Below are 57,671 nucleotides of genomic sequence, written 5' to 3'. Positions count from 1 at the left end.
CGCCGAAAGAAGCTAAATAGAAATTACCGTCCGTTTTGTTGTAGCGGATGTGTAGGTGTGGTGAATTGGCCCATTCTGAGGCGATCTTGAAAATATTGGAATCTTCGCGTTCGTCATCATTTCCAGAAACGATGGTATCTTCTGTTTTAATCAGGAACTCGATTTTTTTGCCCGAAAACTGCTTGTCGGGTATGATGGCTTCCAGCCGGCCGAGAACGGCCTGGTCCTTGGACGGGGTCGTATTGCCATCAACATATTCCAATTGAGCATCGTATGGGATTTCCATATAGCCTTCGCTGTAGTAAGTGAAGCCCTTTAAAATATCGTTGTTGATATCGAATGTCTGCGCAATACCGGTTTGTCGGGGAATGAAGGTTACCCGTAGATTTTCCGATTTCTGATTGTTGTCTGGAAGCAGTTTTCCGATAAAGCCCTTATCGCCCCTTGCGTAATCCGGATGTGATACCAACCGGAATACCCATTTTGAGCCGGATGGCTCTACATTTTTGCCGGCTTGCCTGTGTTCTCTTAAAATCGCATAGAATTTTTTGACTGTTTCCTGTACGATTAAGCCCAAAATCCCCTGCTTATTATCAATAAATTCACGGTAATCTTCAGCGTTGAAGGTGATAATGAATTCATGATAAAAAACAATGCGATCGGCAAAAGATAATTCCCTGATGGACTCCTTAAATTTATCGACGATAAAGCTATAGATGGTTTCCGGAGTGAGTTGCGGTGCTTTTTGGTCACTGCTTTTGTTTTCATCGGTTAGAAACCAATCCTGAATACCGATACGCTGCCAGAAATTTGATTTTGTTTCCATAAATTAGGGTGCCTATGCGGCGGTTAAGGGCAATTGTTTTTTAAAAATTAAAACTGTACAGGGCTAACTGAAGTATCAGGGTTAAGGTCTTCTGTACTATCGGCAGCTTTATCTCTGGCTTTTTTGATCTCCGCGTTGATTGCACTATCCACCATCCGCTTTGCTGCTGCTGCTTCAGCCAGCTTGCGCCGGTTCGCGATTCTCCGTCTTTCCTGTGCTGTGGTATCAACTGCTGGTGGGATCGAATCTATGGGTTGGACAGCTTGCTGTGCCTGTGGCTCGCTGCGAAATTGGGAATAGCCCAAGTAAGCAATCAATCCAATAATTGAGATGATCATAAACGCAAATGCAAAATGAGGCAACAGTATACCTTTTCTTTCAGGGGCCTGCGCTGTACTTTCCAACGCCAATACCTGTTTGCGGAGCGTTTCGTTCTCCGTTTTGAGCAGATCCATAGCTTCATGGTCTATAGGTAAGGCATTGCCTGATAAGCTTCCACTAAGCACCGCTTCATGCAGAGCGATTCCATCGCTGTATCTGAGTATAGGATCTTTTTGCAGGCATTTCTCGATCAGTTTCAGGAGCCAATCCGGAACCTGCATTTCACGGGTTTTCTGTTCCTCGGTCCAGTTTGTGGGTAAGTTTGTCTTGCGCAGGTTAATCACGTCAGGCACTTCACTTTCCATATGACCGATCATTACCGAATTACGTCCTGTATCGCTATTTCCAGGCAAAGGAAAAGGAACCTGGCCTCCGAGTAATTCATATAAAATGATGCCATAACTGTAAACATCGGTTTGCGGCAGCATTTTGCCTTCGTTTTGTTCGGGCGCCATAAACTCCACCGCACCTGCATGCCTGATGCTACTTCTACGCTGCTCCTCACTCATAATGGCGAGCCCGAAATCCAGTAACACATAGTTGGCTGTGTGCAAATTGTATTTAACGTTATTGCTCTTCACGTCGCCGTGTTTTACTCCTAGTTTATGGCAGTGCTCGAGAGCGGCAGCCAGGTGTTGCGCAACTTTTATGACTTCGCTTATTGTAAATATCTTTTGATGAGGGGGTTGAAGCAACTCACAAAGGTCGGGTCCTTCAATGTATTCCATTTCTATAAATGGGAAGGATCCGCTCTCGGTTATGCCGAAACTGAGCATTTTTACAACATTCGGACTGGGATTTTCATTTACCTTTAGCAACTTTGCAACCTCGTTTTCAAAATTGCGGTAATTTTTATCATCCCGGTTCTCGGTGTATATTGGAGTAGGAATTAATTTCACCGCAGAGTAGATTGCACCGATGCGTTTCCCTTTATATACCGATCCCTGTCCGCCCGTTCGCAGCGCTCCTAAATTCTCCAGCCCTTCTGTAATTGTAAATACTTTACTCATATTTCTCCTAATAACAATTATAAGGATTTTTTGTTGCCTATTAATAATATAAATATGATCGGGGCTTACACAAAGTGCTGCATGTGTCGGCCCTCAATCTCTATAATTGGGTAAGATTTTGATCTTTCGCACTAATCTCTGCCGGCTTACCCTGGAGCAAAAATTTTGGCAGATTTAGCGCCTTTCCTTTTTTTGCTTAGCCAGGAGGAAATTTCCACTGTTGCCGGCAGTCCCCCACACATAACACGAACTGGTTGAGAAGACGATTGATCGCTGAAATAAAGTATCTATGTGCCATATGTTATTCACGAAGCCATTATTGTGCCAGAACCCAGTCTGCAATGCATTGGCAAAAAAAACCATTGCCTCCCAACAAAGCCTGTACTTTGGCAATATTTCCGCCAATAACGATTAATTCTACATTATCCGCCACTATATAGCTATTAGGGGTCACTATCACATAAGTCTACAAGGGTTTTTATATCTTTTAATTCTTTCCGGAGCGTTCAAAACTTATCCGTAAAGTAAAAAGAAGTCCACTTCATCTCTAAGAAAAGAAAACCCGAAAAATTCACAGCGACAACTATCTTTTTGTCTCTGAATTTCCGGCGTTGGTCGATTAGCTTCCCAGGCTGGTATAATGCTGCAATTTGCGCTGAAACGTTTCTAATGGTTGCACGTCTTAATATCAGAACAATCAATAAAAACATTATAAAAATTAAAACTCAAAGCATATGAAAACTTTATTTAAAACATTATTCGCATCATCTTTGGCATTGGTATTATCTACTTCAGCAGTATTATCAGCTAACGCAGCTGAAACCATCAAACCCGTTCACGCTTCAAAAGCATTGAGCTTTAAACGCATTAAAGTAAAGGGAAATGTAGAGCTCACTATTATACAGGGAAAACATACCGGCATCAGCTATGCAGATGAAAACACCGGCAAAGTTAAGGTTGTGCAGAGCGGAGATGGTTTAGAGATCACCTCATTGGATAACAGCACTGCAAAACTTACCATTTACGTAAATGATATTTACCGCATCCATGCAACGGATAACGCTAAAGTGAAAACACAGGGTAAAATCAATACACAATATTTGCAGGTTTTTTTAAGCGGAAATGCATCACTAGACTTAAACGCACAAACTGAAGGGTTATATACTGTAATCGAAGATCATGCCGATTTAACCTTAAGTGGTTCAACTGGCGACCATATGCTCGTAATGGGTAAAGGACAAAAGCTGACAATGGATAAATTCGTTGCAGCTAATACAAAAACCAGCCTAAACACGGAAAATGCACTAGCGTCACTGAGCAAATAAAAAAGAATTATATTTTGGTTCAGGCGGTCTGTTTACGGACCGCCTTTTTTGTTTAAAAAACTGCTGTGGCCACATATGATAGAAAAGAATAAAAACAAGGCTACAGTTATCGTTGCAGCCTACGCTCAATTTAAGTTTTTTTTATCTTATTTAACTAGGGTTTCTCAACTTTCAATGTTAATAGCGGTTTCCCTTTTTCTACAATATAAGTTGCCAGTTCAGAAGCTTTTACTTTGCCAATATTCCTGGCAGAATGATTTTTTCCAGCAGGAATGAAAAGTACTCCACCCGCTTTCAGCACAACAGGTTTTTCTCCCTCAATCATATATTCCAGCTCCCCTTTTAAAACATTAATAATTTCCTCACCCGGATGTGAATGCAGGCCAAAGGCCTTACCTGCCTCAAAATCGACACGCACCTGGATCGCTTCATATCCCGGCACAGAAAGGTCATGTCGTTGAAGAGCTGTACGCTTGATACCAGATTGTTGCGCTATCGCTTTATTTGTCAATAAGCAGCCAAACAGGCCTAAAACTGCAATGATGTGTAAGAAGTAACGTTGATATGTTTTCATTTTTTTTTGAGGTTTAAAGATTTATTTGGCAAGTGCTATACAATCAATTTCGATTAAAGCACCCAGAGGTAAAGCGTTAATTTGAACAGAAGTTCTGGCCGGCTTTCTTTCTGAAAGGTAGCCGGTATAAATTTCATTTACCCGCTGTAACTGTGAAATATCTTTCAGATATAAATTTACTTTAATAATGTGCTGCATACCCGAATGATGCTGTTCCAATAAAATCCTTAGATTATCCATGACTTGCCTGGTTTGTGATTCCAGATCTGGCTGTAGCAAATTTGTTTGGGGATTTATGCCTAACTGGCCTGAAGCATATATAAGCCCATTGGCAATAACAGCTTTTGAATAAGGTACATTCTCTTCGCTCAAGGCATGCCTTATTACACTAGTATACGGTTTACAGGAGCAAACAGATATGATAAGAAACAGCCAAAATGCATTTTTCATTTTCTTTAACGTTTTTAGACAGGAGGCTGTATCATAGAAGCGTTTCAGCTCAGATGCTGTCATGTTGAGCCTGTCGAAACACCTTAAAGCGTATTAAACAGCTCCTTCGACAAGCTCAGGATGACAAATCTATATTTGTGACACGACCTCCTGTCATACGGTTTTTACTGTTTAATGAAGTTCAAAAGTTCTGTGTTGAATTTTTCCAGTTCTTCGATGAACAGGGCATGGCCGCTTTTTTCAAGAGGGACCAGTTTAGCATTTTTAAGCAGTTTATTCATTTGTTCTGCCAGGTCATAAGAACAGATTTTATCCGATCTACCATGCAAAATCAATGTAGGCAACTGAATTTTTTTCAGATCAGCACGCAAATCCGCATCTCTTAAAGTCTTAAGACCTTCTGCCATCGCATAAGGTGAGGCTTGTGCCTGGATTGTACCCAACCAGGCACCATAGCCTGGAGCAACACTTGTCTGGTTTGCGGGGAATATCTGACCAAAATTGGCCAGTAATTGTGGTCTGTCTGTGTTATTCAATTTGATTAAACCGTCTACGTCGTCTTTTGTCCAAAGTCCAAAGTTAAAATCGGTTCTTTTTGTCCATATCGGAGCTGCTGCTCCAAATAAGGCCATTTTTGATACATGTGCCCCGTTATACTTGGCTACATAATGAATCACTGTTGCCCCTCCCATTGAAAATCCACCAATTGTGGCATTTTGGATATTTAATTTGTCAAGAACCACCTTAATATCATCGGCAAAAACATCGTAATTGTATTTACCTCCCGGTTTGTCTGACAGGCCAAATCCCCGTAGCGTAATACCGATTACCCTGAAGCCTTTTTCTACAAAATAAGCGTACTGATATTCGTACATGGCGTCGCTTAACGGCCAACCATGGATCAAGATTAAAGGCTGCCCTTCACCCAGGTCAGTTACATGAAGTTTTACATTTTTCTCAACTTCTATGTATTCCTCACGCCCGTACGCAGCAGCAGGCCTGTTTGTTTGTCCATAGGTAGTAACGGCAGTCAATAATGTTATCAGCAATCCAATTGTTGAAGTTAAATTTTTCATTTTTATAAATAATGTTTAAAAGTTGTTAATAATGGCAATACGGTTTGCCGTTATCGGTACGCAAATTTATCCGGCATTTCTTGTAAATCCTGTTAATGAAATCATAACGAAATGTTAATGGAATCAGACCGCTTCAATTTTTTATTATTTTAGCGCAAAATGACCGAAATAAAAAAATATCAGCTCACCGCTTTCACCGGGTTTTTAGTTCTGACGGGAATATTACTCTACCTGATCTATAACACGTTTGAGCTGATGGATAGGCAGTATCAGGTTGACTTGAAACAAAGATTGAAACAGTTTTACTTAAAAGACCTCAAGCAAAATATCTATTCCGGCGGACTTTCTCTAGTAGACACCTATTTAATAAACAATATCCGTTTATTGGAAAAGGAATATCATAAATCAGGCACGATAAACAACAATTACTCCGATTCGCTACTTACAGCTATGTTTGAGGACTTACGTGCTAAAAACCCAACTGATTCCCTATTAGAAAAGACAAAAAAAATGCATAAACTGGGTAGCAAGCTTGAATATCTCATCGTCATAAACAGCATCAGCCTCCGGTTTAGCGATAATAAGCCGATCCCTTTATATAACCACCTCAAGAAATATCCTTTTTTAAAATCTAGCCTACAGTCTCCGCAAGGGTATATTATCGGGGGAAAACTTAAGTTTCCCCGGACCGAAAATATAGCAACTTCAATATCAATGGGTCCATCCATTCCATATTCCTATGATATTACCTTTACTATCTTTGCAGATAACAACAACCGGCAGTCTCAGATTTTCAAAAGTGCCGTTCCGGTTTTATTGCTTACCCTGTTTGCACTGCTGCTGATCTTTTCTGTCTATTACCTCACATTTAAAAGCTGGTCTAAACAAAAAAAGATCTCGGACATGAAATCTGACTTTATAAACAGTATAACCCACGAATTCAACACCCCTATTTCAACAATTATGGTTGCAAACCGTGCTCTACAGAATGAAAAAGTATTTAAAAGCAGAGAAAGTATTACTGAATTTACTGAAATCATTGCAAGGCAAACCAAGCAGTTACAGACGTTGTTTGATCAGGTGATGGACATTACCCGTGTAAATACCGAAATAGAAAAAAAAGAGGTTATTTTCTGCCAACTTTTAACTGAGGTAATACAAGACTACCGTGTTAAAACGAATGATAAAAATGTATATTTTTATACACAGGGTATACACAACGAAACGCCAGTATCCCTGAATAGATTCTGGGTGACTACAATGTTATCCAATATCTTCGATAACGCCATAAAATATAGTGATAAAACGCCTAAAGAAATACATATCACCGTTGACGGGACACCGAATGGTTTGAGGATCAGTATAAGAGATAATGGAATAGGAATGGAAGAATATACGGTTAAACATCTCTTCGACAAGTTTTACAGGGGCAAAAATCCTGGCCGGGAACATGTTAGCGGCTTAGGTCTTGGCATGTATTATGTCCAGCAATGCATCCAGATCCATAACTGGAAGTTGGAAGTGAAAAGTAGCGTCGGAATGGGAAGCGAAATTTTAATTGTGATTTAATGCAGGAGGTGAAGAGAAAACTACTTTATGTGGAGGATGAAACAGATCTGGGTAATGTAACCCGGCAGTACCTTGAACTGATGGATTTTTCGGTGGATTGGTGCTGTTCCGGAACAGAAGCTATTAACCTATATCAAAAAAATCACGCTGATTACAATCTGGTTATCATAGATATCCAACTTCCCGATATTGATGGGTTCGGGGTCGCTGGAAAAATCAGGGAGCGCAATCCCGATGTATACTTTCTTTTTCTTACCGCGCGCAAAGAGAAACCCGACAGGGTGAAAGGACTTACACTTGGTGCAGTAGATTATATCTGTAAACCTTTTGACATTGATGAACTGGTATTAAGAATCCGGAACATTATCTGGCATCAAATCCCACAGGCACAACGGCAAAAGGAATTAGTATCTAATGTACTGAACATAGGTGACCTACGCCTGAACAAAAACTTGCTGGAGCTTAGCATTCCTGGGCAAATCCCAATAACACTGACACAGCGTGAAGCGGAGTTGCTGGAATACCTTAACAAAAACAGGAACATAATCATCAGGCGGGAAGAGATTCTGGTTCAGATCTGGGGCGAAAGCGACTATTTTTTAGGAAGAAGTCTTGATGTTTTTATCGTCAGACTTCGGAAATTGCTTGCTGTTTCTTCAAACGTAAAAATCAACAATGTTTATGGCGTTGGATTTATATTTTCAGTGGCTGGAATGGAGAAATTATGATTTGGTTTTTGCATCGCCGCCTTGCAAGTACCTGCCCGCTTTAATTATTGAAAATTGTTTGTTTAACGATATAATTTCTGATGATAAGAATTACATTACCCCGATTGCCAGCAACAGCTTCCTGGATTACATTTTTCATAGGGCAGAAAAACTTATCACAAACCACCTAATGGGATCAGATAGGATATGCCGTTTCGCTTTTAGGCTCTGAGAGTACAAAATAACTTTGAACGGTTGTGATATTGGGCAGCGTAGCGAGTTTGTTCCGCAGAAATTCGTGGTAATCATCCATATCCTTAGTAGCGATACGGAGAATAAAATCGTGCGCACCGGTCATCTGCAAACATTCCATTACCTCGCCAAACTTCGAAACTTCGGTTTCGAATTCGATCAGGGTTTTAGCCGTATGCTCCTTCAACAGCACATGCGAAAAAGCGATCAGGTTTCTATTGATCTTTTTCCGGTCGAGAATGGCCACAATCCTTTTAATATAGCCCTGTTCCTTTAATCGTCTTATCCGTTCATGTATAGTAGCTATAGATTTATGCAGCTTCAAGGATACTTCTTTATTGGTTAAAGAGGCATCATGTTGCAACAATTTTAGTATTTCTACATCAACCTGATCTAAATCTCCGTGGGTCATAAACGTTAATAAATTGAAAAAAAATATAATGGACGTTCAAAAATCAAACTAAAACTGAAATAAAAATTAAATAACAGCCAAAAAAGCAGAAAATTTCTGTAAAAAACAACATGTATTGATGTAAAAAATTATAATACTGAATTTTACCGAAATAAAAATCAATCAAAATAGCCATTGCTATGCGATTTAATCAACAGTTATGACCACAATAACAGCAAATAAAATGACTTCTGCCATGGAGGGAAAATTTGAACATTTATCGCTTCTGGTTGGTAACACACCAATGCTTGAGCTCAATTACACCTACCTTGGGAGTGTAGGCAAAATTTATGTGAAATGCGAACATTACAACTTAACTGGCAGCATTAAAGACCGGATGGCGCTTTACACCCTAAAAAAAGCGTATGCCGAAGGTAAGATTAAAGCTGGTGATCGGATTGTTGAAGCCACCAGCGGCAATACCGGGATTGCATTTGCAGCCATAGGTAAAGCTTTGGGGCATCCGGTTACCATCATTATGCCAAATTGGTTGAGCAAAGAGCGCATGGATATTATTAAAAGTTTAGGTGCAGAGGTTATTCTGGTGAGCAAAGAAGAAGGTGGTTTTATAGGCAGCATTAAACTTGCAGAACAGATGGCAGCAAGTGATCCAAATATTTTCTTGCCTAAGCAGTTCGAAAATATCGCCAATCCTGAAGCACATGAGCATACCACAGGTAAAGAAATCTGGGAGCAGTTGCGCTTGAAAAACCTTTCGCCCGATGCTTTTGTTGCCGGAGTAGGAACCGGGGGCACTATTATGGGGGTAGGAAATTTCTTAAGAAAGCAGAATCCGGCCATTAAGATACATCCATTGGAGCCTGCAGAATCGCCAACCCTAACTACTGGTTATAAAGTGGGCAGCCATAGGATACAGGGTATTTCTGACGAATTTATCCCTGAAATCGTTAAACTGAACGAGCTGGATGATGTGGTACAGGTAAACGATGGCGATGCCATACTGATGGCACAAAAACTGGCCGAGAAACTTGGTTTAGCCGTAGGCATATCATCAGGTGCTAATGTAATAGGCGCCATAAAACAACAGCAGAAAATGGGAATTGAGAGCTGTGTAGTTACCATCTTCTCTGATAGCAACAAAAAATATTTAAGTACTGATCTAATGAAGGTAGAACCTATTAAAGCGGGATATATTGCTCCTGAAGTAGATTTTATCGACTACCAGGCCTTTAGCAGATTACACTAATTAAAACAATCAACAAATAAACCAAAACATGAAAAAAACCACCCTTTTATTCTGTGCCATATGCCTGATCAGCCTTAGTGCATACAGCCAGATTTTAAAACCTGTAACCTGGAGTTACGCAGCAAAAAAAACCGGGCCAAATACGGCTACAGTTTTCATTAAGGCCACCGTAGATCAGGGTTGGCACCTTTATTCGCAATTTGTTAAAGATGGCGGTCCGGTTAAAACAACCTTTAGTTTTCCAGCATCGGGCGCTTACACCCTGGTCGGAAAAACCATCGAACCAAAAGCCATAACCAAATTCGAATCTACTTTTAAAATGGATGTAAGCTATTTTGAAAAATCGGTAGTCTTTCAGCAAAAAATTAAGCTAAAGGGCAAAACGGCAGTCGTTAAAGGTAATGTAGAGTTTATGGTATGCGATGACAAGCAATGTTTGCCGCCAGAACAGGTAGATTTTAGCATTCCTGTAAAATAAGCGCAAAAAGCATATGATATCCTTAAAGAAAATCTGTCTCGGTTTGCTGTTCTGCTGTGCAATATCCTTAAATGGATATGCACAGGATAGCACAAATACCGAAGAGCTGACTTTTACAGAGATTAAGCCAGAAGCGGTTGACAGCACAATTAAAACAACTGATACTGTTGCTAAAATAGCTGCTACTGCTCCTATTCAAAAAACAGTTACTCCATCAAAAGAAGAACACAAAACCTTGTGGGGAATTTTTATTGCAGGTTTTGTTGGCGGTTTAGCAGCTTTGCTGATGCCCTGTATCTTCCCCATGCTGCCCCTCACGGTAAGTTTTTTCACCAAAGGTTCAGAAAAAGGAAGGGCCTTTCGGCGTGCGGCACTCTATGGTTTTTTCATCATCCTCATTTATGTGGTACTTGGGCTTTTGGTAACGGTAATTTTTGGTGCTGATGCCCTGAACAGCCTGTCCACTAATGGTATCTTTAACTTTTTCTTCTTCTTCTTGCTGGTTGTTTTTGCAGCTTCGTTTTTAGGGGCATTCGAAATTACCCTACCCTCTTCGTGGGTAAATAAAATGGATGCCAATTCTGACAAAGGTGGCATTGCAGGATTGTTTTTCATGGCCGGAACATTGGCTCTGGTATCTTTCTCCTGCACAGGCCCTATCATCGGCACGCTACTGGTACAGGCAGCCACAACAGGGGCTTTATTAGGACCTGCAATAGGCATGTTCGGTTTTTCCCTGGCCCTGGCCATTCCTTTTGCACTGTTTGCACTCTTTCCATCGGCAATGAACAAACTGCCCAAATCTGGCGGTTGGCTAAACAGTGTTAAGGTTGTGCTCGGTTTTCTGGAGCTCGCTTTTGCACTAAAATTCTTAAGCAATGTAGATCTGGCCTACCATTGGGAGTGGTTTGACAGGGAAATATTCTTAAGCCTGTGGATCGTCATTTTCGGGATGATGGGCATCTATCTTTTGGGTAAACTGAAGTTTTCGCATGATAGCCCGCTGGCATTTATCTCCGTACCAAGGCTTTTTCTGGCAACAATAGTTCTTTCCTTTACCATTTACTTAATCCCTGGTATGTGGGGTGCACCGTTACGCAGTGTATCGGCTTTTCTTCCACCACAGGAAACACAAGATTTTGACCTCTACACCGCTGGCTTACTGGCAGGAAAACAAACATCAACAGATGGCCCGCATAAATATGCAGATAAGTTCCATGCACCGTTAAAACTGAATGCCTATTTCGATTATAACGAAGGTTTAACCGCAGCCAAAAAACAGAACAAACCTGTGCTGATCGATTTTACCGGCCATGCCTGCGTAAACTGTAGAAAAATGGAAGCTAATGTTTGGCCGGACAAGGATGTGTACAAAATGATCAATGATGATTATGTACTGATCCAGTTATATGTGGATGATAAATCGGAACTGGCACCAGCCGACGTAGTAATTACACCAGAGGGAAGAAAACTCAATACCATTGGTAAAAAATGGAGTGATCTGCAGGCCAGGAAATTCCAGTCTAACTCACAGCCTTTTTATGTACTGCTCGATCCCAAAACAGAAGCACTACTGGCACCGCCACAGGGCGCTGATTATGAAGTAACAAATTATAAAAAATTCTTAGAAAGCGGATTAAACGCTTTTCATAATAAATAAAGACATACTGGTCATTGTAGAAGTGTGGCCAGCATTTAGTGATAGTTAAGACGACGATCTGGGCATTGCCGGATGGCATGCCCATTTCACCGCCATATGTGTGTGATAATAAACACGCCTATCCCACCTTAATACCTAAACCATGAAAAAGAAGTTACAACCGAAGACCAGTCTTGCATTTTAACGGCATAGATAACCTTTAAAGAATGAAGCTAAAGGGATCCGATATTGAAACGAGTTTACAATAATCGAAGAAGATCACATTATAGAAGAATGTTAGAATGATTTTTAGTTAAATTTGAAATGCAGGCTAAACTGAGTTCACTATTAAAAAACACGGGAATTCTGATAATATATTTTATATCTTTTTCACAAGGGTTTAGTGAACATGGTGTTTGCAGGAAACTATAATTTGATTTTGAACTATTTTATTTTAGAATAAATCAAATCACTCTTTAGTAATTTCGTAATTATTCCCGACTCTGTTGTATTATTTAATTTATCCTTTACATCGCGGTTAATATTATTCATACTTTGAGCAGATAAAACCCAGTTCATTGGTGCGTTTTTTTCTGCAGCAGTTAGAGGCGCATCAATAGCAAAACCACTGCCGTTTTTTTTTAAAAACTGTTTAATTCTAAATCTGCTGATCTTACTGTTTCCGGATCTTGTATTTGTAACCGCATTTAATACTTCTAAAAGCTCATTACCGAAGTTAATGTTTGGATTTGTTTTATCTTCTTCACTAAATAGTAAAGTGATTACGATGGGCGTAATTTGATTGAAATATGAAGATCTATTTTTTAATAGTTCAAGTATTTCTAACATAGAGGCACTCCCAGTGTTTTCTACATATCCTCCATCTAAATAATGTAAACGGGGTTTTTGGTTTGAGCCACCGATTTTTGCAGCAGGAGAAAATAGGGGAAAACGGGTACTAAAATTTATCGCGGTACTATAATTCAAATTATTCACTCTATCTGCCAGCAAATCTCTCTGTTTTTTAAACAACAAACTATCAGGCACAAGATTACTGATCCAGCATTGTAACCCTGTTTCAACCTCTGTTGTATTGATGATAAATAATGGCTGATCTGGTTTTGTTTTTTTGGCAATGAAACTTCTTGCAAATATATTTTCTTGTTTTTCACCAACTACCGATTGATAGGATTTTTCCCAAGATTTTTCAAGCGCAATAGAACGGTCAAATAAATCAACATGCCAAGGCAGAAATAGGTTGAGGAAATCACCAAACAGCATTTTGCCTATTATAGGGGATAATGAATCGCGCAGGAAAAAACTTTTAGACAACTCAACCGATTCTTCTGATGATACATCATCGTTGCTTTCAAAAATTAATGCATTGTATAAACCCAAGCCAACAGCACCACCTGAAACCCCTGACATTGCAAAAACTGATTTTTTAAAATCGACATGATGTTCCTTTTCTAATTTAGTGCCCAAACCCGCTAAAAATAGGCTTGTGTAAGCCCCGGTACGCAGGGCACCGCCTTCCGCACAAATAAAAACAACCGGATATTTATTCAGCTGTTTGTTTTTTGGAATTTGTTTGTCAATATTTTCTTTATAAACAGCAAACCATTTATTAAACTGATTTACAACAGTTGCACGATCATTGGATTTGTGTCGTTCCATTCGAACTGGATGATCCTGATTATAAATAGAGCATAATAAAAGAATAATAATCAACAAAAAACGCATGGAAATTTTCCATTTTTTGAGCAGAGACTTATCCAGATATAGAAGTCCCATATAAATACCGGTATAACAAGCAAATGCAAAACAAATTAGAGCAGGTGCCCCTATCCAGGAAAAAACAGGCCACCACCCAGGGATAAAACAAATTAAAATAAACAATAAAAAAGAAAGTCCAGCAAATAGTTTAATCTGTTTATGCAGGCCTTTATAAAATATCGATGGAATTTCGTAGGTCCATTTATATAACTCTCCTCTGCTCTTTAGTATTTTTTCTTGATCAATTAGTTTAAAAGCGGCAGGAACAATACGTGTTTCAATGAGTATTTTTGGATTCTGGGGAAATCCCTCAGTAAAATCTTTTTTGGATTTTGTAAAATACTTTGAGAAAGCTAACAGATCTTCTTTATAAGGTCCCTGAAAATTAGAAGGTTTTGGTAATGTATAAATAAAGTCTTCATAAATTCCATATAATTTCCTCAGATATTTCTGCTCCTGATCGGGTAAAGAGCGTTCTCCAAGCTTTGTTTTTAAATAAATACCAGCACTTGCCTTACCAGATTTACGAAAATATTTATTCGACAAGAAGGACATTAACCAATAAATGAGAATAAAACAAACACCAAAACATAAAACCCTAGGTATTTTTTCCATATAGGTGGCCGTAACCATACTCCAAACCATCCCGACAAAAACGATAAAAGACGGCCACAATAAAAAAATTGCGGCAAGCAATTTCTGAACGGTTTTCCGCCACATCACCCTGTCATCGCTGAGGTTTTTACCCGAATTATCAGAAATGTAAATTGCGTAACGGACACTGAGTTCTGAAACCATACTCCATGCCGTAATTCCAAGCATCAAAAAAATGAGCGGTAAAAAATTCCAAGCGGATAGGTTTTCTACAACGAGTAAAAGTGTATCCCTTCCCTGTGGTAGCAATAAAAAAATAAACCCTACTAAAAATGCTGGCACGATAACAAAACCGATACTTGAGGCTACAGAGATAAAGTCATGAACCAATGTTCTCAGCGTTAAACGCTTAAAACTAAAGCGGATTTCGAATATTCCTTTTTCGAAAGCAGGAATGAAGCTTTGGGTAATTAGCTTTATAAAATCATTCAAGGGTGTAAAATAGTTTAGATTAATTTAATATCATTTCATCATTGCCAGAATATCCATTAACATATAAAGTATAGCCTGAACTTGTGGCAGGAGTAAAAGAAATATTATTGATAGAAATAATTTCACTTGGACTACCGACGATATTTGAAGAATTAACGGAAGTAGCACCAGCGCTTAATGTAATGTAGCGACTGTCAGGAAGAGCCTCAAAACCTGAATCATTTAATACAGTAAATTCTACCAGTACATTAAGATCATTAGTTATCGCTCCATTATCTGCATTTAATATCAGTCTTCTACCGGATTGATAAATGCTGAAGTTTTTAGAAAAAGAACATGCTCCTTTTTCTATTACGACACCATTCGGATTAATCCGAATCCATAATTTTTGTCCTAACTCATTATAACTGATGTATGAATAGTCCATATCAATTATATGGTAAGAACCAGAGTGATAAACATATAATGTATCGCCGATGTTAGCCGAGCCTGAAACGTTTGTAGTAAACAGTCCAAAATACTCGTCACCGTTTGGTACTAAGGTACAAGCATCGATTGAGGAAGAATAGTTTGCAAAAGCATTTGCATCTATGAGGTAATAATTTGGTTCGATACCTATTGGGATTTCTGTAAAAACATCATCCATCCATCTACAAACTCTGTTGCCAGCAAGAATAAATACTGGTTTACGGGGATAACCGTTACTATCTAATGAAGGATATTTTTGAGCAGACATTCCTTTGATATCAGACATCCAGGATGGTATACTTAGGGATTTTTCTACATTCCCGGTTCCGTTATTCACATGAACCCTTAAATAGCCTCCAAAAACGGATATTAACTTTTTAAAACCCGTTCCTACATTAAATGGCACCCATAAAAAAGCAAATGGCAAATAAGGTTCGGATCCCGCATTTTGAGTCCGGAAAGTATCAATCTGACCGCTGTCAAACCTATAAGATCTATAATAAAAATTAAAATCACCACTTTGGGCAGTTACATAATTAGCTCTTAAAGTTCCGATGTCGGTATATTGTATAAACATATCGTCGTATCCAGAAAAATCATAATTACCATTCGGATAATTATTGCTAAAGTTCAAACTGCCATTGTCTAAGTTAGTAGTTCCGATAGTTACAGGTCTAGAATTACCCGAAGAAATCAATCTACAGGATACTAAAGATTGAATACCTGTAGCAGCTGAAAATACTTGACCTGAAACGTGTACAGGTACATCGAAGCCCGTTGCATTTGCACTTCCTACACAATTAATTATAGTTGTTAATAAATTATTTCCGGGGATACCAACTGCACTACAATAAACAACCCTTTTATTGCCAGAATCCGCTATCATTAAATAGTTATTTACGATATCTACTCCAAGGGGACTATTAAGCTGATATTCACCTGCTCCCGCTTCTCCATTACCAGCAATTACAACTCCTTTTCCGCCAGCTATAGGATATCTGATAACACGGTGTTTGTCTTTTTCAGATATAAATATGTACTGTTCATTATTACAAATCATAAAGGCACTACTATCCAGCACGCCTATATTGGTGTATACAGGTTTGGATACAAGTTCATTTTTTAAAACCAATTTTTGATCAGAAGGAATTTCATATATTTCAATTAATAAAGATATCTCTGCCCTGGTAAGACATTTATCATTATTGGGTATATTTTGATTCTGTTTTAATGTAAATACTTTTGCATTAACTGCATCCTGCAAATTATTACCAGAAACAGCTTGGTTTCCAGTTAAGCTACTCCAACTCATATGCCCTGTTTTAAAAAATTAATTTCTTCCTGTAATCGTTTAACGTCATCTTCTAGATTGGCAACCTTTGCAACCAAAACCTGAGTATAGCTTAATGAAAGGATACCGTTACGATCACTTTTAACCGTATGCGGCATTGAGGTTTGTACCTCTTGTGCAAAATAACCGGTTTCTAATTGATCATTTTTGAAATATGTGTGCGCTTTTATATTTCTGGCATCAAATATCTGAACAGTTTCTGTTTTTAGACGCTGATCTGAGGTATCATAAAAACCTCCGGATGCACTTACTATGCCATTAACTGTTATTTTATTATTTGTAATCTGCAGGGTATCTTGGCCATTCCCGGTTTTGAACACAAACCCTCGATTACCATCAGTCATCCTGAAGTACATATTATAATCATTACCACCATCAGCTGAAAGATTACCGCCATAAGCGGTGGTTTCTCCCATCCAGATTGAGTAAGCACCAGCAAAACCACTTTCCCAAAAACCTATGCCATTCCCATTACCAGCGGTAACGTTAATGCCACTCCCATTTATTTTAGTACTTCCTACCCTAAATTCAGCGTCCGTTCTCCAGCCCCCATCATTTTCACAATAAGAGCCCCAAGATCCTCCCGTAGTTAGGAATCCTATCCTGTTGCTATTGGTGTGTAAAACCCTAGTGGCATCATCAATATCGTGCATTACTAATGAGGATGATCCTTTACCGTTGCCCACATGCACTTCTCCATCTGTTCTCACGAAAAACACAGGATTGTTCCTATCACCAAAGTGGAAACCAGTAGCATCCAAACTACCAGCAGCGCCCCAATACTGATAGTATGCTATACCGTATTCAGGATCCGAATGTAATCTCCAGATATTGTTATGCCCTTGTGTATAAGTTGCATTCCCAAAACCACCATTACTACCCGTACCTGCACTCACTTTCCCATCAAAATAACCATTGCCATTTTCTAAATTAATGGCGGAAGTTACATTTCCATTTACCCTAAATACAATAGAGTGAGCATTTCCGTATTTTGTACTATACTGATAACCGATTCCGTACATGTTCTGGATGGTTGCCCAGTTATCACCAATGGTCCAGATAATTTTATCAGTAGTACCATTTTGATCATAATCACCAGCCATCCCCCTAAAACTCGTAGATTTAAATGAGTCTGTATTCACGACCATTCTACTGGCATTTACTTCATTGTTAACCAAAAAAGCTTTTCCGTTATAGACCCTTACCCAGGTATTGTCCTCCATGTAAATGCCACCTTGATGGGTTTCATTAATCCATCCAGAATTTCCGTTACTTCTAAACCAGTTTGAAGCGCTAACAGCACCTGCAAGACCACTATCGTAACCAGTCCAAATCCTTCCTCCTGAAGTAAATATCTGGCCATATGTATAATTAGCTGAAACATCGTTAGCTCCATAAACGTTATTGGCAATAAAATTTTGATAACCTGTTCCAGGATTATTTGTGATGGCTATCCTACCATCACTTTCAATAGTAATCTGGCTGGCTGCTACGCCTCCCCAATGAAAGGCGAGCCTTGGAGCTAAAAAGCCCGTGCTTGCACCGTGTTGACTTTCTCTTAATTGAAGTGCGGCGTCAGAGTATGCTGTACTTGTATTTGTTTCACTCCAGAATTCAGCACCGCCATAATTACGGATATATTGCAACTGCAATTGACTGGTATTGGCTTTCGAATTTGGATCAAAATTGTTTGTTCGCCAAACATCCTGCATATTGTATAGCGCCTGATTGTTTGACCACCATTGAACATTGCCATCAGCAGTCCAATGCAAACCTGTGTCGCTATCACCGATAGCCAAAGTAACCGTTGGCTCTGAGCCAAATGCATCGGATGCACCTAGAAAGGTATTACCATATGTTTTAAATCGCCCTTTAGATTGTAGTTTACCATCAACAACGAATTCTGCAAAATAATTATTTGCTCCATTGCCGTATTGAAAAGGATTTCGGGCAGAATTTGCATTAGCACTTTCGAGATATAAAACATTAGTCCCTGTTGGGTCCAGTCTGAACTGAGGTCCACCAGAGCCACATCTATGGAAGGCTAACGTTGGTGAAGAATCTGTTACTCCAGACGAACTGTTTACAATTTCGATACTATTTGTGGTTAAAGCCGCACCAACCCATGAATAATTGCCGGTATTAGCACCGTAGTTTGCCCAGATCCTTTCAAAATTGACATTATTATTGGTTGATAGCCGCTGATTTTCTTTCTCTTGTGTCCAAACATTAAAATTACCTGAGTGTAAAATGGAATACACATTACCTACTCTATAACGATAGGCTAATGTTTGATTTGTTGCATCATCATCCCAAAGCCTATGCTTTTCTCCCAATGTATCCTGCCATACCACATCGCCGATATCATTACCCCCGGTTGAACCCAATATTAAATCGGCACCGCCGTTAATAACAAGCCCAGCAAAATTGGCTTGGTTATTTGTACTTAACCGCTGGTTTTCTAGAGGCTGATATGTTCCTGCAAATGAATCTTGAAATGCCAATTCTCTCCAACTCGCTGTAATAGGATTTGATCCGCCTCCATAACCGCTACGGATAAAATGTCTGTTTGAACTATCACTAACCAACTGAGTGGTAACATTGGTCATATGAAATACTGCCATACTACCATAGATGCCACCATTAGGTACATTTGCCCATTCACTTGGATTATCAGCTGAATAAATATCATAAAATCCCTGGGTTATCTGATTATTCAGGTTTTTATTCTCAAATCCTCTTTCCCACCCTTTAAAGTATCCAAACCCTTCAGAACCTAATCCTAAAAACGCCTTAACGGCAGAAGAACTATACAGCCTATGATAGCCATCATTATTATAATCTCCATAAAGGCCTCTTATCTGTAAAGTACCATTACCATCTATATTGGAAGATGCTCCAGTCGTATTGATGTATTCTGAAAATAAAAATCCATTGCCATCTCTATAAGCTAAACTATTACCTACTGATGAAGAATTCGCATTTAAAAAGGCACCACTACCTAACCCTAAAAAATCTTTAACGGATTCGGGCGTGAAAGCCCAAATAAAGTCGTCATCGCCTTTAGCTCCGTACAAAGCAGTAAGTCCATTAGATTGAAGATGATTCTTTGATGATGTCCTAATAAATCCTGAAGAGTTATATTTAATAATTTCCCCAAATTGAATTGGATCATTTCCTCCGCTTGCATTTAAATAAGCGGCAGAGCCTAGTCCTAAAAACTGTCTTACCTGTGGAGCATAACCCAATTTAAACTTACCATCCCCCAAATCACGTACTGCAATAGCATTTATTGGATTTCCAGTATCTGAAATATCGGTGTTAAAGTTTGCTAACCATCCACCCCATCGCTCTGCATCTGCTGCATAATCCGCACGATAAACATTAACACCCGCACCATGGTTCGAATGTAACTGCCAGAAAGTACCATCCCAATTATTCTCCAACCAATAGGTTCCTTGATGTGTTGTTGACTGTAATTTTGTAGCATCCTGACCAAAAGACAATATTCTATCCCAATTACCAAATGATCCTCCTGATTTAGACCTCGTCCATAATTGGCCGTCGGCAGAATAGACTAATTGATTAGCATACAATGGGTTATTGTTTGTAGAAAACTGTATTCCTTGCCCCCAATTATTTACATTCGGCTGGTTTAGTGTGTTTGAACTTAATGATTCTAGCAGCTTAAAGCCAGTAACATCGTCAAAGTTGCTTACCGCATATGTTTTCCAGTTATTTGAAAAATCGGCTAAAGTTGCATACGCAACATTAAAATTGGCTGGATTGTAAACATACATATCACCCGGGGCATTACTCCCCCATAACCAATTGGGTTGTCCATCTTGGCCAGCCCAATGAAAACGCATGTATGAGCTATCATTACCGACTCTTTCAGCAAACTGTGACGTCGTTGCAGTTGTAGCATTACCCGTTATAGAGGAGGACAATACATCACCGTTATTTAAATAGGCAAGTGAGCCTAATCCTAAGTTATTATTAAAATCGCTTAAATTGGTTGGCCGGTCGGTAATGTTTGCCCATATATGGGTATGTTCTATATTGCTTTTGCTTGCTGGATTAAAATTCCCTGCATTCCAAACCACCCAGTCAGCCACAAAAACTCCGTTTGGATTGCTAATTCCAGCAGGGTTTAACGCTCTAAAAGATATTCTGTCGAGAGGGGCATCATTACCAATTTCTATTCGAAGTTCCTGATCTTCACCGGATAGCCCATCATTAACCCTTGCAATATATATTCTTGCCTGATCTCCACCGCCGCCAAAAAAATCATTCCCAAAAAGCAGGCCATTAGGAGTATTGATCTTAAATGATGGCGCCTCCACCTGACCAGTAAACACATCACCTGTTAATTCAGCGAACCACCCTTCAGCTTGCGTTTTGGTTATCCAGTTTCCATAATTGCCCAGGTCATTTATAAAGTGAGTCAGGTTTATCGGCTTCCCTATTACTCCACTCCAGTTTACTGTTGCTGCATTGCCGTTGATATCGATCCCCCAAATGCCTGTTGCATTCGAGCCATTACTGTTCGCCTTGCCATCCAATGCAGCCTGTTGAGCGGCAGAAACAGGCTTGGCTGCATCACTCGTGTTATCTACGCTGCCTAAACCGATATCTACTTTGCCCAGCATTACAGATCCCTGCTTCCCGTTTACGCTGGTAACCTTATTGTTATTGTCTACACGTTCCCAAACATTGCCGTTGGATATAATCCAGTCGCCTATATTCAGTTCCAGTCCCTGTTGGTTGCCTGCAACAGCTACCACATAATATTTGCCCTTGTTTCCAGCTGCAGCTGGAAGCGATGGGTTGTTCCCAGCAGCATCATAGTTGCCCTGATAGTTCACACTACCGAGTAGCGCTTCGCTCAGCTGTGCCAAAGGGATCTTTCCATTGCCATCAAGTGTGGCAATACCGTTTCCCTGCCCTTTTTCTGATTGGCCAACCTTACCGTCAAGCTCGGAACGGAGACCCGTAACCGTTTCTATGCCCTGGGTTCCGGTATGGTGTTCACGTGCCAACAGGTAGCTATCGCCCTGGTTGGAAGTTGCACCGTCCTGTATGCCTGCAAGCTTGTCTTTTTCTGCACTGGAGAAATCTTCGGTGGAAAGCTGTTTGCCTGCAACCTTGTCGACCTTGGATGAAAGCCTATCGTTTACATCCACCATATCGGCCTTCAATGCCAGTGCAGCCTGTGCAAAAGTACTCAAGGGCTTGTCCAGATCAGGCGTATTGTCTACATTACCGAGTCCTACATCGTTCTTATCAAGCACAACATCCCCCGACAAAGGCCTGCCATTTACCTTTGTGGTATTTAAAACAACCTGGTCAATATTGGCCTTTTGCGAAAGTGCTGCCTGGTTGCTGGCATAATGATCGGAGATCTCGCCTTCCAAACGGTCGCGCAGAAGCTTTACCAGCGCACGCAGTTCGATACCCTGGGTTTTGTTCAGGTTGGGCTTTAAAGGGCCTGACGACTTGATGACATCATCAATATAGCCATCTTCAATTGGTGGTATGTTCGACATAGTTTTCTCTATCGGGTTAATGGCACACCACAGCTCTGGGGGACCATGGTGCCTTACTTGTGTTTTAGCCTATGGGCTAATATCTTAATCTCTTTAAAAGGCTAATCGTTTGCCTTGAACACTTCTAACAGCCTGCCTTTGGCAAAAACGGTAAGCTGCTTGTGGTTCTTGATAAAGCCCTTTAACAATTCGGCATCTGTATTGTCAAGCTCCACCTCACCATCATTGAAGATCTTGATCGCCCAATCGAAAAACTTGATCGGCTCGGTTACCCCTTCGTTCGCCTGTGCCAAAATATTGCTCAAAAGTTTGTTCAGGGTTTCTCCTGATTCTGATCCATCTAAATTTAATAGCGGCCTGTTAAAATTTACTTTCATGTTTTTATTTTTAATTATTTTTTATTGATTGGAAAATTTAGTTAGACCTGCTTTTTAAAACCTTGATCTCGTTTTCTAACATGTTGATTTTCGCAATAAGTACTTCAGTATAATTAACCGAAAGCGTACCATCTGCCTGCTCTTTTACAGCATCAGGCATAGCTTTTTGAACTTCCTGAGCTGAATAGCCATAATGTACTTTATCATCTCCATTTTTCCATTTAAAGGCTATGGATTCGATTTCAGAAACATCAAACTTAGAATCGACAACTGTTTTCAGGTTAATATCAGAAGTATCGAAAAACCCACCTGTTGCACTTACCGATCCATTGAACTTTGCACTTCCCCCAGTTGTAAACCGGATTGTTTCTTGGAAACTACCTCCGGGAGTTGATCCAAAAGAAAAACAATCATTTTCCCCGATATCATCAGAAACAGAGAATTCCATTCTACCGTTATTACCACCATTCGGCGTTTCGAAATGACGGATAAAAGCTGGGTCATTTCCATTTGGCGATGTACCAAAAGTTAATGTTCCATAAGAACCTGACTTATCAATTGTGATATTATCCAAAAATCTTGCTCCATTATCAGCCCAAAACGCTTTATTGCCGTGAACACGTACCCAAGTTGGATCAGACATAAAAATTCCACCACCAAAAGTTTCATTGTACCAACCTGATGCACCATTACTTCTAAACCAATTGGATGCATTCACTGAGCCCGCGATACCACTATCAAAACCGGCAAATACACGTCCTCCACCAATATAATTGTCAGCGATCCAGCCGCCATCGTTATTACAATACGCACCCCAGCCACCACCAGCATTTAGGAACCCAATTCTATTTGAGTTACAGTGGATATCTCTTTGCTGTTCGTCAATATCTCCCATGGTAATCCTGGATGCTCCTTGATTATGACCTATTTTAATATCTCCATGGAAATAAGTATAGCCTTTAACGTAAATATCACCATTAGACTCAATCGACAACCTTTCAATCCCCCGGTTAGTACCAGTATCCATACCTGAATAGAATCTGATATTGCCTCCTGCCTGGGCAGCTATTATAGATAGCTGGGCACCAGCGCCACTATAATCATTTGTAATGCCATAGTGTTCACTAGCACCGTTCCAAAATGTCCAGTACTTGGCAGAAAGATTATATCCTATCCCTATATCAGCAAAGTCGATCTTACCAACACCCCCATCAGAACGGGTGTTAATTGAACGTAATTCATATGTGCCTATTGAACTTGCTCTAAATTTTTCGTACCCAGTACCAGGATTATTGAAAACAGAAACTGCACCGTCTGACTCTAGCATTAGCTGACTGGCCACTATTCCAGACCAATGAAATGATAATCTTGGCTTAACCTGTGGTGCTCCCCCCATATTGCCCTCTCTTATCACCAAACCTGCACTATTGAATCCAGTATCTGTTGTACTGCTGGAGGCGATATTTAAAGAACCAATTACACTATTACCTCTGTTATAAGCCTGTTGCAATGTAGTTGCTTCGTAAGCAGACGCACCAAGGCCCAAATCAGTTCTCACTTTGCCAATATCAGCACTTGTGTACACATCATAGAAACCATTCCAACTTGTATCAATACCTTTTCTAATGCGTAGCATTGGTACCCCTTCGGCGTTAGGGCCAGTTGAACCAAATATTAGCTGGTATGAGGCATCGCCCGTACTGGCTGTAGTACCCGACCAAGGAGAATAGGTCATAACCCCGGCATAATTACCTCCTACACCTACATTTGCCGCATTGGAGAAATCAAATCTTACCCGATTGGGATTGTTCTGAGGGAAAATATCATTGGGTTGACGTGATCCATCCGGGCAGTTCACATAATTACTGGCATCGGCGGTGCCAGCTGTATTTGCTCTACCCACATTAACAGGCGAACCATGATTGGAATGTAATTGCCAATAAGTACCATCCCAACTATTTTCTAACCAGAAGGTACCATAATGTGATGTAGATTGAAGTTTACTATCTTCAATCATATGTCCGTTAACCCTATATCCTCCTTTAACATCCCACAGACCACTTCTAAAATCATAATATCCATTAATGTTACCTACATGATCGGACATTCCCATTCCCCACCATCCTCTAAACCTAAAATTATAAGAACCATAGCTTGCCTGATCTCCATTACCTAACTCGAAACCATTAAACCCACCTATTCCTCCAATTTGAGTATTTCCACTTATCTGAAGTCCACCATCGATAACTAATTTATTGAAATAGTTATTGTTTCCTCCGCCATAAGTAGCACCACTACGTGCCGAATTTACATTAGCACTTTCAAGATACAGTACATTTGTACCTGTAGGATCTAACCTAAACTGTGGTCCTCCTGATCCGTACCGATGAAAAGCCAATGTTGGTGCCCTGTCAGTATAAACATTGCCACCACTTGTTACAATTTCTATACTTGTAGTTGTAATGGCCGCATCCGTCCAAGAATAATTATTAACACTAGCTTCACCATAAAAGCTCCATATCCTATTTAAATGCGCTTCGTTAGCAGTTAAATTTCTAAAGGTTGGATCCTGGTTTGTGTTCAGGTTTAAAAAACTCCTAATTGAGGCAGGATCATTTAAATTGTATAAAAAGTTACTATTGGAATAATAGCCTGTTACGCCATCTCCTCCCCTTTGGAAACCAGTATCATTATCACCAATGGCCAATGATATTGTCGATGCTGGTTGGCCATCGTACATATTTACGCCAATGGCCTGCGTTGTTATGGTACCACCATTAGTTATCAACTGTAAACTTAACTGATCATGCGTAGCAACTTCTTTCCATGCTTTCCACTGGCCGGTAGTATCAAATTTGCTCCGTAAATAAAAATGATCAACGGAACCGTAATGAGAAGCTAATTGTAAACCTCTCGGACCTCCAGATGGCGTTTTAAAATTAACTATTAAATTATATTGTTGCCCAAATGGAACATTGGTAGAGGCGCCATAAGATTCTTGAACAATAAAATCAGATAATGTATTTAAGTCTATATCGCCTGCTGCTGTACTCCATTGATTATCTGTATTAAGCCCTAGCCATGATTTAATTGTATTTCTATCTGCAAATCCAGAATTATCGCCCTGGCCGTTTAATATGTGCAAATAGCTTATTTCGCTACTGTTTACAATGCCAGCGGTCCTGCTTAATCCAGCCCATTTATCAGTATTTGAAGAATAGTCGGCAAGTCTGGCACTGTCAACACGCACCCCATAAGTATTAATACCATTCCACCCCATCAAAACAGGGTTTACACCTCCATCAGCATGTACCTGTGGGTTGTTCCTATCAATTGATGCTCCTGTTGGTGACGTTCCCGCAGAGGCATCAAAAATAACGTGACCGCTACCGTGCTGTTTCCAACGCATGTATTTTGACACTTGAATATCTGCATTAACATTGGAAACATCAGAATAAATTTGACTTCCGTTATAATCTAAAAAGGCTTTTACAGCATCATTATTAAAAGCCCAAACAAAGTCATCTTCTCCTTTGCTACCGTACAAAGCTGTAAGTCCACCAGACTGAGGATAATTTTTAGCAGCTGTTCTAATAAATCCCGATGAATTATATTTTACTACATGACCAAATTGTATGGCATCATCACCACCACTTGCATTTAAATATGCAGCAGAGCCTAAGCCTAAAAATGTTCTTATTCCATTTGCATTAACTTTCCTTAAGTAACCATCAGAACCATTATATGCATACAATGCACTGGGAATAAAACTTTCAATCGTATTATCACTTGCATTGAAAAAAGTTGAAAAAATGTGTCCTGCCTCGTTTCGCTGAACAACCGTGTGGTTACTTGGCGACATATCAACGTTTAGATGTGCAGCACTGCCAAGTTCGCTTGATTTAACCAAACGTTCCCATGCGCTGAAATTATAATTAATCCCATCATAAGTAGTCCTGCTCCTAACATGAACATCGGTAGTTCCATATGTTGTCATCATTTGAAAATTCCTACTTGGGCTACCAATACTGATGTAGGAGAAATTATTACCTTGAGTATCGCCAACAGGCGTATTGGACAAAATACCTCCTGCCGACTCAATTTCGTACAAACCAGAAGGAAGATACTCATTCATATCTCTTGTTCCAGTCAAATACTGGCTATTGGCCTTTCCATCTAAAAGCGCTGAAACATAAGCATTTTTAGCCCCTATAAATACATCCTGAGCCCCCATTGTAGCATTTCCATCACGGGTTACAACCTGATTTACAGCTGTATGAGCAGAATTTGCATTTAAGTAGGCGGCGCTACCTAAACCTAATATGTTATTTTTAAAGAAATTATTACTTGCCCAACAGGCATCCCCTGTTCCTAGTTTCCCAACCAATACCTTATCGCTATCAGCTACGTCTTGAGGTGTTGCAGTCAATGATAGTGTACCTGTCAGCGTTCTGCCTGTGTTTTGTATCGCAGCACTTACCAACAATGCCATATCAACCTGTCCATCTCTCGCATGAATAACAACCGTTGGCGTATCATTATTTGTGATGCTTAGAAATCTTACATCTGATGAAGGCCTAATATCAATAAATTCTCCGTTACCTTGAATGAAAGAGGTATTTGCAACCCCACGTAAATCAATTTTAGGAGTTGAAACATATTCGTTTAAAAATACAGATTGAAACTGTACAGCATTTGAATTAGATAGCCTTTGATTTTCTAAGGGTTGGTAAAGACTACCCAAATTGCTAATACCTAATTGTTGCTTTACATGATCGAATGTATATCGCCTGATATAATTATCGCCATTACCACCATACATATAACCCAAGGTACCATAATTGGTCTGATTATTCGATTCGGTAATTGCGAAAACATGCACCGCATTTGCAAATATATCACCACTGGAATCCCGCCTAACCAGGGTATCTCCAACGGATGAAACGGAAGCATTTAAATAGGCTGCATTCCCTAGTTGAGATGCCGCGATAATTCTATCCCAACCAGAATACGCGCCTCCCTGTTTGGTTCTTGTCCATAAATTTCCATTTACAGTAAAAACCAACTGATTACCATATGCCGGATTATTGTTTGTTGAAAACTGGATTCCCTGCCCCCATTGTCCTCCGATAGGTTGATTACTGGTTGTCTCGCCTCCTGCTTCCAAAAGTTGAAAGCCGACGGGCAAATCAAAATCATTAACAATACTTCTATTCCAATTTGTAGCATTATCGGCATTAATAGCATGGGCCACATTAAAATTAGCAGGATTGTAAACGTACATATCACCTGGGGCATTACTTCCCCATAACCAATTAGGTTGTCCATCTTGGCCCTGCCAGTGAAAAGCCATATCAGCCGCACCATTTCCAAGCCTGTCGCTATAAGCTGAACGGCCGAATATATTTACATTGAGCGTATTGGAACCTAGATTGGAGCCATTTATAGCTGTAAATATCTGGCTGCTGTTTAATATACTTACTGTATTGGCATTGCCGTTGATATCGATCCCCCAAACGCCAGCTGCATTCGAGCCGTTACTGTTCGCCTTGCCATCCAATGCAGCCTGTTGAGCGGCAGAAACAGGCTTGGCTGCATCACTCGTGTTATCTACGCTGCCTAAACCGATATCTACTTTGCCCAGCATTACAGATCCCTGTTTCCCGTTTACGCTGGTAACCTTATTGTTATTGTCTACACGTTCCCAAACATTACCGTTGGATATAATCCAGTCGCCTATATTCAGTTCCAGTCCCTGCTGGTTGCCCGCAACAGCTACCACATAATATTTGCCCTTGTTTCCAGCTGCAGCTGGAAGCGATGGGCTGTTCCCTGCAGCATCATAGTTGCCCTGATAGTTCACACTACCGAGTAGCGCTTCGCTCAGCTGCGACAGGGGGATCTTGCCATTGCCATCAAGTGTGGCAATACCGTTGCCCTGCCCTTTTTCTGATTGGCCAACCTTACCGTCAAGTTCAGAACGGAGACCCGTAACCGTTTCTATGACCTGAACTCCGGTATGGTGCTCACGTGCCAACAGGTAGCCATCGCTCTGGTTGGAAGTTGCGCTGTCCTGTATGCCCGCAAGCTTGTCTTTTTCTGCACTGGAGAAATCTTCGGTGGAAAGCTGTTTACCTGCAACCTTGTCAACCTTGGATGAAAGACGCTCGTTTACATCCACCATATCGGCCTTCAATGCCAGTGCAGCCTGTGCAAAACTGCTCAGGGGCTTATCCAGATCAGGCGTATTGTCTACATTACCGAGTCCTACATCGTTCTTATCAAGCACAACATCACCGGATAAAGGCCTGCCGTTTACCTTTGTGGTATTTAAAACAACCTGATCAATATTGGCCTTTTGCGAAAGTGCTGCCTGGCTGCTGGCATAATGATCGGAGATCTCGCCTTCCAAACGGTCGCGCAGAAGCTTTACCAGCGCACGCAGTTCGATACCCTGGGTTTTGTTCAGGTTGGGCTTTAAAGGGCCTGACGACTTGATGACATCATCAATATAGCCATCTTCAATTGGTGGTATGTTCGACATAGTTTTTCTCTATCGGGTTAATGGCACACCACAGCTCTGGGGGACCATGGTGCTTTACTTGTTGTAGCCTATGGGCTAATATCTTAATCTCTTTAAAAGCCTAATCCTTTGCCTTAAACACTTCTAACAGCCTGCCTTTGGCAAAAACGGTAAGCTGCTTGTGGTTCTTGATAAAGCCCTTTAACAATTCGGCATCTGTATTGTCAAGCTCCACCTCACCATCATTGAAGATCTTGATCGCCCAATCGAAAAACTTGATCGGCTCGGTTACCCCTTCGTTCGCCTGTGCCAAAATATTGCTCAAAAGTTTGTTCAGGGTTTCTCCTGATTCTGATCCATCTAAATTTAATAGCGGCCTGTTAAAATTTACTTTCATGTTTATTTTTAATTATTGTAGTTTATTATTTTTTCTAATCTTTTACTCTCTTGTTTAAATTTGTGTTCCCTTCTTATCAGCTGATTATCTTTGTTTCTTTCATTATAATCTTTTTGGTAGGTTAGAAACGGGAGAGTGATACATACATTAGGCAAAAACCTACTCACCGAATCTATATAATCATCCTTTATATTTAGAAAGAATTTATAAATCGATTTGTTATATATTACACCCTGGCTTCCATAAAAAAAAGTACAATATGGAAGCTGTTCATTAGCTGATTTTCTTAATTGTCCAACACTAAAACTCCCAGTACAGATTAATGAAAAATTAAACTCATTTTCTTTCACTAACTGATCTGGATTAAATGGTCTATATAACCTTACATCATCTTCTAAAATCATAATATTGTCTTCTTTAATATTTTCCATAATGATCCGTTGCACTGTTAATAAAACATTAATATGAGGAATATTAACGTTTTCGCATTCCACTACCATTGGATTTAAGCCGTACTTATTTAAATGCTCTAGTGTATCGCATATCCTGCCATTCGCAGACCTAGTTATAATGAATTGTTTCATTAATCTAGTCCCTGCAAGGGAGAAAATACAGAGAAATTATTCATCATCGTTCCTAAATTAACGCCTATCCAAGATATCAGAAGTGTATAATTATCTGCTACGATAACATTATCTTTTACATCTTCACTAGCCAATAAAGCAAGCGCTTCACTATCATAATGAGGAAGATTTATTTCATATTGATTTATAATTTGAAAATTATTGACATTATTAAAAGATGGCAAACCATTTTTAATATATATTCCTTTAATATTGCTATTTCGGAATGAGATTTCATCTGTAATTCCGTCGATTGCCAATATTCCAACAAAACTATTGGAAATATCAATCTTAAGGTCATCATAGGTTTCTGGAACAGAAACATTAATACCTGAGGTTCCGTATTGCCCTGATCCAACGTTTACTGTTGAGTTACTAACACTGCTATAGCCTAGTATTTTGGGCTGTTTATTATATTGTGCATCTAAACCAACAGAAAATATTTTGACATTATTAGTGATATACAAATTACCACGATAATTATCATCTCCTATCCAAAAGCCCCTAAAATCGAAATTGATATCCCTGTTTGTGAAAGAATCAATCCTTCGGTAAATAAAACCAGTTTCTGGGATCAATCCATTCATATAAAGCCAATCTTCTTCCGAATATGGTTTAATACTGCCATCATAATCTACTGCACCAGCCAAATAGAATATTTTATCCTGTGGATAAATGGCACTGTATGCTTCTATAGAAAGTTTGGAAGATGTCAATGCGAATAACATTATTGGCTCAAAATTATCGGCTCGGCGAATGTTTCCATTACTTAGCTTCCAAGTTGTTTTGTAATCAGTTAATAAATAATGCGCTCCAGGGACAAGTGTTCCAGAGAATAATGATGAGGTTAATTCTTGAAAGGTGGCAGAGATTACACCATTTCCAGCAGATTGCTGCTCACTCTGGTCACGCATCAGTTTTAACAACTCCCTTAATTTTACCCCTTGTGTTTTATTTAATGTAGGATTATAAGCATCAGGCGCTTTAATAATTTCATCTATATAAGCATCGGTAATTGGCGGTAGCTGTGACATAAATTAATTTTCTTTAGTAATGTTTATTAAACAGTTAATTCTTTATCGGTAAGGTTAAACAGCCCTGAAGCATTTTGCACCTGTACTTTAAATCGGTAATAAAGTTTATCACCATCTTCATCTACTGGTATCAACGGGGCAGGCAAAACATATTCCATATCACCCGATGAAGTTGGTAACTCAACACTATATACTTTTTCCCAGTTACCACGGTTATTTTGCTTAAATACGTAATAGTTGGCCCGATTGGCAGTAGCAGACCAGGTTAGTTTGTTTCCAACCTCATCATAAAATAATTCGGGTGCCTCGGGATTTAAATAATCTGGCAGTGTGATGGCTATTACATCGGTACCTAATGACAATACTTCTTCTTCCTCTTCTTTTTCATTGATAATGGTTCGGATACCGGCCAGGCGATAATAAACAGTATCGCCAAGTGGTGCAACTGTTAAATCGCTAAAATCGTCGGTAACTTCATAACCTTCAATATTCTCAGCTACAATATCACGGTCTACATGGTATTCCATACCTTGAAGAGTAACGGTCTTGTCTTTATCTTTTGATCTGTAAATCCTGATTTTCGAAATTCGGTCTTCAGGTGAGATCGGTGCAATATTAAAAACAACCGACGCGCCGCTTTCAGCAGAAAAAGAATCGAGATTAATTGCAAACCCGGTAACCAAAGGAGCTGCAGAGGCAAGTGTTTGTAAAATGGTTACGGGCCCAGCAAATGGACTTAGTAAGCCTGGTTCTAACTGATTGGTTACCTCTACCCCGGCAAAAAAATATAATTTTCGCGAAGCCCCGCTTAAAAAGTAATCGGTAAAACGGATATAGGTGGTATTGGGCTGCGATGGTTTATTATATTGCCTAATCATTGGAAAAGGATTAAAGGCCACGTCTGTTGCATCGAGCAAATTGCCATCCAGATCGCGGATTACAGGCAATGCATTTTCGGTCTGCAGGCCCTTTTTAATAAAATTCAATATCGGGGTTTGCTCCGTTAAGGGCAATAAAGTTTCCTGTATTGCGGCAAAATATTTTAATTTTTTAACCTCCAAACTGTCATGTGCATCATCAACAAGCCCCAACTTATCTGGAACTGGAAAACCATAAGAATTTGGTATCGCAGGAAATTGTTTAAATGAACCCGAAGTAGGCGAATCAAAAGTTAAATTAACCAACTCTAAATACCTTTGACTGTAAAACGGGTCCTCATCAAGATCTCCAAGTGCTTCTAAAATCTGAGTTACCGTGCTTGGTTTGTATAAAGCTTCCAATACATCCTCATTGGTTGTTCTGTAGAACATAAAACCAAATGGAGTGCGTTTTATGCCATTTACCGTTGGTGCAATTTTAACATCAAAAGTAAACGAGGCTTTTCCGGTGGCATCGGGGCGTACTTTTAAACCAAATGTACTTGGCGCTTCAAATTGTACGGGTTCTTCAATTTTACGGGCAAGCAGTATGGCAGGCACCGAAACATCAGAAACACTATTGTTGCTTTCAGGTCTGCTATCTATCGTTTGTAGGCCAAGCTGCGTGCGTTTGTCGTTATCATTTCCAACTGGAAGGATATTTGTGCCGTTAAAGGTATGATTGGAACCTGGCTCTGGAAAAAAGTAAACCCGGTAACCCGGATGAAAATTTACCGGAACGGTTAATACAGCAGGTGTCGAAACCTGGATAGGGTCGTCCTGGTAACCTGGATCGTAAACATACAGTTCTAAAGGTTGTGTTTCTTCTATCCTGATTACCTCCAACAGTTTTGGTTCCGGGTCTTCATTTAGGGTTGGTACCCTGATTAATCCTTTATACCACTCTACATGTGCCTGTCTTAGCTGATCGGGCGAATTCTTATTGGGATCATTGGCATCAAAAGGCAGGTTAATTTGAGGGTGATCATTCAAATTGCCTGTATTGTCGAAGCTAACCTTATAATAACCCAATAAGCCATCTGGATATTCACTTCCAAACAATGGGGTAACAATTGCCTGATTATGAATCCCCCCTACCCAATAAATGGTTTCTCTGTTTTCCGAATCAAAAATGCGTTCTATACTCGGATTGTTTGCATCGGCAAAACTTTTTAACTGAACAGTTTCCATAACCGGCTCCCAATTGGCGGGATTACTTAAGTTTTCGGCAACAGAAAACCTGCTTCCAATTTCAGGGAAGGTTGCAATTTTTCGGGTAGAATAAGCTCCTGGTTCATTTTCATCATCAACTACCTTACTTTCATTAATACTTTCAACGATTATCTCTACCCCGGCACTTCCATTTACCATATTTTCTACACGGTATTTGCCGTTCGGTGTGGCCAATAAGCTATTTGTAAATCTAAAAAAATCGCCAGGTGCTACAGTCGGCGTTATCAAAGTACCATCCATCTGTTTATAGCTGCCGACGATTAATCTAATCAGCTTTTCATCAGGTTCATGGATGATATCCTTTATTTGCCCCGTTATGGTTAAGGGTAATTCCGGGTTAAAATAAGCTTTAACATGGTCTGCTTTGATCAGTGTATTAAGCTGTGCGGCCGATTGATCGATCAACCTGGTGGCATCCAATATATCCAGCCAGTTAAAAGTTACGCGTGTAAAACCAATATCTTGTCCGGCAAAAGTCTGTTTACGTCCGGCCAACCAGCTTTGTTCTGCAGAGGTGGTAAACAATAAAGGATCTTCTTTTTGAACATATTGTACTGCAACATCACTTGGCGGCAATAGTGTGTTTACCGCTTCGAACTCGGTTACATCGGTATCTACCTCATCGCTCAGTATAGAAACCCTCGAAAACCAGTTTATACCATAAATGGCATAAAAATGTTTGCCGGGTTGCTTTTCAAAATGGGTAAACAAACTCAGTACATCATCCCTTAAGGGCTCAGGCTCTAATACCCCTTGAGTATTGGTATTATCGTAGGCGTAATAGTGATATTCATCAGGAAAATTGCCACTGGTGATTTCGGGTTTCACATAGGCCGATTGGTTTTCTGCACGGTATTCCAATCCATAAAAAACAGGCTTGGGATTTTCGAAAATATTCAGGTTTTCGACAACATTCAGGTCCGAAAAGAAATCATGATCAACCAGCTCGTCAGGAAAAGGCACCCTACCTATATTCACAACACGTGCATAATCGAATTTCGCATAACCTTTATCATCAAGCATACTGTTCATACTGTCGCTGTCATCTCCTAAAAACTGGTAAGCAACCGGCCTCATTTTAGGTTTCTCTGGCAGCAGGTAATCGGTTTTAGTAACGGGTAAACTGGTGTATACATAAGTAGAAGTAGCAGATGAGTTTAAACTGCTTTTATTCGTATAACGAACCTGATATATAAAGCCATCATTGTCTACCGGTGTATCGATATGTCCCAGTCCCAACATCCGTGCGAAATGATAATCAAGCGCCTGCAGATTAATAATATCCAGGTAACTGATCGAAAAACCCTCGTTCTGTTGTTCCGGATTTACATTGGTGATTACTTCCTCTGCCCTTGGGTCCGTATCGCTTAATTGAAGATAAGTGCTTAACGCTGCTTTTACCGAAGGATTATTGTTTCTGGAGGTTAACCATTTATCCTGATAATTGGCCACTTTTACAGTAGTACCATCGTTAAAATGTGGCCAAAGGTGATCTATAGGATAGGTTTCATTCTCTAAGCGATCGAAAACAACAGCATCATCTAAAGAAATACCAAAACCATTTCCTACTTCCATCCAGTCTGTTTCCTGACGGGTAGTTAAAAAATCGTGGTAGGTTGAGAAATAAAAGTTCTTAATGACAGCATTTGCTGATTTTTTAATCGATATTTTGGCAATATTATCTGCTTTTTCGAATTCAAATCTGTCCCCAGGGGTATCCAGCACCATTGTTTTACGTACTTCGGTAGTGTTATCGGGGTCATTAACAATCTGCGAAAGCATTTTCACCTTAAGTACTGCCTTTTCGTTGCTGGTATTATTAAAATGGAACCCCACTGAATAGCTCGTTTTACCTTCTATTTCTAAAGTGATGGTTTCATTGTAGGAGGATAAAAACCGATAATAATCCAATAAAGGATCAATTGTTCTGGCCAGTTGCTTATAGGCATTGGCATTATCAAATTTGAGTTTTACACGGCTGGTGATTTTTTTCTCATTAACAGTATTATTAATGGTATACATCCATTGTCTGGTTATAAAATTTATTACCGGGCGGTTAAATTCTAAATCAATAGATATAGTTGGCGCATTTATATATTGAGAACGGAATACCTTTACATAATCATCCTTGCGGTTAAAGCCTGACAACTGGCTGTTTTGGGCATTATAATAGTCTCCTTTGGGCAAATGGTTATCTCCCAATACACCAGTAAGGCTCCATCTTAAATGAACACCTTGGGCTATGCCGTTGGCACCGTCAGAGCCAGCTGCCTGAAGGTAAATACCACCTGTATTGTTCAAATAAGTATCATCATCGGTGCCACAAGGGTTTAGTCCCAATTTTGCCAACAAATCTTTTATCGCTTTAAAGGCAGCCAATAATGCTTCCAATGCTTCATTTAAAGCATAACGGTCTTCATCGCTAAATGTATCTTCGCTGTAATTGTTAATCTCGTCGAGCATGTTTAAAATGCTCTTAAAAATGGCGCTGTAACCTGTACCGCTGGTATCTAGGTAGCCTACATAAAAATCATCAAACAGAAAATCTTCCCCATCAAAATCACCATAAAAGTAATCCCAATTGTTTGGGGGGTTGATCATGGGAGCACCTACATTAAAATCTTTTTCAGAAAAATTCTTTTCGCTAAAATCACCCCCGATATAAACGGTACTATCAGGGCTGGTAACTACTTTTAATACCCTAATAGTTATTACATATAATTTTTTTAATACATCCTGCTCAAGTAGACGCAACAACCGCAGCAATTCTGCCTGGTTATTTAAGCCTCCGCTTGCTTCTAAAGCTTGTATAGCAAAAAGACAATCTGTTATACGGGTATAATCGGAGGAATAAGCATTGAAATTGTTCGCAGATGCCATTTTGAAAGTATTTTTATTAATTATTGTTCATGTTTTAATTCAACAGACGGTTAAAGTGTTATCGGGATTGTTGGCCCGTTATAACTTTCGAAATCTGTTTCATAATCGTTACCATTAAACATTTTGTATTTAAAGTGCAACTGTGTATCACCAACCGGCATATTTAGTCCTGCATTGCTGATAAACACAGCCGAGGTATCCTGTGAATGGATATAAATAAATGTTTCTGGTGGAAGCACCGCCTGGCCCGAAGGGATAAGTGATAAACCAACCGTATTATTTAAAGATCCAAGAGGCAGTTTTGGATTGTTAAAAGGTTCAGGGTTCCTCACCAATATTCCTAATAAACGTCTGCTTGAATCAACAGGATCGATATTGATTACCGGATGGATCACCGTGGTTTCAATCGGCTCGAAGTTCTTAATTGCCAAACCACCATACACCAAACGATCGTATTTGGCTGCATACCTGATCACTTCTACAGCATCATTTTCAGGATTATCGTCAATTAGGTTTTTAATGACCCCATCAATTTCGGTCTGTGTAAAACTTACCTTCAATGGATAAACCGCATATTTTTCTGATCCAGGGGTACTATTCAGCACAAAACTTCCGGCCTGTTCTTCAAAGGTGCTGAAACGTGATGTTTTAAAATTAAAGCGGTGGATCTCCGCCCTTTGTTCAGCCTCTCCCAGTGGTTGATATACTGCAGTAAATAAAGCGGTATACAAACGGTTCGGCTCAAGGTTAGGGAAATGATATGCACCCTGCTTTTTACGCTTTTTAATGCTTACCGGGTTTACGTTGCACGAATCTTCGAGCGCCGCACGGTTCATAAAATACAGGATCTGCTGATCTGGAGGTAGTTTCATGAAATTGGCATTGGTAATCTCCTCATCAGGCAATTGTTCCCAGATTAATTCGGGGCTTAAAATTGCGCCATAAGGATCCAACAACTGCATCTGCAAAGTACTCTTAACAGTTGGCAGACCTAAATAACCATCCCAATCAGAGAACATGGCATTGAGATAAGGTTTAACAAACAACAGGCTTACTTTCGGATCGTGGCAAAATACAGGTTTACTTAAATCGTAACGGCTTTGTGCATCAGGGAAAGAGCGTTCGTAATCGATATAGTGTTTTAAATCGGCCAGTTTAAATGCAGCCGCTTTATCCTGCTCTTCCAGCACTTTATAAATGGCATTTTTCTTTTGGAAGTGTCCAATCGGTCCAACCGTTTTAAAACCATAAATATGGTTCTTTTGTACGGCTGCACCTACGTTTCCTTCAACCACGTCACGGGTTTTAACCACAATGGCATAGGTAGTATCAGGGCGCCATACTGGCTGTATCGTTTTATTTAAGTTATTGCTCAACAGCTCTGCCTCATCAATAAAACCTGTGCGGGTAATGTTATTTTCTTCCAATCTACGTTGCAACACTTCTGTTAAATAACTCAACTGATTTAGGTTGGTTATTTTAACTACGGGAGCAACAAAATCCAGTTCAGAAGGGATGGCTTCACTTGCTTTCAGCATTTTATCAATAAAAACATCAATAGTTCCAGCGCTACGATTTACCGAGATCAGGATCTGTTTATATTGTTTTTCTGTTAGTTTACCAGTATCACAGTTTAATGTATATTTTTCTGAAGCAACTATCCCCGAATGACCAAGATCCTGATAAGCGGTAAACCATACTTTGAATGACGGAACAGCTTGCTCAGTACCATAAACAGCATCGGCATTGCCAGGTGCATCCTGATACAGATGCAGGGCATAACCTTTTTTCTTACCTGTTACGGGATCTTGGGTAACCCTTGTTAGAAGCGTGCTTACACCCGTTTCGAAAGGATTAAAAACAGCCGTTACTTCAATGGCAAAATTTCCTTCTTCTACTTTTAATTCAGGTTCAAAAGGAATTAAAAGCGCATCGCTATTTGCGGTATAAGAATAAGCCTGGTGTAACTGCCACTCGTTACTGGTGGTTTTTCCATAAAAACCGTTTATCATTTCGGGGTTTCCGGCTACAATGGCATTCTGATTACCCACTATCGGCACACGGTTATCCATTGGCCACTGACCCACAGCCCCTACTGAGCTATTGTATGTTTTATTTAACACCTCTGCAGCAGTAAAGGCCTTATTGTAAACGGTTGCATAAATCAGCGCTTTATCTGCATCAAACTCATGCCCGTTCGGGAAAGCAGCAGCAGAAATATAGGTAGCAGGTAAGCTTAAATAACCGCCCAATATAATATCGCCCTCAAAATTTAAGGGGTACATGCTTTCGAAATGAATCACCACTTCGTTAATAGGCAAGCTTAAATCATTATAATTTAAACTCGTATTGCTATCGGTATCATCAAGATATTGCGTTAACACTTGCACATTGTATTTCACCGTTTTTGGCACTAACACCCTGCCCCTTGTAAACGCACCATATTGTAAAAGTGTTTGTGCGTAGCCAATTCTATATTGATGCTGTATATAATCCACACGTAGTGTATTGTCATTGGCTCCAAAATCGAGCGAAAGCGTAGTCACGGGTTCGGGTAAGATCAGACTTAAAGAACCGCCACTTTGGGCCACCTGCAATACGGCATTACCAAAGCCAGCATCTTGCTGCACGCGTCCTTCAATGTTGGTAAACTTAAATGCAACGTTTTTAATGTAAAAGGTTTCGGCTTGAGGATATACTTTATCCAATGGCTGGCCAATCCAGTTCACAATATTCTGCTTTGATATATTTTCGTAACAGAAAAGGTCTTTCCGCTGAAAGTTTAAAGCATCAAGATCGGCTGCTGAATTGCTCATACCATTACTATAGCTAAACATATTCTGCGATAATACCCTGATCTTGTTGTACCGGTTAGGTTCGTTAAACTGCCAGTAGGCATTTTTCAATTTACTAAGGTCAATGGCTCCCGTGCCTGTATTATCGGTACGGATAACGGTAACGGCTTCATAGATATGATAAGGCTGCCAACTGCCATTTTCATTCCAGGCATAAATTTCCAGGCCAAGCAACTGTAATTCGTGACGTACCTGACTGCTGATTCCTTTTTGCGGTGGCAGCATTTCTACATAACCATCAGGCAATTGATTAGCTGCCCCTCCAATAAGTCCTGCAACTGGTTTTACCGGTTTTAACAGATCGATATCGATAAAACTATCCAATGGTATGGTTACATGCGTTAGCGCATTTTCGTCATTAAAGTTATACTGCCAACCGCCTGCCCCTGGTGCCGGAATATTTACCGAGCCACCTGTAATTTCGTAATTTACATAGTTGATCGGGAAGGTTTCACTCGAGAGCATGTTGGTTGCCGCAGCAGGCATATAGCCGGTTGCAGGATCGGGCAGGCTTAGTACCGCTATCGGAGCAAGCAATGGCCCTTTATTGTTATTAAACTGCCAGCTTAGGGTTATTTTGATACGGCCCAGTTTCCTTACTGGCCACGGCAAGCCTAAATCGAGCTCCAATGAACCATAAATGCTAAATGGATTTGGTGCCTCGAAACCTAAGGTTACGGTAATCGAAATATTAAACCTGAACCTTAGTATACGGATATAGGCATAACCGCCCATTCTGATGTAACCACCAATCTGTATCGGTTTAAAGCTAATGGAACCACCGAGATCAACAAAAGCACCAAAACCAAATTCTACAATAGCGAAATTGGCCTTAAAATCGAATCTGGCCCCTGCCCCCGCTTTAATACCGCGTGAGGAAATCATGAGGTAAGCATAACCCTGGAAAAGGGTAAGTATCCTTGCCCTGATTCTTTCGCTTTCCGGTTGGTCTTTTCCTACGTTAAGGTACCAGCCCGAAGTATTGTTAAAAAAGAAAGCCAGTTCGAGCTTACCGCTTAGGCTAAATATTGCCCCATCGAAAGAACCACCTTCAGGCAAACGGTAGTTTACACCCAAACTGGAGATAAAGGACTTGTCATCTATGGCAATTAAAGCGCTGAATGGTGGATCTACATCTTTATTTAAACCGATGCGCGAGCGCAGCACACCTGCCTGTCCCTGTAATAGAAACAGATTGGGCAAACCTAAGTATAAGAAAAGCTTGGTCGAAAAGGTAAAACCTTTATCGAAAGAGGTTGCTATAGAAACCCCTGCCCCAACCGAATAACCCGGTTTATCAGCAAACTTATCTAGTTCTATCCCCTCTCTGTGGGTAATGTTACTTTTGGCTTTATAGTATTCCCACCAACTGGCCGAATCTGGCAGCGGTGGTGTAGTGGCAGATTTGGAAGCCATATAATGCCTGCCGATGATTCCCCTGAAACCATATATACCCAGACCAGTTGCCCCAAGCGGAATCGGACCGGGTAGTTCCATACCAATATCGACAACAAAGGACGGTACGCTGGGTTTTAACCGCATCGCCGCAGAACCTGATAAACGGAACTTGGGCATAGAGAAACTAACGGCCCCTGTATATTCTGATCCGGCATTAGATCCTACAATCGCAGGATCAGGGTTGCTCATCCTCAGGTAGCCGTTTAGTATAAAAATAGCTTCTTCCTTGCTAACATTCCCCGGTATAGTAAGGTCGATCCCAATACCATCAATACTGGTAAAACTATCGAAAGGTTTATCCGTATCGTTGTTATCAACGGTAAAGTAGTATTTTATGCCATTACCCGTGGCGTTAACACCGGCATTCCCGGTATTGATCATCCCATCAAAACCAAAGAAACGATATTTCCGTTCTATACCATTTAACTGTTTGGTATAGGCACCAAAGGCAATCTGGCTTACCTCAAGGTTAACCGGACCAACTTTAAGTTTAAAGGCTTTTGGAATGACAAAACTGCCACCGTCAAACTCAATATCTCCATTATCCCAGATCCTTAATTTCTGGATCTCGATATTTTTGGGTAATACCTGCCCTAGCCCAGGTATATCGGCTATAAAATCCAAGGTTCCGGCAATCTGGATATAAAAACCACGCGCTTCTTTGCCGAGATTGAAGCTTCTGATGTTTAAGGTAAAAACATTTGGCAGTGTAATCGGCAATAAACCTTGCTGTGGTTTGGCGGTAAGTTCAAAATCACCGTTATCCTGAATGTGTACACGGATATCGATTATGGCCTGCTGCCCTGTAGTATCCTTAAAACCAGGAATGGTAAGTTTACCAGCAATATCCGATGATACAATGGCACCTTTTTTAAAGGTGAGCGAAAACAGGTTCAGCTCAGCTTCAAACAAACCAAAATCGTAATATAAGGCACCATTAGATGCCAATGAGATTCTACCTGAAATACCACCGGTACCAATAAGCAAATCTTCGCCGATTAAAGCAACACTGGTTTTAGTTGTGCTTTTTTTACCAAACCGGCTTAAACCAATTGTAGCTTCCTTTACATACAAACCTGTAAAATCAGGACCATATCCTGCGGCATCAGCCTCAACTATATTTCTTTTTCTGCTTAAATCCAGTTTGGCACGCTCTATTCCTATAAACAGATTCGTATTGCCAATCTGCGCATATTCCGGTACCAGATTACCTACAAATTCTACATCAGCACCTATACCCGATTCAGTATCGGCATAAAACGTGGCCTCGCCAAAAGTAAACATGGATTTGCGACCGTCGTCTATGATATCGCCGTTGGCATCTACTGGCTTTAATATACTTGGGGGAAATTCTATCCCTGCCGATAATTTTAAGGTAGCCCTAAGTTTTGGCGTAATCAGCTGTTTAATGTAATCTTCTATGCCATTTGGAACCAGACGGTTGTAAAACTGCTGAAGCCGCCCACGTGTTTCCTCCTCTCCGGCCTGTGAAATATAGATCCCAAACATCACTGCTGAAACACTTTTAGGAATACTTATTTCGTTATTAATCAAGGTAACCACCTTATCAACCGTTGGCTCTTCACCTGGTGGAAGGCTTAAGCTGGTTCCGTAAACTAGATTTACAGCATCGAGCAATTGCTCAAATTTGGTTTCGGTCTCTGTATCCTCAACAAAATAATTCAGGATGTGTGCGATGACCTCATCTTCAGTGATTCTAAAAATCTGAAGGCCAAGCTCATAGAAAGCTTCAGGGGTAAAAGCAAAATTCTGGACTTTAAAAGAACGTAAAAAGGCCAGCATCTCCCATTGGTACTGTAAAGAAATGGGGAAAGACGAGATATTCGAATCGCCATCCTGATCGGGATTGAGCACCAGCCGCATACCAAAAGGCAAATCAAGGCCTATATTATTGGTTACAATATCTAAACTATAAAATGCCGAATCGCCGCGTTGACTTTTTGAATATTGAAGATTTTTATAATGAATCTTATCCAGCAACAGGTTTAAACCATTTTCGGCAAAGTGCAAAAACTCCGGCAAGTCATCTACAGTGATCACTTCAGATAGGGCTGGATAAAATCTTCTGGTTACAACTTGATTGGCTGGCATGTAATTAATTTATGCTTCGGTTCTTAAAAAGGTATAGCCTTGTAATTTAGCCTATTCCAAAATGGATAATCAAGACTCCTTATTTACAAAAGCAACAACTAAAAATACTGCGAATACTCCCCAAAAGAAAGGCTGCAAAGCATCGTTTAAGTATTCGCAACAAACCGTTAAGTATTGGCATATTCTGATCCATTATTTAGAGTCTAGCCCAGAGTCTTAAGTCCGAAGTCAGGAGTCAATTAACAAACACTAATGACCAATGAACCAATGAACAAATTAAAGTTAAAATAGCCCTGAGGCGGCAGCCTGGAGTCCAAAGCCGAATAATCGGGTATACAATTAACCGATAATCAATAAACTAATGACCAATGAACCAATGGCTAATGAACTAACAAACTCTACCTATTTGTACCAAAGCCAAACAACACCGTTAATGCAGCTACAAGGTTTCCGTTTTTGGTTACTGTTCCGTCGAAATTGCGGCCGAAAGAGAAGATGATTTTCTGGTTATCATTTAGGGCATAATCTGCATTGGCTACCAGCCGCCAGGATGGTTTTATGGTATTTGATGAAAGTATGCTCCGATAAAGTGCCTCAGCACCGCCACCAAATTTACCTTGTGTAAAAATAAAACGCAAGCCGGTATCGAAAGTAGATATGTTACCAATGTTATTTTTAATATTGTCTAAAGCAAATATTTCATCCGGGTTGTACAGATACCGGGCCAGCCCCAAAACCGAGCTGCCATTGGCCCAGTTGTAACCAAAGGTTGTCCATACCCCTGAGTTGAATATTTTAGAATTATCAAATCTTTTCTCTCTAAATTCTGTACTTAAACCACCCGCAATATCAACCGATAAACCTTCGCGGTTGCCTGTAAAAGCCTTTGCCTCTTCCTGAAGGTCGGCTTCGAGTTTCGACTGCTTGGCCAGTTCAGCCTGGATTTCTTTTTTAAAGCCTTTATTTAACTCGCTCTTTTCAGTCTCATTTTTGGCGAACTCACTGCTGGCATCTTCCATCATTGCGAGTGCGTGAGTTTTCTTTTCGTCTTCTGTTAAATAGGGCAGGTGTGCTATCGAGTCGAGCAGGTAAATGTTCCTGATACCCAAGTATTCGTAACGGGCAGATTTTCTTTTTTCTTCGAGACCAATTTTATAAATCATCAGCAATGCACGCTGTTTCTCGTATATGGAGGATAATTTCTCCCTGGTTTCTTTATTGTATTGTGGCCTTACAATAGAGAATTTTATACCCAGTGCACCATAAGTACTGCTGGGTTTAAAATTATTGAACGCCGAATCGGGATTGCGCAATGCGAGCGATACCACAAAACTCTGCCTGAAATAATCTTTAAATTGGGTTGATTGTAATCCGTTTTTTCCGGTAGTGCTAAAATCTGCACCTTTATTCCGGAACAGGTAAAAAGGGGCAATATCTACCGCATAATTAGAAGGGAGTTTGGTGTAAGATGAACTGGCCGATTGTACTGAAAGCATAAAATCACTTAAGTCGGTCGGTTTTTCGATATCTGATACGGCAAAGCCTAATAATGCCGAAGCAGACGAGCTTGGCGCCTTAAGCAAATCGAGTTTTACTTCCTTAATTTCTTCTGTTTGTGCAAAAGCAGTTACAGCCAATGTTGCGAGGGCAATTAATATCAGATATTTCATAGCGTTTAAAATTGATAAAAAGTGATTTCTGCGGTGTAAACTGATGTGGCACCAGGCTGTACTTCTTCTTCCATTTTATAACCCTTGGTTACAAAACCTCCTTCTAAAAGCACATATAAATCGGTGTGGTTATGGTTTGGTGAGGTATCGGTAACCACGGTAATAATATTCAGTTTTTTAAGGTGCAGGTTATCGTTCTTACCAATTACCTTTTGGTGTAGGTCTCCTTGGTAATCGTTTAAAACCATGTCTTCATTCAGGGTGATCAAACTCGTGCCAGTTTGCTCAATGCCCCCAATAATGAGGCTTAATTTAATATCTTCCGAACTTCTGTTCAAGATATAGGTTTTTACAATATCGTTACTCATGGCAAGGGCTTATTTAGATTTAATGATCAAGCATTTAGCTTATTGCAAATTAACAAACCTAAGTTACGATATCGTTAACACTAATAAAATACTTCAGTAATGGGGATTTTATTGGAATTTAGTTCGAAGTCTTGAGTCCAAAGTCGATGATGCGGGTTTAAGAAATAGCTGATAAAGACCCTTCGACTATATTATCAATGACAGATACTAAAAATCGGCGTCATCTCCATCGTTGTCGGGATGACGATTTATCTTAATCTGTAATCCAACTCCTTCGGCACGCGCGCGCCAGTGGGGTGATTGTAATTTACAATATAAGAAAATGACCAAAAATAAAATTGTACTTTCTTAAATATTTTGGTAGGCTTGAATATCGATTGTAAATAACTTTACTCGTAAAGGATTTACTTTGCTATACTTTTATTTAAGAGACCGATGAAATTACGAGCTCTTAAATAGAATTTAGTACGAATTGCTAAGCTACATTGCACACGCGGCACGCGTGCGCTAGCTAGGGGCATAAATGAAGGCAGTTCTGTACTTGCAGTTGATAGTTCAGATGTTGCAGTCGATAGTTCAGACGTTGCAGTTGATAGTTCAGGCTTTGCAGTCGGTAGTTCTACACTTGCAGTCGATAGTTTAGACCTTGCAGTTCGTAGTTCTATGCTTTCAGTTCATAGTTCTACACTTGCAGTTGGTAGTTCTACACTTGCAGTCTATAGTTCAGACCTTGTAGTTGGGAGTTCTATACTTGCAGATCGGAGTTTTGAACTTGCAATTGGCAGTTCTATATTTGCAATTGGCAGTTCTATATTTGCATTTGGTAGTTCAGAGCCTGCAGTTGATAGTTCAGGCGTTGCAGGTAGTTCTGTGTAACGGGATGTTTTAAGTAATAAAACCCGAGGCTTGGCTGTATTGTTGATTATTTTCGGATTGAGAATGAAGAGTCAATTGAAGATTGTACAAGAATCTCTTCATTCTCCTAGTATCCATTGATTTAAGTATTGTCCTTACCTGCGCTTTGGTAGTATGTTAAGATCAATAATGAAAGCACAAGTCATCCAGCCCCGCTAGCCTAGGCACTAAGACTTGCGCTAGTAGTGGTCGAAGTTGAACCTGATGAAAAAGAAAAAAATTAATTATTCAAAATTCGATGGAGGATTCTTGCAATATTATATGCATCATCCACTCCACGGTGGTGGGTACCTTTTAATGGGATATCCAACATTTTAAGTGCACCTGCCATTCCTTCCTCATGATCCAATTTATTTTTTAAGGCAAACAAAGTTTTAACATTAATGTGCGACGGACCAAAAGGAAAACCAACACCCATAGCAGCACATTGACGCTGAAACTGCTTTAAATCATAGGCACCAAAACTTGCCCATACCCTTTTTTGGGATAAATACTCTTTCCTTAAAATGGAACAGCCCTCTTTAAATGAAATACCATCTTTAACCACCATTTCTGGGGTAATGGTGGTTAATGATGTACAAAATGGACTAATAACAGATCGTTCTGGTTTGATCAAGATCCCCCTGTTATCTGTTATCTCTCCAGTTTGTATATCCAGTAAACAGATACCAATTTCTATAATATCGCTTTCCATACCTACTGGGTTTGTGCCTTCCCAACAGGTAGATTCGACATCAATGATTATAATTTTATCTAATATGTTTGGCATGATTTAAATATTTGGAGACTCCGGCAAAAAAGGCATAGCATTATGATAATACGGGTGTTCCTCCCATGGAAAAATTTGCTGTCCTTCAGTGTCCAATAAAAATTCTTCTAAACTAGGTGCTTTATAGTAGTCGAAATGATCATTGATATCAACAATTATATTAACATCTCCATTTTCATCATAAACAACTTCAAGTAAGCGATCTTTATACTCATCTTCATATTTATTTGAGTAGTAATACTTTAACGAACCTGTTTTAAGTAAATTAGTATCATTGGTAATAACTCCCATGAATATAAGTCTATGCTTGTTATCATAAACTTCTTTGCTTTTAAATTGTAAAAGCCCTTCACTATTGTATTCTTCTATATCCCACAGATTAAAATCATTTTCACTTTGTTTATTTAAATATATTAAACAACTTTTATTATCTAATACACTTGTATTTTGCTGAATAATAGACACCTTATCTTCTCCAGGCCCTAAAAAATAACTAATTACTTTTTTGTTTTTTGTTTTACTTTTAATAAAGTTTTCAATAGTTTTTATTTCGTTATCTTGGTAAGTTATTTTATTATATTCACTTAGTCCTTGAATCTGCTGGTCAGCAATGAAACTGCCTACATTATTTTTATATTTTATTTGAGTACTCATAGTCTTTAAAGTTTAAACAGTAGTTCAGGGAAATTATCATACAACCCGTCTTTTAGAATTATCGAAAATGTTATTTTACGTATATTTCCTTCTTTCTTAAATCTAGTAAAAGGTTCGCATGCATCTGCAATAGAATAATAATAATTAGAGTTGGCTATTGGAATTTTCTTAAAGATATTATCATACTTCAACATATCTGTTCCCATATCAATCTGTCCTCTCAATCCATTTTTTTGTCCTTTAGTTAATAAATCATAATCTTCAATTACTTCTTTTAACCTTTCCCGAAAGCCTAAATAATCTTTCCTCGTTAACCTTATTGCGATATCAATATCGTCTGCTTCTCTTAATGGTCGCGTGATTCACCTCGCTGGCGCACGCGTGCCGCGTGTGCATTTTCGTTTATCCCAACTCTTCCAATTCTATCAGCCCCTTACCTCCACTATAATCTATTGCACTGCTATATTTCCAATGCCAGGCCTCGTTAACAAAACCTGCTGTTACCGGATTATCATGCAGGTAATCTGCCTTTTGCTCAATAACTACCGTACTCCACAATTCTATGGGTTTATTGTTGTGTTGCCAAAATTGATATCCTTTAACGTTACTACTTTTTAAGCCTGCCCGCTCAAACATCCAAAGCATCCATTCTTTTCTGCTTTCCTGGCTGTTTTCTTTAATTGCCTTGACAATTTCTTTAGAAGTATATTCTTTTATCCTACCTAGTAGAATATCTGGATTATGATTTTTTGCACTAAATATTAAATGTATGTGACTTGGCATAATGCACCAGCAATAAAGTTCTAAGCCTAGGTTTTTCTTGCAGTAAATTAAGCTATCAACAACAATATCGCAATATAAATGCCGCACAAATATGTCTATCCAATGTACTGTTGCAAAACTTACAAAGTATAATCCTTCCTTATTATAAAATTTATATTTACGGCTCATTTCTTTAGGTTTTTCACATGTGACACACCTGTGCCAGTAAAAGTTTTTACGCTTTATTTTTTATAAAAATACAGGATGAATTAACCATTTTAGCTGGGTAGCTGGCCAGATAATGGTTTTATTTATAGAGATGATTGTAATTTACAATATAAGAAAATGACCGAAAATAAAATTGTACTTTCTTAAATATTTTGGTGGGCTTGAGTATCGACAGTAAATGGCTTTACTACTCGTCAAGGACTTCCTTTTGCTATACTCTTATTTAAGAGACTGATGAAATTACGACCTCTTAAATAAACGAGTGTGTGAATTGCTTAATTATATTGCACACGCGGCACGCGTGCGCTAGCGAGGGGCATGATTTAAATATTTGGAGACTCCGGCAAAAAAGGCATAGCATTATGATAATACGGGTGTTCCTCCCATGGAAAAATTTGCTGTCCTTCAGTGTCCAATAAAAATTCTTCTAAACTAGGTGCTTTATAGTAGTCGAAATGATCATTGATATCAACAATTATATTAACATCTCCATTTTCATCATAAACAACTTCAAGTAAGCGATCTTTATACTCATCTTCATATTTATTTGAGTAGTAATACTTTAACGAACCTGTTTTAAGTAAATTAGTATCATTGGTAATAACTCCCATGAATATAAGTCTATGCTTGTTATCATAAACTTCTTTGCTTTTAAATTGTAAAAGCCCTTCACTATCGTATTCTTCTATATCCCACAGATTAAAATCATTTTCACTTTGTTTATTTAAATATATTAAACAACTTTTATTATCTAATACACTTGTATTTTGCTGAATAATAGACACCTTATCTTCTCCAGGCCCTAAAAAATAACTAATTACTTTTTTGTTTTTTGTTTTACTTTTAATAAAGTTTTCAATAGTTTTTATTTCGTTATCTTGGTAAGTTATTTTATTATATTCACTTAGTCCTTGAATCTGCTGGTCAGCAATGAAACTGCCTACATTATTTTTATATTTTATTTGAGTACTCATAGTCTTTAAAGTTTAAACAGTAGTTCAGGGAAATTATCATACAACCCGTCTTTTAGAATTATCGAAAATGTTATTTTACGTATATTTCCTTCTTTCTTAAATCTAGTAAAAGGTTCGCATGCATCTGCAATAGAATAATAATAATTAGAGTTGGCTATTGGAATTTTCTTAAAGATATTATCATACTTCAACATATCTGTTCCCATATCAATCTGTCCTCTCAATCCATTTTTTTGTCCTTTAGTTAATAAATCATAATCTTCAATTACTTCTTTTAACCTTTCCCGAAAGCCTAAATAATCTTTCCTCGTTAACCTTATTGCGATATCAATATCGTCTGCTTCTCTTAATGGTCGCGTGATTCACCTCGCTGGCGCACGCGTGCCGCGTGTGCATTTTCGTTTATCCCAACTCTTCCAATTCTATCAGCCCCTTACCTCCACTATAATCTATTGCACTGCTATATTTCCAATGCCAGGCCTCGTTAACAAAACCTGCTGTTACCGGATTATCATGCAGGTAATCTGCCTTTTGCTCAATAACTACCGTACTCCACAATTCTATGGGTTTATTGTTGTGTTGCCAAAATTGATATCCTTTAACGTTACTACTTTTTAAGCCTGCCCGCTCAAACATCCAAAGCATCCATTCTTTTCTGCTTTCCTGGCTGTTTTCTTTAATTGCCTTGACAATTTCTTTAGAAGTATATTCTTTTATCCTACCTAGTAGAATATCTGGATTATGATTTTTTGCACTAAATATTAAATGTATGTGACTTGGCATAATGCACCAGCAATAAAGTTCTAAGCCTAGGTTTTTCTTGCAGTAAATTAAGCTATCAACAACAATATCGCAATATAAATGCCGCACAAATATGTCTATCCAATGTACTGTTGCAAAACTTACAAAGTATAATCCTTCCTTATTATAAAATTTATATTTACGGCTCATTTCTTTAGGTTTTTCACATGTGACACACCTGTGCCAGTAAAAGTTTTTACGCTTTATTTTTTATAAAAATACAGGATGAATTAACCATTTTAGCTGGGTAGCTGGCCAGATAATGGTTTTATTTATAGAGATGATTGTAATTTACAATATAAGAAAATGACCGAAAATAAAATTGTACTTTCTTAAATATTTTGGTGGGCTTGAGTATCGACAGTAAATGGCTTTACTACTCGTCAAGGACTTCCTTTTGCTATACTCTTATTTAAGAGACTGATGAAATTACGACCTCTTAAATAAACGAGTGTGTGAATTGCTTAATTATATTGCACACGCGGCACGCGTGCGCTAGCGAGGGTTAAACTTTCCAGTAGGAGGTCTCTGTAAACCGTACGCGTAAAAACATCAATCCAGCCTACAACTGCAAAAGAAACAAAGTATATTGCTGTTGAATCATGAAACTTATATTTTACGCTCATGATTAAAGATAAATGATTACAAGAGATAATAAAGCATTTAAAAGCACAAGTCATACAGCGCACCGCCTTGCCCGCTAAGACTTGCGCTAGTGAGGGACTTCCTTTTGCTATACTCTTATTTAAGAGACTGATGAAATTACGACCTCTTAAATAAACGAGTGTGTGAATTGCTTAATTATATTGCACACGCGGCACGCGTGCGCTAGCAAAGGATCCGTAATTATCCCGCAGTTGTTTTATATAAAAAATCCAAAGACAGAATATCTTTCAGCCTGCGATAAAAATTATCCTCAGGAACATGATCTGAAAGTTGGAAACTCATGAACAGCTTTTCCTGATACATTCTTCTTCCTTGCATATCATCAATTTAAAGAATAATACACTTTTTAATTCCATTCGTTTTCAACACTTGTGGGTTGCGCAACAGACACGATAGGCCTGCGCGCCAGCGAGGACCATTGTGATACTTAATAAACTTTATTCAAAAAAAGAGCTTTTCCCATTTTTTGTCTATTTTCAAATTTAATTCTTTCATTATCCATAAAATTTTTAAAGGAGTATCAAAGTTCCTCTCAACCCTCATTAGGGTTAACTTTCCTTTTTTACTTTGAAAAATAAGACTTGAAAAACTATACCTATTAGCAATTGCATTGAAAAAATTCACGTCTTCATCAGTAATTGACTTTGTTAATTTTTCTATTTCTGAAATAATTATAGGATACATTTTTTTGAAATATGAAAAACCATTCTCTAATTCATTTAGGTATGCTTTGACTTCAGCATCTTCAACATATGATAATTTATTCTTTAATTTCTCGAAGTTTTTAATTTCCAAAGAACTCCATTTTTTTTCCTTTAGAATAGGTAATTGCCATTTCTGTTGTTCTTCTCTCCAGTAATCTTTCTTTGAATGGACTTGATGAATTATTTGTCCGGGAAACTCTATGGCAGTCAATAATCCACCATGACATGCGCCAGTATCTATTCCAATTGTATTATTGTATATTTTGGGATAATTGCAAATTACAGTATGCCCGTAAACAATAGTCTTTTCTCCAAAATAATAATCATTCCAAAAAGTATTAGCTTTTAGTTTAGCCTGCATATACTTTTCTCCTGCAGTTGAGCCGCACAAAATGCTATCATTTGATCCTCTAATTTTTTATCATGCTCCAGTGCTGCGTGAACAATAATTACATCATCAATTTCAAAATAATATTTTTTATCCTTCAACCAATCTATAAATTCAGGATATTCATTTTTAAACTGTAGCTTAACAATTTCTTGAGCATACGATAAAACACCGTTTAGATGTTTCCTTTCGTGATTTCCCATTATAATTTCTGCATTGGGTAAATCTCTAAAAAAATGGTACACCTCTAAAGATTTATTACCCCTATCTACAATGTCACCAACTGATATTAACAGATCATGCTCATCAAATGCAATTTTATCTATAAGTTCTAATAACTCATCATAGCACCCATGAATATCACCTACAACAAATATTCTATCCATTTAAACATTACAAAAATTTACGCAGGAATTAAAGGCTCTGAAAATTGATAATATTCAAAACCCTGCCAAGTAAAATCCAAATCAGGATCTTCGCCTATATTTTTTGCATAGAAATCAGTTTGATATTCTTGGGGTTTATTTATAAAAAAGCATGTACCATCTTCATTATAGTCAAAAGAATAAATCTCTATTCCGTTCTGGTCATAATATCTTTTAATAGTATTGGAATGAATAATTGTATCTGTTTCGGCATTATAGAAATGTCTGCAAATTATCTCCTTTAAGGTAATATGTTCTAAGAATATCTGTTTATCGATTAAATGATTATTTTGATAGGTTAAACATTCATAAGATACATAATTACCTTGTTGTGTTTTTATTTGAAAAGAAGCATTTGAATCTAAACTTAATATTGAACTAACTTCATTTTTAGATGACAGATTATAAGACGTCCCCAGTAAAACATCTTTTGAATAGCTTTCTATTCGAAGTAAAATATCATTTTCATAAACTTTAATAAGATATTTTCCAAGTTGAATTGCCTGTTTAGTTGATATTTCATTACCAAGACTATTAGTATATATATTTTTAATGCTCATTTTAAAATTTTAAATAAGGTGGTGTGTCAAATCCTTGTTTCTTTATTATTATAGAAATATCTAAATCATGATTAGGCAATATACCTCTCTCATATTTATTCTGCATAAAGGTTAGGTTATTCCTCTTTCCAAATTGACGATTTTTAATGAATCCATTAGCTATTTGTTCATCAATTTTTTTAACAGTTTTTTCAAAATCTTCTATTTGTTTTTGGATTAATGGGCTATTAATTGAGCTATTCTCCCCTCGCTGGCGCACGCGTGCCGCGTGTGCATTTCTATATCTCCTTTACAGTTCATCTAAATCTATCAGCCCCTTACCTCCACTATAATCTATTGCACTGCTATATTTCCAATGCCAGGCCTCGTTAACAAAACCTGCCGCTACCGGATTATTATGTAAATAATCTGCTTTTTGCTCAATAACAGCTGTACTCCATAATTCTACAGGTTTGTTGTTATGCTGCCAAAACTGATATCCTTTAACCTTACTACTTTTTAAGCCTGCCCGCTCAAACATCCAAAGCATCCATTCTTTTCTGCTTTCCTGACTGTTTTCTTTAATTGCCTTGACAATTTCCTTGGAAGTATATTCTTTTATCCTACCTAGTAGAATATCTGGATTATGATTTTTTGCACTAAATATTAAATGTATGTGACTTGGCATAATGCACCAGCAATAAAGTTCTAAACCCAGATTTTGCTTACAGTAAATTAAGCTATCAACCATAATATCGCAATATATCGGTCTAACAAATACATCTATCCAGTATACTGTTGCAAAACTTACAAAGTATAAACCTTCTTTATTATAGAATTTATATTTACGGCTCATTTCTTTAGGTTTTTCACATGTGACACACCTGTGCCAATAAAAGTTTTTACGCTTTATTTTTTATAAAATACAAGATGAATTAACCATTTTAGCTGGGTAGCTGGCCAGATAATGGCTTTATTTTATAGAGATGATTGTAGTTTACAATATAAGAAAATGACCGAAAATAAAATTGTACTTTCTTAAATATTTTGTTAGGCTTGAGTATCGACAGTAAATGGCTTTACTACTCGTCAAGGACTTCCTTTTGCTATACTCTTATTTAAGAGACTGATGAAATTACGACCTCTTAAATAAACGAGTGTGTGAATTGCTTAATTATATTGCACACGCGGCACGCGTGCGCTAGCGAGGGCTTACAGTAAATTAAGCTATCAACCATAATATCGCAATATATCGGTCTAACAAATACATCTATCCAGTATACTGTTGCAAAACTTACAAAGTATAAACCTTCTTTATCATGAAACTTATATTTACGGCTCATTTCTTCTATAGAATATGGTTCAACAATAAAAACTTATTTCTCTATGTCATATTTACTCGTTGCCAGATACAATTCAACATACAGAGATAGATTTTAGCTATATTCAATAATATCTTCGATTAAATATAAGAAGTAGAATATGGTTAATAAGATATTTAACCACTTAGTATCCGTATAAATATCTTAAAAATCAAAAAGACCGCGGCAATGGCGGTCTTTTAAAATGTTGTAACTATTATTTTCACATGCGACACGTGTGTGCCAGCGAGGATTATTTAGAATTATAAAAATCCCAAAGCAGATTTACTTTTTCTTGATTTGGAAAATCATCACAATTATTGTCTATGTAATTCAAAAAGTCCTCATCTAATGATGGTAATTTAAACTCTTTGTCATATTTACGATATGTTTGACCATTAATATCAATTTCAAATTTTCCTTCAGAGTGATAAATGGCTCCACCTCTTGAAAAAATCTTAAAGGTAGGTTCATAAGGCGGCGGCAACTCACTTTGCAAATCCATTTCTATTCTATCCTTAAATACCTCCCAATTAATAAACATAGTTAAAAAAAAACTTTCATAATCCCTAAAAGATTGATTTAGGTTCAAAAAACCATTTTTCTTTAAATCATTAACCACTTTTTCTTCTGAAATAATTTCATTCTCCCATTTTACTTTCATATCCAAAAATAGATTATGAAATGATTTTTTTTTATTAAAAAAATCCAAATTATTATTGCCTAGTGCTCTTTTCCAACTAAATAGTCTCGATTGATATTCACGAAATAATAGAATATTTGAAAATCTAAATGCTTTTTTATTGATACTATTAATGAAAAAAATTTTTTTTAGTTCTTGACTGTATTTCTCCTGTATGTTCATAATTTATAAAAATCAATATAAAATTCAACTATTTCGTCCAAATTACTAAAATCCGATGTTATGGGAAAGGGAGGATTATTCAATCTACCTAAATCATAATATTCTCCATTATTAATTATAGGAGCAAGATCGTGTGCACCAAAATCAGCACTACTTCTAAAATCATATCTTTTAAATGATCTAAAGTTCATGCCTTTATCAATTAATTTTGCTTCAATATACTCATGTGCTATCAAATTTCTAAAAATTTTTTCATCAGCAAAACTAAGCGTCTTTTCCTTTGCAGATATCCATTCGTTGTTATAATCATCAATTTTTTCAAATCTTCCTATCTTAAATGTTCCATCATCTGCTAAAACAAAATGTTCGTCGACCCAATAGTGATTTTTCACCCTTTGCATAATCGGTAAAGGTATGTCGTAATTAGATGCTATTATTGCTATATCAGATATATCATTTGCAATTTCAAATGCTTTAATCAAGGCAGCATCATCAACTGCAGTTGTACTAGAGTCAACTACCCATCTTATTCCAGGAAGACTTGCCACTTCATAAGATTCAGAAACTACTGAGCCATATAGAGAAGCTATCTGATTATATTGCTTATTTTTTAACAAAGGTCTTATTGAAAAGCTCTTTAACCAAGCTTCAAAATTTTTCTCAATCGCATTTCTTCCAATATTATTTGTTTTACTCCAAACAATTACAGCTTCTGGGAATTCCTTTAAAATTCGGGTTAGATCATTAGATAAACCGGATGTTTTATTTAAAAACCTCAATTTATCCACCTCTTCCAAAGCAAAAATTTCAGTTCTTAACGCTGAATCATCATAGAATTTTATTATAGATTTACTCCTATTTACAATTTCGGCAAGTCCAGCATCATATTTTATTCTGTACAGGCCATTCTCGAAGGTTTTTATTCCATTTTCTAATATTGCTTTTTCATTTGCCGTTAACTTGGCATATAATAAAGGCTCTAGAACCACCTGTTCAGCAATACCAATAAATTCAGCAGCTTGCTTGGCAGAATAAGTTTTGAGTATCCCCGTACCAGCAGCTGAACTTCCTCCTGCACTAAGAATAATGCCTGCCCACATCAATATAGTTAATATTGTATCATGATCTTGAGGATATTTTTGAATTATATAATTTCTAAATTCAGTATCCTGGGCTAAATATGCAACTGTATCTCCTGTAAGTATTCCTATCCCCGCAAGCAATCTTAAATAACTTGCTCCTCGCATAAAAGCTACTATTTCACCTACACCGATAGCCATAGATAAAACTGTTAATCCTGCTACAATTACCTTTTCTACCAGTTTTGTATTTTCTTTTTCTAAAAGATAATCTACAAAACCACCAAAGGTTAAAAAGCGCTGATCCACAAAACTCGTTGCTTCACCAAGATCTATAAATGATGGATTATCAAAAAAAACAATCCCAACTAGATCAAAATGATTAACTTCTATTTCCTTTTCTTCATGATCTTCACATATCGCAATTGTATAACTACTATTTGTTGGTATCCCTAAACTATTTGAATTTTGTATCTCAACTTTATTAATTTTTGAGCATATACGTTCTATATAAGTAATTTTTTCATTAGTTTTTGATTTAACAGAGTATTTTACTTTATTCTCATTTTTGATGTTCCCCCACATAAATAGCTTATCCGTTTTCGCGGCTAACTGTTCAAGACTATAATCAATCTTATTTACCCTCTCAGGTAATGGAATGTTATGTTTGGCCAGTACTAATCTTTGAAGTGTTTCAATAAATAATGTAAAATTATCTAAACCAAAATAATCATCTATTTTACTGAATAGCACCCTATATAAACACATTTCAGTAAATTGTGGTTTATTAACTGTACTTGGCGAACCGTAATAATAGTAATAATTTGGTTTTGGCAATTCTATTTTAGTACTGATAAGTTTTTCCAAAAAATCGCTTGCTTGATTAATTGTAACAGACTGCATAACCCTTACAACGAGTGTCTCCCTGTGCTGAAAACCATCTTTGAATGATGCAAAATACCAATTCATTAATGGCCTTGTACAGAATGTTAACAGTATAGATATTTTCTGATCGACTGTTAACAACCCTAACATATTATACTTGTATAATAAATCACAGATAATATACAATTGCTCCGGTTTCTTTAAGTTCTTGAGCTCGTTTTTATACTGATTATAGAGCTGTAACCATTTTCTCAATCCATCTCTATAAGTTACTAAAACATTCCTGTAAAAGGTATTTGTTACGTTATCTATGATCTTAAATTCTCCATGTTCGCCAACAATTTGAGTAAACTCATTAAAAGCCGAAAGCATTTGTGAATTAACAGTTCTAATCAAGTCTGCTACTTCAGCAACAAGCCGAGGGTCTTTTTTAGATGTATTCGTTTCCAAATCATAAAATGCCTTATCTTTTAAATCATTATAAAATATCTGTGCATTAGGGTTATTACTAAAATCATCACAATTGTAATAGGGTGCTTTAACAGGGGGATAGAATGCATTAACAGGCTCAACTGGTTCTGTATAATTATTAGTATACTTCCAGGTATAAAAATAAAAGCACAAACCTGTATCATCTCTTAAAACTCCAAAAATATCATCATTAACAATTGCTTTATCCAACAATTCATATTCATTGAAAATTAAATCCTTCCATAAACTAATGTCAACACCATCGTACTTATCCTTTTCCTTTTTCCTTTCATTTTCTATCAACAGTTCAAATTTATCCTTCTCAACATACTCAATGAAATAAGTCGAATTGTATTGATAAATAGCATAGTAGGTTTTTCCTGCCCGAACAAATTCAGCAACCTTACCATCTTTTGTGAATTTTATATTTACAACATCTCCAAAATTAGACGCTTTTACAACTAAATTCTTTTTCTGAAGAACAACAGCATAATTACTCATATCCTAATCTATTATTTCATTATTCTTATCACCACTTAAACCTTTAATTTCCTCTTTCACAT

General features: G+C 38.3%; 38 protein-coding genes (2 of these 38 cut by a window edge). 7 read left to right on the top strand and 31 right to left on the bottom strand.

Annotated elements, in window-relative coordinates; genetic code table 11:
* A protein-coding gene (locus ACN9MR_RS01425) for a hypothetical protein (RefSeq protein WP_426327902.1) crosses the window boundary here: on the bottom strand, positions 1-826 show its 5' portion. It extends 128 nt beyond the left edge of the window; 826 of the gene's 954 nt are visible here — the first part of the coding sequence; its start codon is at positions 824-826; the stop codon falls past the left edge of the window.
* Positions 827-873: 47 nt separating this feature from the next.
* Positions 874-2,217 carry a serine/threonine protein kinase gene (locus tag ACN9MR_RS01420; protein WP_426327901.1) on the bottom strand — a complete coding sequence of 448 codons (1,344 nt, stop codon included), beginning with the start codon at positions 2,215-2,217 and terminating at the stop codon, positions 874-876.
* Between the two features lie 734 nt (positions 2,218-2,951).
* Between ACN9MR_RS01420 and ACN9MR_RS01415 the strand changes: the two genes are divergently transcribed.
* Positions 2,952-3,542, top strand: a complete 591-nt coding sequence (locus ACN9MR_RS01415; RefSeq protein WP_426327900.1) for a GIN domain-containing protein — start codon at positions 2,952-2,954, stop codon at positions 3,540-3,542.
* A 154-nt stretch (positions 3,543-3,696) separates the two neighbouring features.
* Here the strand turns inward: ACN9MR_RS01415 and ACN9MR_RS01410 are convergent, their stop codons facing one another.
* From ACN9MR_RS01410 to ACN9MR_RS01400, 3 genes are all read right to left on the bottom strand, one after another.
* The gene (locus ACN9MR_RS01410; RefSeq protein ID WP_426327899.1) at positions 3,697-4,116 is read right to left on the bottom strand and encodes a cupin domain-containing protein; all 420 of its coding nucleotides are present in this window, start codon (positions 4,114-4,116) and stop codon (positions 3,697-3,699) included.
* Between the two features lie 21 nt (positions 4,117-4,137).
* Positions 4,138-4,566 carry a RidA family protein gene (locus ACN9MR_RS01405; protein ID WP_426327898.1) on the bottom strand — a complete coding sequence of 143 codons (429 nt, stop codon included), beginning with the start codon at positions 4,564-4,566 and terminating at the stop codon, positions 4,138-4,140.
* A 164-nt stretch (positions 4,567-4,730) separates the two neighbouring features.
* Positions 4,731-5,642, bottom strand: a complete 912-nt coding sequence (locus ACN9MR_RS01400; RefSeq protein ID WP_426327897.1) for an alpha/beta fold hydrolase — start codon at positions 5,640-5,642, stop codon at positions 4,731-4,733.
* 159 nt (positions 5,643-5,801) lie between these two features.
* On the opposite strand from ACN9MR_RS01400, the gene ACN9MR_RS01395 reads away from it, so the two are divergent.
* Both ACN9MR_RS01395 and ACN9MR_RS01390 read left to right on the top strand, forming a co-directional pair.
* Positions 5,802-7,211, top strand: coding sequence for a sensor histidine kinase (locus tag ACN9MR_RS01395; RefSeq protein ID WP_426327896.1), 1,410 nt, complete (start codon positions 5,802-5,804; stop codon positions 7,209-7,211).
* An 8-nt stretch (positions 7,212-7,219) separates the two neighbouring features.
* A complete protein-coding gene (locus tag ACN9MR_RS01390) occupies positions 7,220-7,939 on the top strand; it encodes a response regulator transcription factor (protein ID WP_426327895.1) in 720 nt (239 codons plus the stop codon).
* A gap of 175 nt (positions 7,940-8,114) precedes the next feature.
* Here the strand turns inward: ACN9MR_RS01390 and ACN9MR_RS01385 are convergent, their stop codons facing one another.
* Positions 8,115-8,582 carry an Lrp/AsnC family transcriptional regulator gene (locus ACN9MR_RS01385; RefSeq protein WP_426327894.1) on the bottom strand — a complete coding sequence of 156 codons (468 nt, stop codon included), beginning with the start codon at positions 8,580-8,582 and terminating at the stop codon, positions 8,115-8,117.
* Positions 8,583-8,781: 199 nt separating this feature from the next.
* On the opposite strand from ACN9MR_RS01385, the gene ACN9MR_RS01380 reads away from it, so the two are divergent.
* The 3 genes from ACN9MR_RS01380 to ACN9MR_RS01370 are packed head-to-tail and all read left to right on the top strand — an operon-like array spanning position 8,782 to position 11,966.
* A complete protein-coding gene (locus ACN9MR_RS01380) occupies positions 8,782-9,828 on the top strand; it encodes a PLP-dependent cysteine synthase family protein (RefSeq protein WP_426327893.1) in 1,047 nt (348 codons plus the stop codon).
* 28 nt (positions 9,829-9,856) lie between these two features.
* Positions 9,857-10,306: a protein-disulfide reductase DsbD domain-containing protein gene (locus tag ACN9MR_RS01375; protein WP_426327892.1), complete on the top strand. Its 450-nt coding sequence runs from the start codon at positions 9,857-9,859 to the stop codon at positions 10,304-10,306.
* A 13-nt stretch (positions 10,307-10,319) separates the two neighbouring features.
* Complete coding sequence (locus tag ACN9MR_RS01370) at positions 10,320-11,966, top strand: protein-disulfide reductase DsbD family protein (protein ID WP_426327891.1); 1,647 nt, start codon at positions 10,320-10,322, stop codon at positions 11,964-11,966.
* A 423-nt stretch (positions 11,967-12,389) separates the two neighbouring features.
* Here the strand turns inward: ACN9MR_RS01370 and ACN9MR_RS01365 are convergent, their stop codons facing one another.
* The 12 genes from ACN9MR_RS01365 to ACN9MR_RS01310 all read right to left on the bottom strand — a co-directional run bounded on the left by ACN9MR_RS01365 (position 12,390) and on the right by ACN9MR_RS01310 (position 44,622).
* Positions 12,390-14,807 (bottom strand): patatin-like phospholipase family protein, encoded by a 2,418-nt coding sequence (locus tag ACN9MR_RS01365; RefSeq protein ID WP_426327890.1) that lies wholly within the window; start codon positions 14,805-14,807, stop codon positions 12,390-12,392.
* 19 nt (positions 14,808-14,826) lie between these two features.
* Complete coding sequence (locus ACN9MR_RS01360; protein ID WP_426327889.1) at positions 14,827-16,587, bottom strand: hypothetical protein; 1,761 nt, start codon at positions 16,585-16,587, stop codon at positions 14,827-14,829.
* Positions 16,584-22,175: a hypothetical protein gene (locus ACN9MR_RS01355; protein WP_426327888.1), complete on the bottom strand. Its 5,592-nt coding sequence runs from the start codon at positions 22,173-22,175 to the stop codon at positions 16,584-16,586. Before ACN9MR_RS01355 ends, ACN9MR_RS01360 begins: the two co-directional genes overlap by 4 nt.
* A 101-nt stretch (positions 22,176-22,276) precedes the next feature.
* Positions 22,277-22,552, bottom strand: a complete 276-nt coding sequence (locus ACN9MR_RS01350) for a hypothetical protein (RefSeq protein WP_426327887.1) — start codon at positions 22,550-22,552, stop codon at positions 22,277-22,279.
* Positions 22,553-22,589: 37 nt separating this feature from the next.
* Positions 22,590-29,096: a tail fiber domain-containing protein gene (locus ACN9MR_RS01345; protein WP_426327886.1), complete on the bottom strand. Its 6,507-nt coding sequence runs from the start codon at positions 29,094-29,096 to the stop codon at positions 22,590-22,592.
* A 100-nt stretch (positions 29,097-29,196) separates the two neighbouring features.
* The gene (locus ACN9MR_RS01340; RefSeq protein WP_426327885.1) at positions 29,197-29,472 is read right to left on the bottom strand and encodes a hypothetical protein; all 276 of its coding nucleotides are present in this window, start codon (positions 29,470-29,472) and stop codon (positions 29,197-29,199) included.
* A gap of 8 nt (positions 29,473-29,480) precedes the next feature.
* Positions 29,481-30,056, bottom strand: a complete 576-nt coding sequence (locus ACN9MR_RS01335) for a hypothetical protein (protein WP_426327884.1) — start codon at positions 30,054-30,056, stop codon at positions 29,481-29,483.
* The gene (locus ACN9MR_RS01330) at positions 30,056-31,129 is read right to left on the bottom strand and encodes a hypothetical protein (RefSeq protein WP_426327883.1); all 1,074 of its coding nucleotides are present in this window, start codon (positions 31,127-31,129) and stop codon (positions 30,056-30,058) included. The genes ACN9MR_RS01335 and ACN9MR_RS01330 overlap by 1 nt, the downstream gene beginning before the upstream one ends.
* 26 nt (positions 31,130-31,155) lie before the next feature.
* Positions 31,156-36,159: a hypothetical protein gene (locus tag ACN9MR_RS01325; RefSeq protein ID WP_426327882.1), complete on the bottom strand. Its 5,004-nt coding sequence runs from the start codon at positions 36,157-36,159 to the stop codon at positions 31,156-31,158.
* A gap of 50 nt (positions 36,160-36,209) precedes the next feature.
* Positions 36,210-42,584 carry a hypothetical protein gene (locus ACN9MR_RS01320; protein ID WP_426327881.1) on the bottom strand — a complete coding sequence of 2,125 codons (6,375 nt, stop codon included), beginning with the start codon at positions 42,582-42,584 and terminating at the stop codon, positions 36,210-36,212.
* Positions 42,585-42,982: 398 nt separating this feature from the next.
* Positions 42,983-44,254 carry a hypothetical protein gene (locus ACN9MR_RS01315; RefSeq protein WP_426327880.1) on the bottom strand — a complete coding sequence of 424 codons (1,272 nt, stop codon included), beginning with the start codon at positions 44,252-44,254 and terminating at the stop codon, positions 42,983-42,985.
* A gap of 5 nt (positions 44,255-44,259) precedes the next feature.
* A complete protein-coding gene (locus tag ACN9MR_RS01310; RefSeq protein WP_426327879.1) occupies positions 44,260-44,622 on the bottom strand; it encodes a hypothetical protein in 363 nt (120 codons plus the stop codon).
* Between the two features lie 663 nt (positions 44,623-45,285).
* On the opposite strand from ACN9MR_RS01310, the gene ACN9MR_RS01305 reads away from it, so the two are divergent.
* Complete coding sequence (locus ACN9MR_RS01305; RefSeq protein ID WP_426327878.1) at positions 45,286-45,498, top strand: hypothetical protein; 213 nt, start codon at positions 45,286-45,288, stop codon at positions 45,496-45,498.
* Between the two features lie 259 nt (positions 45,499-45,757).
* On the opposite strand, the gene ACN9MR_RS01300 is transcribed toward ACN9MR_RS01305, so the two are convergent.
* The 13 genes from ACN9MR_RS01300 to ACN9MR_RS01240 all read right to left on the bottom strand — a co-directional run.
* Positions 45,758-46,306 carry an exonuclease domain-containing protein gene (locus ACN9MR_RS01300; protein WP_426327877.1) on the bottom strand — a complete coding sequence of 183 codons (549 nt, stop codon included), beginning with the start codon at positions 46,304-46,306 and terminating at the stop codon, positions 45,758-45,760.
* A 3-nt stretch (positions 46,307-46,309) separates the two neighbouring features.
* Positions 46,310-46,960 (bottom strand): hypothetical protein, encoded by a 651-nt coding sequence (locus ACN9MR_RS01295; RefSeq protein ID WP_426327876.1) that lies wholly within the window; start codon positions 46,958-46,960, stop codon positions 46,310-46,312.
* A gap of 402 nt (positions 46,961-47,362) precedes the next feature.
* Positions 47,363-47,911: an REP-associated tyrosine transposase gene (locus tag ACN9MR_RS01290; protein ID WP_426327874.1), complete on the bottom strand. Its 549-nt coding sequence runs from the start codon at positions 47,909-47,911 to the stop codon at positions 47,363-47,365.
* Positions 47,912-48,273: 362 nt separating this feature from the next.
* Complete coding sequence (locus tag ACN9MR_RS01285; protein WP_426327875.1) at positions 48,274-48,924, bottom strand: hypothetical protein; 651 nt, start codon at positions 48,922-48,924, stop codon at positions 48,274-48,276.
* Between the two features lie 402 nt (positions 48,925-49,326).
* Positions 49,327-49,875, bottom strand: a complete 549-nt coding sequence (locus ACN9MR_RS01280; protein ID WP_426327874.1) for an REP-associated tyrosine transposase — start codon at positions 49,873-49,875, stop codon at positions 49,327-49,329.
* A gap of 314 nt (positions 49,876-50,189) precedes the next feature.
* On the bottom strand, positions 50,190-50,351 hold the full coding sequence (locus ACN9MR_RS01275; RefSeq protein ID WP_426327873.1) for a hypothetical protein: 162 nt from the start codon (positions 50,349-50,351) through the stop codon (positions 50,190-50,192).
* A 481-nt stretch (positions 50,352-50,832) separates the two neighbouring features.
* Positions 50,833-51,456, bottom strand: coding sequence for a hypothetical protein (locus ACN9MR_RS01270; protein ID WP_426327872.1), 624 nt, complete (start codon positions 51,454-51,456; stop codon positions 50,833-50,835).
* Positions 51,441-51,869 (bottom strand): metallophosphoesterase, encoded by a 429-nt coding sequence (locus ACN9MR_RS01265; protein ID WP_426327871.1) that lies wholly within the window; start codon positions 51,867-51,869, stop codon positions 51,441-51,443. The genes ACN9MR_RS01270 and ACN9MR_RS01265 overlap by 16 nt, the downstream gene beginning before the upstream one ends.
* A 17-nt stretch (positions 51,870-51,886) precedes the next feature.
* Complete coding sequence (locus ACN9MR_RS01260) at positions 51,887-52,468, bottom strand: hypothetical protein (protein ID WP_426327870.1); 582 nt, start codon at positions 52,466-52,468, stop codon at positions 51,887-51,889.
* 289 nt (positions 52,469-52,757) lie between these two features.
* Positions 52,758-53,303 (bottom strand): REP-associated tyrosine transposase, encoded by a 546-nt coding sequence (locus ACN9MR_RS01255; RefSeq protein ID WP_426327869.1) that lies wholly within the window; start codon positions 53,301-53,303, stop codon positions 52,758-52,760.
* A gap of 758 nt (positions 53,304-54,061) precedes the next feature.
* Entirely contained in the window at positions 54,062-54,673 is a 612-nt protein-coding gene (locus ACN9MR_RS01250; protein WP_426327868.1) for a hypothetical protein, read from the bottom strand.
* On the bottom strand, positions 54,670-57,609 hold the full coding sequence (locus tag ACN9MR_RS01245) for a hypothetical protein (protein WP_426327867.1): 2,940 nt from the start codon (positions 57,607-57,609) through the stop codon (positions 54,670-54,672). Before ACN9MR_RS01245 ends, ACN9MR_RS01250 begins: the two co-directional genes overlap by 4 nt.
* A 3-nt stretch (positions 57,610-57,612) precedes the next feature.
* Positions 57,613-57,671, bottom strand: partial view of a hypothetical protein gene (locus ACN9MR_RS01240; RefSeq protein ID WP_426327866.1) — the end only. It continues 2,077 nt past the right edge of the window; 59 of the gene's 2,136 nt are visible here — the last part of the coding sequence; its start codon lies beyond the right edge, outside the window; it ends in the stop codon at positions 57,613-57,615.

The sequence above is a fragment of the Pedobacter sp. R-06 genome (genome assembly GCF_049913135.1).
Classification (GTDB): Bacteria; Bacteroidota; Bacteroidia; order Sphingobacteriales; family Sphingobacteriaceae; genus Pedobacter.
Note: the sequence above shows the minus strand (reverse complement) of the source record. Positions and strands in the feature narration are given on the sequence as shown.

Bases quoted from the DNA above. Each gene is read 5' to 3' on its own strand.
- ACN9MR_RS01420 (WP_426327901.1), bottom strand. From the start codon at position 2,217: ATGAGTAAAGTATTTACAATTACAGAAGGGCTGGAGAATTTAGGAGCG.
- ACN9MR_RS01415 (WP_426327900.1), top strand. From the start codon at position 2,952: ATGAAAACTTTATTTAAAACATTATTCGCATCATCTTTGGCATTGGTA.
- ACN9MR_RS01410 (WP_426327899.1), bottom strand. From the start codon at position 4,116: ATGAAAACATATCAACGTTACTTCTTACACATCATTGCAGTTTTAGGC.
- ACN9MR_RS01405 (WP_426327898.1), bottom strand. From the start codon at position 4,566: ATGAAAAATGCATTTTGGCTGTTTCTTATCATATCTGTTTGCTCCTGT.
- ACN9MR_RS01400 (WP_426327897.1), bottom strand. From the start codon at position 5,642: ATGAAAAATTTAACTTCAACAATTGGATTGCTGATAACATTATTGACT.
- ACN9MR_RS01395 (WP_426327896.1), top strand. From the start codon at position 5,802: ATGACCGAAATAAAAAAATATCAGCTCACCGCTTTCACCGGGTTTTTA.
- ACN9MR_RS01385 (WP_426327894.1), bottom strand. From the start codon at position 8,582: ATGACCCACGGAGATTTAGATCAGGTTGATGTAGAAATACTAAAATTG.
- ACN9MR_RS01380 (WP_426327893.1), top strand. From the start codon at position 8,782: ATGACCACAATAACAGCAAATAAAATGACTTCTGCCATGGAGGGAAAA.
- ACN9MR_RS01375 (WP_426327892.1), top strand. From the start codon at position 9,857: ATGAAAAAAACCACCCTTTTATTCTGTGCCATATGCCTGATCAGCCTT.
- ACN9MR_RS01370 (WP_426327891.1), top strand. From the start codon at position 10,320: ATGATATCCTTAAAGAAAATCTGTCTCGGTTTGCTGTTCTGCTGTGCA.
- ACN9MR_RS01360 (WP_426327889.1), bottom strand. From the start codon at position 16,587: ATGAGTTGGAGTAGCTTAACTGGAAACCAAGCTGTTTCTGGTAATAAT.
- ACN9MR_RS01355 (WP_426327888.1), bottom strand. From the start codon at position 22,175: ATGTCGAACATACCACCAATTGAAGATGGCTATATTGATGATGTCATC.
- ACN9MR_RS01350 (WP_426327887.1), bottom strand. From the start codon at position 22,552: ATGAAAGTAAATTTTAACAGGCCGCTATTAAATTTAGATGGATCAGAA.
- ACN9MR_RS01345 (WP_426327886.1), bottom strand. From the start codon at position 29,096: ATGTCGAACATACCACCAATTGAAGATGGCTATATTGATGATGTCATC.
- ACN9MR_RS01340 (WP_426327885.1), bottom strand. From the start codon at position 29,472: ATGAAAGTAAATTTTAACAGGCCGCTATTAAATTTAGATGGATCAGAA.
- ACN9MR_RS01335 (WP_426327884.1), bottom strand. From the start codon at position 30,056: ATGAAACAATTCATTATAACTAGGTCTGCGAATGGCAGGATATGCGAT.
- ACN9MR_RS01330 (WP_426327883.1), bottom strand. From the start codon at position 31,129: ATGTCACAGCTACCGCCAATTACCGATGCTTATATAGATGAAATTATT.
- ACN9MR_RS01325 (WP_426327882.1), bottom strand. From the start codon at position 36,159: ATGGCATCTGCGAACAATTTCAATGCTTATTCCTCCGATTATACCCGT.
- ACN9MR_RS01320 (WP_426327881.1), bottom strand. From the start codon at position 42,584: ATGCCAGCCAATCAAGTTGTAACCAGAAGATTTTATCCAGCCCTATCT.
- ACN9MR_RS01315 (WP_426327880.1), bottom strand. From the start codon at position 44,254: ATGAAATATCTGATATTAATTGCCCTCGCAACATTGGCTGTAACTGCT.
- ACN9MR_RS01310 (WP_426327879.1), bottom strand. From the start codon at position 44,622: ATGAGTAACGATATTGTAAAAACCTATATCTTGAACAGAAGTTCGGAA.
- ACN9MR_RS01305 (WP_426327878.1), top strand. From the start codon at position 45,286: ATGCTTTCAGTTCATAGTTCTACACTTGCAGTTGGTAGTTCTACACTT.
- ACN9MR_RS01300 (WP_426327877.1), bottom strand. From the start codon at position 46,306: ATGCCAAACATATTAGATAAAATTATAATCATTGATGTCGAATCTACC.
- ACN9MR_RS01295 (WP_426327876.1), bottom strand. From the start codon at position 46,960: ATGAGTACTCAAATAAAATATAAAAATAATGTAGGCAGTTTCATTGCT.
- ACN9MR_RS01290 (WP_426327874.1), bottom strand. From the start codon at position 47,911: ATGAGCCGTAAATATAAATTTTATAATAAGGAAGGATTATACTTTGTA.
- ACN9MR_RS01285 (WP_426327875.1), bottom strand. From the start codon at position 48,924: ATGAGTACTCAAATAAAATATAAAAATAATGTAGGCAGTTTCATTGCT.
- ACN9MR_RS01280 (WP_426327874.1), bottom strand. From the start codon at position 49,875: ATGAGCCGTAAATATAAATTTTATAATAAGGAAGGATTATACTTTGTA.
- ACN9MR_RS01275 (WP_426327873.1), bottom strand. From the start codon at position 50,351: ATGAGCGTAAAATATAAGTTTCATGATTCAACAGCAATATACTTTGTT.
- ACN9MR_RS01270 (WP_426327872.1), bottom strand. From the start codon at position 51,456: ATGCAGGCTAAACTAAAAGCTAATACTTTTTGGAATGATTATTATTTT.
- ACN9MR_RS01265 (WP_426327871.1), bottom strand. From the start codon at position 51,869: ATGGATAGAATATTTGTTGTAGGTGATATTCATGGGTGCTATGATGAG.
- ACN9MR_RS01260 (WP_426327870.1), bottom strand. From the start codon at position 52,468: ATGAGCATTAAAAATATATATACTAATAGTCTTGGTAATGAAATATCA.
- ACN9MR_RS01255 (WP_426327869.1), bottom strand. From the start codon at position 53,303: ATGAGCCGTAAATATAAATTCTATAATAAAGAAGGTTTATACTTTGTA.
- ACN9MR_RS01250 (WP_426327868.1), bottom strand. From the start codon at position 54,673: ATGAACATACAGGAGAAATACAGTCAAGAACTAAAAAAAATTTTTTTC.
- ACN9MR_RS01245 (WP_426327867.1), bottom strand. From the start codon at position 57,609: ATGAGTAATTATGCTGTTGTTCTTCAGAAAAAGAATTTAGTTGTAAAA.